This window comes from Luteolibacter flavescens (assembly GCF_025950085.1).
GTDB classification, from domain to species: domain Bacteria; phylum Verrucomicrobiota; class Verrucomicrobiia; order Verrucomicrobiales; family Akkermansiaceae; genus Haloferula; species Haloferula flavescens.
The window spans coordinates 1-57,056 of record NZ_JAPDDS010000007.1 but is presented as its reverse complement, the minus strand read 5'-3'; the positions used below and the strand labels follow the sequence as shown (position 1 = coordinate 57,056).

Annotated in this window: 50 protein-coding genes (1 of these 50 running past the window's edge); 19 read left to right on the top strand and 31 right to left on the bottom strand. The window is 65.3% G+C overall.

The annotated features are described in order from the left end of the window. On the bottom strand, positions 1-2,975 hold the 5' portion of the coding sequence (locus OKA04_RS13690; RefSeq protein ID WP_264501743.1) for an efflux RND transporter permease subunit. The gene continues 187 nt to the left of window position 1, outside the view; only the first 2,975 of its 3,162 coding nucleotides appear in the window; the start codon lies at positions 2,973-2,975; its stop codon lies beyond the left edge, outside the window. 77 nt (positions 2,976-3,052) lie between these two features. Next, positions 3,053-4,225 carry an efflux RND transporter periplasmic adaptor subunit gene (locus OKA04_RS13685; RefSeq protein ID WP_264501742.1) on the bottom strand — a complete coding sequence of 391 codons (1,173 nt, stop codon included), beginning with the start codon at positions 4,223-4,225 and terminating at the stop codon, positions 3,053-3,055. A 122-nt stretch (positions 4,226-4,347) separates the two neighbouring features. Here OKA04_RS13685 and OKA04_RS13680 point away from each other — a divergent pair, with 122 nt between their 5' ends. Continuing rightward, positions 4,348-5,265, top strand: a complete 918-nt coding sequence (locus tag OKA04_RS13680; protein WP_264501741.1) for a LysR family transcriptional regulator — start codon at positions 4,348-4,350, stop codon at positions 5,263-5,265. 7 nt (positions 5,266-5,272) lie between these two features. Here OKA04_RS13680 and OKA04_RS13675 read toward each other — a convergent pair whose 3' ends face one another. The 9 genes from OKA04_RS13675 to OKA04_RS13635 form a co-directional block, all read right to left on the bottom strand. Beyond that, positions 5,273-6,973 carry a dynamin family protein gene (locus OKA04_RS13675; RefSeq protein ID WP_264501740.1) on the bottom strand — a complete coding sequence of 567 codons (1,701 nt, stop codon included), beginning with the start codon at positions 6,971-6,973 and terminating at the stop codon, positions 5,273-5,275. A gap of 15 nt (positions 6,974-6,988) precedes the next feature. Next, positions 6,989-7,924, bottom strand: coding sequence for a polysaccharide deacetylase family protein (locus OKA04_RS13670; protein WP_264501739.1), 936 nt, complete (start codon positions 7,922-7,924; stop codon positions 6,989-6,991). 83 nt (positions 7,925-8,007) lie between these two features. Further along, positions 8,008-8,868, bottom strand: coding sequence for an S-methyl-5'-thioadenosine phosphorylase (mtnP, locus tag OKA04_RS13665; RefSeq protein WP_264501738.1), 861 nt, complete (start codon positions 8,866-8,868; stop codon positions 8,008-8,010). A 61-nt stretch (positions 8,869-8,929) separates the two neighbouring features. Beyond that, entirely contained in the window at positions 8,930-10,288 is a 1,359-nt protein-coding gene (locus tag OKA04_RS13660; RefSeq protein WP_264501737.1) for a hypothetical protein, read from the bottom strand. Between the two features lie 65 nt (positions 10,289-10,353). Then, positions 10,354-11,868 (bottom strand): uroporphyrinogen-III C-methyltransferase, encoded by a 1,515-nt coding sequence (cobA, locus tag OKA04_RS13655; protein ID WP_264501736.1) that lies wholly within the window; start codon positions 11,866-11,868, stop codon positions 10,354-10,356. Then, positions 11,865-12,800 (bottom strand): hydroxymethylbilane synthase, encoded by a 936-nt coding sequence (gene hemC / locus OKA04_RS13650; protein ID WP_264501735.1) that lies wholly within the window; start codon positions 12,798-12,800, stop codon positions 11,865-11,867. The genes cobA and hemC overlap by 4 nt, the downstream gene beginning before the upstream one ends. Next, on the bottom strand, positions 12,797-13,801 hold the full coding sequence (gene hemA / locus OKA04_RS13645) for a glutamyl-tRNA reductase (protein WP_264501734.1): 1,005 nt from the start codon (positions 13,799-13,801) through the stop codon (positions 12,797-12,799). Before hemA ends, hemC begins: the two co-directional genes overlap by 4 nt. Continuing rightward, a complete protein-coding gene (gene ccsA, locus OKA04_RS13640; RefSeq protein ID WP_264501733.1) occupies positions 13,801-14,550 on the bottom strand; it encodes a cytochrome c biogenesis protein CcsA in 750 nt (249 codons plus the stop codon). The genes hemA and ccsA overlap by 1 nt, the downstream gene beginning before the upstream one ends. 200 nt (positions 14,551-14,750) lie before the next feature. Next, positions 14,751-15,509, bottom strand: a complete 759-nt coding sequence (locus OKA04_RS13635; protein WP_264501732.1) for a TorF family putative porin — start codon at positions 15,507-15,509, stop codon at positions 14,751-14,753. Between the two features lie 491 nt (positions 15,510-16,000). On the opposite strand from OKA04_RS13635, the gene OKA04_RS13630 reads away from it, so the two are divergent. From OKA04_RS13630 to tmk, 5 genes are all read left to right on the top strand, one after another. After that, a complete protein-coding gene (locus OKA04_RS13630; RefSeq protein WP_264501731.1) occupies positions 16,001-17,383 on the top strand; it encodes an ammonium transporter in 1,383 nt (460 codons plus the stop codon). A 110-nt stretch (positions 17,384-17,493) separates the two neighbouring features. Further along, on the top strand, positions 17,494-17,934 hold the full coding sequence (locus tag OKA04_RS13625) for a hypothetical protein (protein WP_264501730.1): 441 nt from the start codon (positions 17,494-17,496) through the stop codon (positions 17,932-17,934). 6 nt (positions 17,935-17,940) lie between these two features. Next, a complete protein-coding gene (locus OKA04_RS13620; protein WP_264501729.1) occupies positions 17,941-18,678 on the top strand; it encodes a type III pantothenate kinase in 738 nt (245 codons plus the stop codon). Between the two features lie 49 nt (positions 18,679-18,727). Further along, on the top strand, positions 18,728-19,681 hold the full coding sequence (locus OKA04_RS13615) for an ROK family protein (protein WP_264501728.1): 954 nt from the start codon (positions 18,728-18,730) through the stop codon (positions 19,679-19,681). Between the two features lie 678 nt (positions 19,682-20,359). After that, complete coding sequence (gene tmk, locus OKA04_RS13610; protein ID WP_264501727.1) at positions 20,360-20,956, top strand: dTMP kinase; 597 nt, start codon at positions 20,360-20,362, stop codon at positions 20,954-20,956. A gap of 1,660 nt (positions 20,957-22,616) precedes the next feature. On the opposite strand, the gene lexA is transcribed toward tmk, so the two are convergent. Then, on the bottom strand, positions 22,617-23,231 hold the full coding sequence (lexA, locus tag OKA04_RS13605) for a transcriptional repressor LexA (protein WP_264501726.1): 615 nt from the start codon (positions 23,229-23,231) through the stop codon (positions 22,617-22,619). Between the two features lie 113 nt (positions 23,232-23,344). On the opposite strand from lexA, the gene OKA04_RS13600 reads away from it, so the two are divergent. Then, on the top strand, positions 23,345-24,244 hold the full coding sequence (locus tag OKA04_RS13600) for a D-alanyl-D-alanine carboxypeptidase family protein (RefSeq protein ID WP_264501725.1): 900 nt from the start codon (positions 23,345-23,347) through the stop codon (positions 24,242-24,244). After that, positions 24,241-25,377, top strand: coding sequence for an aminotransferase class I/II-fold pyridoxal phosphate-dependent enzyme (locus tag OKA04_RS13595; protein ID WP_425503683.1), 1,137 nt, complete (start codon positions 24,241-24,243; stop codon positions 25,375-25,377). The genes OKA04_RS13600 and OKA04_RS13595 overlap by 4 nt, the downstream gene beginning before the upstream one ends. Position 25,378: 1 nt before the next feature. Here the strand turns inward: OKA04_RS13595 and OKA04_RS13590 are convergent, their stop codons facing one another. Next, positions 25,379-26,104: a TrmH family RNA methyltransferase gene (locus OKA04_RS13590; RefSeq protein ID WP_264501723.1), complete on the bottom strand. Its 726-nt coding sequence runs from the start codon at positions 26,102-26,104 to the stop codon at positions 25,379-25,381. A gap of 103 nt (positions 26,105-26,207) precedes the next feature. On the opposite strand from OKA04_RS13590, the gene OKA04_RS13585 reads away from it, so the two are divergent. Next, on the top strand, positions 26,208-27,140 hold the full coding sequence (locus OKA04_RS13585; RefSeq protein WP_264501722.1) for a DUF1570 domain-containing protein: 933 nt from the start codon (positions 26,208-26,210) through the stop codon (positions 27,138-27,140). A 322-nt stretch (positions 27,141-27,462) separates the two neighbouring features. After that, entirely contained in the window at positions 27,463-29,103 is a 1,641-nt protein-coding gene (locus OKA04_RS13580) for an NAD+ synthase (protein WP_264501721.1), read from the top strand. 521 nt (positions 29,104-29,624) lie between these two features. Here OKA04_RS13580 and OKA04_RS13575 read toward each other — a convergent pair. Both OKA04_RS13575 and OKA04_RS13570 read right to left on the bottom strand, forming a co-directional pair. Next, complete coding sequence (locus tag OKA04_RS13575) at positions 29,625-30,914, bottom strand: aminopeptidase P N-terminal domain-containing protein (protein ID WP_264501720.1); 1,290 nt, start codon at positions 30,912-30,914, stop codon at positions 29,625-29,627. Between the two features lie 633 nt (positions 30,915-31,547). Beyond that, entirely contained in the window at positions 31,548-32,402 is an 855-nt protein-coding gene (locus OKA04_RS13570; RefSeq protein ID WP_264501719.1) for an NAD(+)/NADH kinase, read from the bottom strand. Between the two features lie 91 nt (positions 32,403-32,493). On the opposite strand from OKA04_RS13570, the gene OKA04_RS13565 reads away from it, so the two are divergent. The 4 genes from OKA04_RS13565 to OKA04_RS13550 are packed head-to-tail and all read left to right on the top strand — an operon-like array spanning position 32,494 to position 35,962. Further along, on the top strand, positions 32,494-33,141 hold the full coding sequence (locus OKA04_RS13565) for a CDP-alcohol phosphatidyltransferase family protein (RefSeq protein WP_264501718.1): 648 nt from the start codon (positions 32,494-32,496) through the stop codon (positions 33,139-33,141). Next, positions 33,138-33,773: a lysophospholipid acyltransferase family protein gene (locus tag OKA04_RS13560; protein ID WP_264501717.1), complete on the top strand. Its 636-nt coding sequence runs from the start codon at positions 33,138-33,140 to the stop codon at positions 33,771-33,773. Before OKA04_RS13565 ends, OKA04_RS13560 begins: the two co-directional genes overlap by 4 nt. Continuing rightward, positions 33,760-34,758 carry a phosphatidate cytidylyltransferase gene (locus OKA04_RS13555; RefSeq protein WP_264501716.1) on the top strand — a complete coding sequence of 333 codons (999 nt, stop codon included), beginning with the start codon at positions 33,760-33,762 and terminating at the stop codon, positions 34,756-34,758. The genes OKA04_RS13560 and OKA04_RS13555 overlap by 14 nt, the downstream gene beginning before the upstream one ends. Before the next feature lie 55 nt (positions 34,759-34,813). Further along, entirely contained in the window at positions 34,814-35,962 is a 1,149-nt protein-coding gene (locus OKA04_RS13550) for a XylR family transcriptional regulator (protein ID WP_264501715.1), read from the top strand. A gap of 287 nt (positions 35,963-36,249) precedes the next feature. Here the strand turns inward: OKA04_RS13550 and bioD are convergent, their stop codons facing one another. The 4 genes from bioD to folP form a co-directional block, all read right to left on the bottom strand. Next, a complete protein-coding gene (gene bioD / locus OKA04_RS13545) occupies positions 36,250-36,879 on the bottom strand; it encodes a dethiobiotin synthase (protein WP_264501714.1) in 630 nt (209 codons plus the stop codon). Between the two features lie 119 nt (positions 36,880-36,998). After that, entirely contained in the window at positions 36,999-37,841 is an 843-nt protein-coding gene (gene cdaA / locus OKA04_RS13540) for a diadenylate cyclase CdaA (protein ID WP_264501713.1), read from the bottom strand. Between the two features lie 75 nt (positions 37,842-37,916). Further along, positions 37,917-38,162, bottom strand: coding sequence for a hypothetical protein (locus tag OKA04_RS13535; protein WP_264501712.1), 246 nt, complete (start codon positions 38,160-38,162; stop codon positions 37,917-37,919). Positions 38,163-38,205: 43 nt separating this feature from the next. Then, positions 38,206-39,063 (bottom strand): dihydropteroate synthase, encoded by an 858-nt coding sequence (folP, locus tag OKA04_RS13530; protein ID WP_264501711.1) that lies wholly within the window; start codon positions 39,061-39,063, stop codon positions 38,206-38,208. A 57-nt stretch (positions 39,064-39,120) separates the two neighbouring features. Here folP and OKA04_RS13525 point away from each other — a divergent pair, with 57 nt between their 5' ends. Genes OKA04_RS13525 through OKA04_RS13510 form a run of 4 tightly spaced genes read left to right on the top strand, consistent with a single transcriptional unit; the run spans position 39,121 to position 42,000 of the window. Further along, complete coding sequence (locus tag OKA04_RS13525; RefSeq protein WP_264501710.1) at positions 39,121-39,696, top strand: hypothetical protein; 576 nt, start codon at positions 39,121-39,123, stop codon at positions 39,694-39,696. Between the two features lie 9 nt (positions 39,697-39,705). Next, positions 39,706-40,275, top strand: a complete 570-nt coding sequence (locus OKA04_RS13520; protein WP_264501709.1) for a hypothetical protein — start codon at positions 39,706-39,708, stop codon at positions 40,273-40,275. Positions 40,276-40,300: 25 nt separating this feature from the next. Further along, the gene (locus tag OKA04_RS13515) at positions 40,301-41,560 is read left to right on the top strand and encodes a hypothetical protein (protein ID WP_264501708.1); all 1,260 of its coding nucleotides are present in this window, start codon (positions 40,301-40,303) and stop codon (positions 41,558-41,560) included. Then, positions 41,557-42,000 carry a hypothetical protein gene (locus OKA04_RS13510; protein ID WP_264501707.1) on the top strand — a complete coding sequence of 148 codons (444 nt, stop codon included), beginning with the start codon at positions 41,557-41,559 and terminating at the stop codon, positions 41,998-42,000. Before OKA04_RS13515 ends, OKA04_RS13510 begins: the two co-directional genes overlap by 4 nt. Before the next feature lie 103 nt (positions 42,001-42,103). On the opposite strand, the gene OKA04_RS13505 is transcribed toward OKA04_RS13510, so the two are convergent. The 7 genes from OKA04_RS13505 to OKA04_RS13475 all read right to left on the bottom strand — a co-directional run bounded on the left by OKA04_RS13505 (position 42,104) and on the right by OKA04_RS13475 (position 48,769). Then, the gene (locus tag OKA04_RS13505; RefSeq protein WP_264501706.1) at positions 42,104-44,632 is read right to left on the bottom strand and encodes an ATP-dependent Clp protease ATP-binding subunit; all 2,529 of its coding nucleotides are present in this window, start codon (positions 44,630-44,632) and stop codon (positions 42,104-42,106) included. Further along, positions 44,629-45,747 (bottom strand): protein arginine kinase, encoded by a 1,119-nt coding sequence (locus OKA04_RS13500; protein ID WP_264501705.1) that lies wholly within the window; start codon positions 45,745-45,747, stop codon positions 44,629-44,631. The genes OKA04_RS13505 and OKA04_RS13500 overlap by 4 nt, the downstream gene beginning before the upstream one ends. A 5-nt stretch (positions 45,748-45,752) precedes the next feature. Beyond that, a complete protein-coding gene (locus OKA04_RS13495; protein ID WP_264501704.1) occupies positions 45,753-46,265 on the bottom strand; it encodes a UvrB/UvrC motif-containing protein in 513 nt (170 codons plus the stop codon). 178 nt (positions 46,266-46,443) lie between these two features. Then, positions 46,444-46,911 carry a PIN domain-containing protein gene (locus OKA04_RS13490; RefSeq protein WP_264501703.1) on the bottom strand — a complete coding sequence of 156 codons (468 nt, stop codon included), beginning with the start codon at positions 46,909-46,911 and terminating at the stop codon, positions 46,444-46,446. Then, positions 46,908-47,147, bottom strand: a complete 240-nt coding sequence (locus OKA04_RS13485; protein WP_264501702.1) for a UPF0175 family protein — start codon at positions 47,145-47,147, stop codon at positions 46,908-46,910. The genes OKA04_RS13490 and OKA04_RS13485 overlap by 4 nt, the downstream gene beginning before the upstream one ends. A gap of 71 nt (positions 47,148-47,218) precedes the next feature. After that, positions 47,219-48,088, bottom strand: coding sequence for a branched-chain-amino-acid transaminase (gene ilvE / locus OKA04_RS13480; RefSeq protein WP_264501701.1), 870 nt, complete (start codon positions 48,086-48,088; stop codon positions 47,219-47,221). 93 nt (positions 48,089-48,181) lie between these two features. After that, positions 48,182-48,769, bottom strand: a complete 588-nt coding sequence (locus OKA04_RS13475) for a hypothetical protein (protein WP_264501700.1) — start codon at positions 48,767-48,769, stop codon at positions 48,182-48,184. A gap of 30 nt (positions 48,770-48,799) precedes the next feature. Between OKA04_RS13475 and OKA04_RS13470 the strand changes: the two genes are divergently transcribed. Next, positions 48,800-49,378 (top strand): 5-formyltetrahydrofolate cyclo-ligase, encoded by a 579-nt coding sequence (locus OKA04_RS13470; protein WP_264501699.1) that lies wholly within the window; start codon positions 48,800-48,802, stop codon positions 49,376-49,378. Positions 49,379-49,384: 6 nt separating this feature from the next. On the opposite strand, the gene OKA04_RS13465 is transcribed toward OKA04_RS13470, so the two are convergent. From OKA04_RS13465 to OKA04_RS13445, 5 genes are all read right to left on the bottom strand, one after another. After that, entirely contained in the window at positions 49,385-50,401 is a 1,017-nt protein-coding gene (locus OKA04_RS13465) for a beta-ketoacyl-[acyl-carrier-protein] synthase family protein (protein WP_264501698.1), read from the bottom strand. Positions 50,402-50,510: 109 nt separating this feature from the next. Then, the gene (locus OKA04_RS13460) at positions 50,511-51,749 is read right to left on the bottom strand and encodes a beta-ketoacyl-[acyl-carrier-protein] synthase family protein (RefSeq protein ID WP_264501697.1); all 1,239 of its coding nucleotides are present in this window, start codon (positions 51,747-51,749) and stop codon (positions 50,511-50,513) included. A 68-nt stretch (positions 51,750-51,817) separates the two neighbouring features. Continuing rightward, positions 51,818-54,892 (bottom strand): efflux RND transporter permease subunit, encoded by a 3,075-nt coding sequence (locus tag OKA04_RS13455; protein ID WP_264501696.1) that lies wholly within the window; start codon positions 54,890-54,892, stop codon positions 51,818-51,820. Positions 54,893-54,912: 20 nt separating this feature from the next. Then, positions 54,913-56,016 carry an efflux RND transporter periplasmic adaptor subunit gene (locus OKA04_RS13450; protein WP_264501695.1) on the bottom strand — a complete coding sequence of 368 codons (1,104 nt, stop codon included), beginning with the start codon at positions 56,014-56,016 and terminating at the stop codon, positions 54,913-54,915. Then, positions 56,013-56,624, bottom strand: a complete 612-nt coding sequence (locus tag OKA04_RS13445) for a TetR/AcrR family transcriptional regulator (protein WP_264501694.1) — start codon at positions 56,622-56,624, stop codon at positions 56,013-56,015. Before OKA04_RS13445 ends, OKA04_RS13450 begins: the two co-directional genes overlap by 4 nt. Positions 56,625-57,056: the final 432 nt, after the last annotated feature.

Below are 57,056 nucleotides of genomic sequence, written 5' to 3'. Positions count from 1 at the left end.
GAGCCTGCACCGCTGCTGATGACCAGCGGCATCACCCCGAGGACGAAGGCCATGGAGGTCATGAGGATGGGGCGGAGGCGGAGCTTCACCGCTTCGAGCGTGGCTTCGATGAGTCCCTTGCCCTCCTTCTCCAGGTCGAGCGCGAACTCGATGATCAGGATGGCGTTCTTCGTCGAGAGACCCACGGTGGTGAGCAGGCCCACCTTGAAATACACGTCATTCGGCAAGTCGCGGGCGAACACCGCGGCGAGCGCGCCGACGATGCCGAGCGGCACCACCATGATGACCGCTGCCGGGATCGACCAGCTTTCATAAAGCGCGGCAAGGCAGAGGAAGACGATGGCGAGCGAGACGGCGTAGAGCATCGGTGCCTGGTTGCCGGAGATCTGCTCTTCCAGCGACTGGCCGCTCCATGAGAAGCCGATGCCTGCGGGAAGCTGGCCGGCGAGCTTTTCCATCTCGTCCATCGCCTGGCCGGAGCTGAGGCCCGGCTTGGCGGAGCCCACGATATTCACGGCGGGCAGGCCGTCATAGCGCTGGAGCTGCGGCGAGCCGAAGGACCAGTCCGTGCGGGTGAAGGCGGACAGCGGCACCATCTTTCCCTGGTTGTTCCGGACATACACGTTGCCGAGGTCGTCCGGCTTCATGCGGAACATCGCGTCGAGCTGCACGATCACGCGCTGCACGCGGGTGCCATTGACGAAGTTGTTCACGTAGGACGAGCCGAAGGACGTCTGCATGACCGTATTCACGTCACCCGGTGTGATGCCGAGCGCGCTGGCCTTGTCCTGATCGATCTCGATCTTCATCTGCGCGGTGTCGTTCAGGCCCTGCGGACGCACGCCTGCGAGCACATCATTCTGCGCGGCCATGCCGAGAAGCTGGTCACGTGCGGCCATGAGCGCCTCGTGGCCGACGCCACCCACGTCCTGCAGCCAGAAGTCGAAGCCGGAGGAGTTGCCCAGCTCGGGAATGGCCGCCGGATTGAGGGGGAAGACCACGGCATCCTTAATCCCGCCGAGCCCCATGAGGCTGCGCTGGATGATGGCCTGCACGTTGTGCTCCTTGCCCTTCCGCTGGTCCCATGGCTTGAGGCGCAGGAAGGCGAGGCCGGAGTTCTGTGCCTTACCCGTGAAGCTGAAGCCGGCGACGGTGAAGTAGTTCTCGATCTCCTCCTGCTGGGCGAAGAATTTCTCGGCCTCCAGCAGCACGTCGCGGGTGCGCTCGTCGGTGGCACCGTCAGGCAGGCTGACCAGCGCGAGGAAGTAGCCCTGGTCTTCCTCGGGCAGGAAGGACGACGGCATCTTGTTGTAGAGGTAGCCGACCAGCACGGTCACACCGGCGAGGGCGACGAGACCGGTCCAGGCGTGCTTCAGCCAGCCCTTCACGATGCCCTGATAGTAATTCGTGGTCGAATCGAAGGTGCGGTTGAACCAACCGAAGAAGCCGCCCTTAGCATGATGGTGACCGGCCTCCACCTGCTTCAGCATGGTGGCGCAGAGGGCGGGCGTCAGCGAGAGCGCGAGGAAGACGGAGAAGAGCATGCACGACACCATCGCCATGGTGAACTGGCGGTAGATGGTGCCCACCGATCCGCCGAAGAACGCCATCGGGATGAACACCGCGGTCAGCACCAGCGTGATGCCGATGAGCGCGCCGGTGATCTGGGTCATCGCCTTGCGGGTGGCCTCCTTCGCGGGCAGGCCTTCCTCGGTCATGATGCGCTCCACGTTTTCCACCACCACGATGGCGTCGTCCACGAGGATACCGATGGCGAGCACCATGCCGAACATGGTGAGCACGTTCAACGAGAAGCCGAAGGCCGCCATGAGCGCACAGGTGCCGAGCAGCGCGACCGGCACCACCAGCGTCGGGATGAGCGTGGCGCGGAAATTCTGCAGGAAGAGATACATCACGAGGAAGACGAGCACGATCGCTTCCACGAGGGTCTTGATCACGCCCTCCACGGAGATCTTCACGAAGGCGGAGGTGTCCATCGGGTAGGTCACCTTCACGCCGGGCGGGAAGAATTGCTCGAGGCGCTTGATCTCGGCGCGCACCTGGTCGGCGGCGTCCATCGCATTGCCGGTCGGCGCGAGCTTCACGGCGGCGGCGGATGCCGGGCTGCCATCGATGCGGGCGCTGGTCGAGTAGTCCTGGCCACCCATTTCCACACGGGCGACGTCGCGCAGGTAAACGCGGGAGCCGTCGGTATTCACGCGCAGCACGATGTTCTCGAACTGCTCCGCCTCGCGGAGGCTGGCGCGACCCTGGAGAATGATATTGAGTTGCTGGCCGGGCACCGCGGGCAGCGAGCCGAGCTGGCCGACAGGGACCTGCGCATTCTGCGTCTGGATGGCGGAGTTCACGTCGCCCGCCGTGAGATTGTAGCTCACCAGCTTGTCAGGATCGAGCCAGATGCGCATCGCGTACTGGGTGCCGAATTGCACCACCTCACCCACGCCTTCCACGCGGCGCAGCGGGTCGAGCACGTTTGCCGCGAGGTAGTTGCCCAGCGCGGTGGCGTCCATGCTGCCGTCCTCGGAGGACAGCGCGACGAACATCATGAAATTCCGAGTCGCCTTTGCCACGACCACGCCCTGCTGCTGCACGGTCTGCGGCAGGCTCGGCGTGGCGAGCTGGACCTTGTTCTGCACCTGCACCTGCGCCACGTCAGCATCGGTGCCCGGCTCGAAGTAAAGGGTGATGGTGGCGCTGCCGTTCGCATCACTCGCGGACGACATGTAGAGCAGGTTGTCGATGCCGTTGAGCTGCTGCTCGATGACCGAGGTCACCGTGTCGGTGAGCGTCTCGGCGGAGGCACCGGCGTAGTTCGCCGTGATCGAGATCGAAGGCGGGGCCACCTGTGGGTACTGCGCCACGGGTAGCTGCGTGATCGAGATGATGCCGATCATCACGATCAGGATGGAGACGACCCACGCGAAGACGGGGCGGTCGATGAAGAAGTGGGCCATACGGGGAAAGGATCGGGAGACGAGGGATCATGCGGCTTCACGGAAGCCGCGTCGGGAGGGCCGGGAGGATGGATCGGTCAGCCTTTGTCGGACTCCTTGGAGGCCGTCTGGCTGGTTTCTGCTTTCGGAGTGAAGGGCTCCGGGGCGACCGGGGCTCCGGGGCGGGCCTTGAGCAGCCCCTCGATGATGACCTTCTCTCCAGCCTTCAGGCCGGAGGTCACCACCCACTTGTCGCCGACCGCGTTCTCGGTCTTGATGATGCGGGCCTGGGCGACGTTGTTTTCGTCCACCACCATCACGCTGCCGGCACCGCCCTGCTGGCGAGTCACGGCGCGCTGCGGGACGGTGACCACATTCTCGCGGATCGCCTGCACCACGCGGGCACGGGCGAACATGCCGGGAAGCAGGAGCTTGTCGGGATTCGGGAACTCGGCGCGCAGGCTGACCATGCCGGTGGATGGATCGACGGAGGCTTCGGAGAAGAGGATCTTGCCGGTGGCGGGATACTCGCTGCCGTCTTCCAGGATGAGCGTGGCGGTGGCCTTGCTCATGTCCACCTTGGAAAGCTCGCCATTGCTGGTGGCGCGGCGCAGCGAGATCAGGTCGGCGCTCGACTGGGTGAAGTCGAAGTAGATCGGGTCGAGCTGCTGGATGATCGCCATCGGGGTCGCCTCCCCTTCCCCGACCAGCGCACCCTCGGTGACCTGGGCGCGACCGGCGCGGCCGGAAATCGGCGAGGTGACGGTGGCGTAGCCGAGATCGAGTTCAGCGGTCTTCAGGGCGGCTTGGGCGGCCTTCAGCTCGGCGGCGGCCACCTTCACGGCGGACTCGGCGTTGTCGAAGTCCTGCTTGCTGACGGCGTTCGAGCCCACGAGCGTCTTGTAGCGACCGAGCTGTGTCTCGGTCTGTGCGAGGTTTGCCTCCGCGCGGGCCAGCGTGGCTGCCGCATTCTCCTTCGCAGCCTCCAGCGGCGCGGGATCGATCTTGAAGAGCAGGTCACCGGCATTCACGTCGGCACCTTCCTCGTAGGACTTCTCCAGCAGGATGCCGGAAATGCGGGCGCGCACCTGGGCGACGCGAATGGCGTCGAGGCGGCCCGGCAGCTCGCGGGTGATGCTCACGGTCTCGGTGGCCGCAGGCAGGACAGTCACCGCAGCAGGCGGCATCTGCGGTGGCCCGGCGGCTTGCTTTTTCCCGCATGATGGAATAAGAAGCAGCGAGGTAAGCGGGAGGAAAAGGACAGGGCGCATGGCGGAAAGGGAAATTGGTGAAACGTCTGTTTCAGACGTGCGCTTACTAAACACGGTATTTTGCGAAGCGGAATGACTTTGAAGTTTCCAAGCTGGTAACCTCAGATTACCAGTGCCGCGGAATGGAGCTGCGGCACCTCAGGTATTTCGTGGCGGTGGCGGACGCATTGAATTTCCGCCGTGCTGCCGAGCGTCTGAATGTGACGCGTCCCGCTCTCAGCAAGCAGATCAAGGACTTGGAAGAAGAGACGGGCATCCGCCTACTCGAGCGCGACACCGTGAGCGTGGCGCTGACGGACGCGGGCTCCGTCTTCCTCGCGGAGGCCCGCGCCATCCTCGCCGATGTCGAGCGCGCCGTGGATCTCGCCCGCGAGGCGCAGGACGGGCGGCGCGGCGAGTTGCGCATCGGCAGCGTGGGGCAGATGGCCTCCGGATTCCTGCCCGGCGCGCTGAAGGCCTTCGGAGCGCAATTCCCCGCTGTGGATGTCTCCTTCGTGGAAATGACGCCCATCGAGCAGCTCGCGGCGCTGGGCACCGGGGAGATCCACCTGGGCTTCGCCTACGGGCGCGATGCCGAGCAGGTGGCCGGTATTTCCAGCCTGCCGCTGGTGCGGTCGAATTTCGGCGTGTCGGTTTCACAGCTCCACCCCTTCGCCGACCGCAAGCGCATCCCGCTGGAAGAACTCTCGAAGCAGACGCTCCTCAGCGTGGGGGCCGAGGCGGCATCGAACCACCGCCGGGACATGCTGCGCATCTTCCAGGAAGAAGGCGTCACGCCGGGCGTGCTGCGCCAGATCTCAGGATTCGACGCGCTGCTGAACATGATCGCCGCCGACCAAGGCGTCTCCATGCTGCCCGAGGTGCTCGATTTGCGGAACAGCCACGCCATCGTCACGATCCCGCTGGACGTGAAGCGATGCATCCTGGACTTCACGATGTGGGCCGTGTGGCGGTCGGAGAGCCCTTCCCTGCTGGTGCGGAATTTCGTGCGACTGCTGGAGCAAAACCGCCCGGTCATCGCCAAGCAGCGCGCGTCCTGACGCCGGGTCAGAGGTCCAGCTCCACGGACTTCAGCGCGATGTAGAGCGAATTCGCCCGCTCCATGCGCGGCTGCAGCGCCGCCTTCTCCTCGGCGAGCTGGCGGCGCACCTTGATCAGGCTGAGCGAGTGATCGCGGAAGAGAAAACGGATCGCCTCGCCATGGTCAGCCTTCAGCCCCTCGGCGAAAGTGGCGGCACCGGCGAGCAGACGCTCGCGATAGCCCGCCGCGACACTCAGCCGCGTGACAAAGGAAGTCACCACGGCCAGGGCGAAGACACCCATGGCCGCGAACAAAAGGAGCAGCGCGAGATGTTGCTGACCCAGCGTCCCGAGGACACCGGCAGCCAGCGTGAAGCACAGGCCGAGGCCGACGAGGGTCTTCAACTGCGAATTCCTCCGGCGCAGCAAGGGATCCAGCACGCCGCGCAAGCGCAGGGCCGCGAGCGCACGCGGCACCGCCTTCTCCAGCCGGGCCACGAACTTCGCCAGCACTCCCTCGCGTGCGTCGCCTGCAATCGCGCAGGGACCGGGCTCGAAGCCCATCCGCTCGATCACCCGCGGCCTCACCGTTTCCCAGTGGGCCGCACAGGCATCTACCAGACGCCCCGCATCATCCCTGCCGAAGCCAGTCGCGGTCTCCTGCATGCGGGCGGCGAAGGACGACTCGATCTCCGCCGCGGAGGCATCCCCGGTGAAGAGACGCGAAAGCGAGCGCCACCAGCCGAGACGCATTTTCAGCAGGCGCACCACCGCATCCACCTCGGCGCGGTAGCGGTCCATCACCTCGGCCAGCGCACTGGGCGCGGCCTCCAGCGCGGCATCCCGCTGCACCTCCATCTCGTGCTCGATATTGGAGAGGAACCACGTGTCGTCCTCCATCCCGCGGCGCTGGGTCTCGAACTTCTGGTCGAGCCGCCGGAGCGTCCTCGCGGCGTGGTGCCAGGCATCGTGCAGCACCTGGCGGCGGTCATAGGACTCGCAGATGCGCTCGGAAATGTAGTGCTCGAGATCGGAAAGGCGGCTCGCCACCCACTTCTTCGGGTCGGGCGATGCGGACTGCTTCATCTCCAGGCCGAGCCGTGCCGCCACCGGGAAGATGGGGAGCACCAGCCCCGCGCGCTTCAGCGAGAGATCCCGCATGTGCCCGAGGATGATGGGGATGTCCTGGTTCTCCTTCAGGTCGATGCGCTGCACGACGATGGCCGTGCGGGACAGCGCCTCGGGGGAGAGCTTTGACACCACGTCCCAAGTCGCCGCCGTCCACGGATTCTCCGCGGTGAAGACGACCAGCACGAGATCCGCATGCTCCAGGAAGGGCTCGGCGATTTCACGATGACCCTCGTACTTCGCATTCGTGCCCGGGGTATCGAGCAGGTCGAAGTTCCGCAGGTAATCGAGCGACCTGCGGCACTCGTGGAGCAGCGGCTGCACCGCATTGTCCACGTCTTCCCCGTGGCGGTAGAGGCGCACCTCGGACGTCAGCGGCAGCGCGCTCACCGGGCACAGCTCCTCGCCGACGAGGGCATTGAGCAGGGACGACTTGCCCGCATTGATCTCGCCGACGGCCGCGATCAGCACGGGCTGGTTCAGCACCGGCTGCGGATGGTCGGGCTCGGTCTCGAGCGCGACCTCGCTGGCCAGGTCGCCGATCCAGCCCAATAGCTCGGAGAGACGGTCCCGAACCGCAAAGTAGCGCTCGCCCGGCATCGTGGGTGCCCGCGTTTACTGGCCTGCCACCTGGCCGGGAGCCGACTGGGCGCCCATGGCGAGCAACTGCGACACGGTCACGAACTTGAATCCCTTGTTCAGCAGGCCATCCAGCGTCGCGGGCATGGCGTCCACCGTGCTCGCGTGGAGGTCGTGGGCCAGCACGATGGCACCCGGCGTGGTGCCGGAGAGGATGCGGGAAGTGATCACGGAGGCACCCGGGCGCTTCCAGTCGAGCGGATCGACCGACCACATGATGGTCGGGTAGTTCAGCTCGGAGCGCACCCACTCGCGCTGGCGCTGGAGCAGCGCGCCATACGGCGGGCGCATCGTGCGCGGCTGGACGCCGGCGGCGCGCGCCACGGCATCGCGGCACTTCGTCAGCTCCTGCCGGATGGCGGAGTCGCTGAGCTTGCTGAGGATGGGGTGCGTGTAGGTGTGATTGCCGATCTCGTGGCCTTCCGAGACGGTGCGGCGCAGCACGGTCGGGTAGAGGTCCACATTCCGGCCGATCACGTAGAAGGTCGCCTTGATGTTCCGCTCGCGCAGCATGTCCAGCAGGCGCGGGGTGTTCTTCGGGTGCGGGCCATCGTCAAAGGTGAGCGCGATGTACGGCTGCGAGACCGCGACGCGGGAAAAGGTCACGCCGGAGGAAGCACCGCCTGCGGGCAGGCTCATGTCCGGATTCCGCGGCACCGGGCCACGGGCGCGCGGGGTGCGGTATTCCTTGTTCTGCGCGGTGCGTGCGGGAGCAGCAGCCGGGTCCACCGGTGCGGCGGCGGCAGGCGCATCCGGCTTCGCCGAGGACACCATCGAGCAACTGCTGCCGAGGGCCGTGCCGAGCACCATGAATCCGCGGCGGGAAAGTTTCGGCAGTCCTTCCTCCGAGGAAGCTGCCTGCGAAGAAGCGGTCAGGATCTTGTAGCCGAGCGATTCAATGGGATTTCTCATGGATGGCGACGGGAAGCTTGGGAGGTTCGGGAAAAAATAGCGTGCCGCCCAGCGATGTCACGCCTGCATTTCCGACAAGTTGATCACAAGAAACGCTGAAGCATCGGGCGCAGCGACTCCACCTTCTCCGCAGGCCAGAGGTGCCGCGGCGTCATGATCGCACCATCGAGCGAGCGGTGCTCCGGCCACTCCGCCTCCGCGGGGATGAGGGCGATGGCGCGGGCGATGATCCGCTTCGCCATGGAAACATTCGCATGCAGGTGACCCATCACCGCCTCGGCGGTCACGGGCTCCTCCTCCACCTTCCAGCAATCGTAGTCGGTGATCATCGCCAGCGTCGCCAGCGCGATCTCCGACTCGCGGGCGAGCTTCGCCTCGGGAAGATTCGTCATGCCGATGATGTCGAAGCCGAGCTTGCGATTCGTCTCGCTCTCCGCACGCGTCGAGAAGGCCGGGCCGTCCATGTTCACATAGGTGCCGCGGTCGTGGACCTTCGCGCCCTCCGCCGTCGCCGCCTCCTTCAAGATGCCCCGCATCCCGGCGCTGACCGGATCGGCGAAGGAGACGTGCCCGACGATGCCGCCGCCGAAGAACGTGTGAAGCTCCCGCCTGCTGGTGCGGTCGAAATACTGGTCCGGCAGGACGATGTCGCGCGGGTGATACTCCTCCTTCAGGCTGCCCACCGCAGTCACGCAGATGAGGTGGCGCACGCCGACCGAACGCAGCGCCCACAGGTTCGCGCGATGATTGATCTCCGTCGGCAGCAGGCGATGCCCGCGACCGTGGCGGGGCAGGAACCACACCTCGCGTCCGCCGAGCGTGCCGCCGACCAACACGTCCGAGGGATCGCCGAAGGGCGTCGCGATCGCGCGCTCCTCCGCCTTCTCAAAGCCGTCGATTTCGTAAAGCCCGCTCCCCCCGATGATGCCAATCGCCGTAGCCATGCCGCGGGTCTATCCGCGTGCCGCTCCGGCGTCGAGGCGGATGCGTCGTCAATCCCTCCGCTCAGCGATCCGCCTGGATTTCCTCGAAGGCCGCGCCGGGCTTGTTCGTGTAATCGTTCGTCAGCACGTAGTTCCCCTGGCCGTCGCTGAAGACGTGCTTGTGATGGAAGGGCAGCTCCACCCGGCTCCCGTCGCGGTCGCGGTAGTCCTGCACCTCGTAGATGCCCTGGATGCGCTTCCGCTGGGCCTCGTTGTCCTGGTCATTCCAGCGCTTCCACGCCGCGAATTGCTCGTCGCTGATGCGGTCATACATTTCCCCGCGGCGGCGGATCTCGGCGAAGGCTTCCTCCGCCTTCTTCTGCATGATCTGGCCGCGCACCTGCATCATCTGGTTCCACCACTTCGGCACGGTCTCCACGGTCCCGGCGATGGCGATGAGCTGCGGCTTCATGCGATCGAAGTCCGCATCCGGCGCGGCGATAATGCCATTCGTGAAAAGCGTCCACATCTGGGAGCGGATGTTCACGTTGTCGATCGGTGCGAAGCGGACGTACATGAGACGCATCTCTTCCCGCATCAGCACGCCATTCTGCCGGTAGCCGATGGTGATCACGTGGACCTCGGTGGTGGTGCCTTGATCGTTCGTGCCGAGCTGCCGGGCCAGCGCCTTCCGCTCCGCCTCGGCGGCGGCATCGCGACGGCTGTCGATCAGGCGCACGTCGCTCACGGCCTGGTTCGTCTTCTTCACCAGCTCCACGATCCACGCGCCGAGGTCGCGCGGCGGAGGCGTCCCCTGCGCGGGCATCTTGAGGCCCTTCGACTCGGTGTAGCTCAGGGTGATCGCAGGGAGCGCCGCGATCTTCTCCTGATTCGGCCCGGTGATCTTGAAGTTGAATTGCCACGACGCGGTGCCGTCATTCGACCACTCGACATGGCCCGCCAAATTCCAATCCGCGGGGATGAGCATCGTGTGCGAAACCACGCCGCCCATGGTGACGTCCCTCAGCTCCATGCGCTTCAGCGTCATCGTCGGCATGGCCGCTGCGGGTGCGGTCTTCTTCCCCGGGGCAGGCGCAGGCGCAACCTCCGGCGCGGGCTTTCCTCCTGCGGTGAGCCGATAGGTCTTGCCGCCCGTCACCAGCGTGACCGCGTCGCCCTTCGTCGTCGCGGTGAATTCCTGCGACTTCCCGCCGACGATCAAGTTCCCCTCCACCGAGCCATCATCGTCCGCCACCCCGGTGTAGGGCAACACGGCCCCGCCGAGCGTCATCTCCCCGCCGATCTCGCCCGTCTCCTCATCCTCGAAAAACACCCGCACCTGAATCCCCTCCCCCGAGTAAATCCGCACCGGCTCCTCCGCCCGAAGCGGCCAGCCCGACAACAAACCCGAGACGAGAACGACGAGGGGGATTCGATTCATCTCCGCACCCCTGACACAAATCGGTCAGAGATGCGAGAAAAGGAAGTGGATGCCACAACTTCCGGTCACGCCCCGGCCCACTTGCGGATGGCGGCGACGAGGCCGGGGATGTCGCTGGGCTTGGCTTCGAAGGCGGGCTCGATGCCGTGCTTCTTCAGGGCCTCGGTGGTGACGGGGCCGATGCTGCCGGCGGCGCAGCCTTCCGGCCAGGGCAGGCCGAGCTTGAAGAAATTCTCCACCGTGGAGGCGGAGGTGAAGGTGACGAGGTCCGCGCCATCCTCCCGCAGGCGGGCGGCGGCCCCGGTGGGGTCCTCGGTCTCGGGCACGGTCCGGTAGGCCACGCACTCGTCCACGATCGCGCCGAGGGCGACGAGGCCCTCGAAGACGACGTCGCGGGCATCCGAGCCACGCACCCACAGCAGCGTGAGATTTTCCACCGAGTCACCATTGGCGAAGGCCTCCACGAGGCCCTCGGCGACGAAGTCCTTCTCGGGCATCAGGTCGATGCCGAGGCGGTATTCGCGGACCTTTTGCGCAGTGCCGGGCCCGATGACGGCGATGCGGGGATTTCCCAAACTACGAGCATCCTCGTAGGTGGCGAAGAAGGCATCGAAGAACCGCTCCACGCCATTCGGGCTGGTGAAGATGAGCCAGTCGTACTCGTGCGAATGCGTCACCATCTCGGCGAATTCGCGCCGGTCTTCCGGCGGCTCGATGCGGATGGTCGGCAGCTCGATCACGTCGGCACCCAGCGAGGACAGCTCGCGGCTCAATGCACCGGCCTGTTCGCGCGTGCGGGTGACGACGATGCGCTTGCCAAAGAGCGGGCGCTTCTCGAACCAGTTGATCTTCTCGCGTTCGGTCACCACGCCGCCGATGACGGCGACGGCGGGCGAGCCGAAATTCTCGCGCTCCACCGTGTCGGCGATGTCGGCGAGCGTGCCGGTGATCGTCTTCTGCGAGCCGGTGGTGGCCCAGCGGGTCAGCGCGATCGGCGTGGCGGCATCGGCACCGCCCGCCACCAGTGCGGACGTGATCTCGCGGAGGCGGGACACGCCCATGACAAAGACCTTCGTGCCCGGCGTCTTCGCCAGGTGGGCGTAGTCGATGGAGCTTTCGCCCTTCGTCGGGTCCTCGTGGCCGGTGAAAATGGTGAGCTGCGAGCAGTGGTCGCGGTGCGTCACCGGGATGCCCGCGTAGGTGGGGCCGCCGATGGTGGAGCTGATGCCCGGGACGATCTCGAAGGTCACGCCGGCAGCGGCCAGCTCGGCAGCCTCTTCACCGCCGCGACCGAAGATCATCGGGTCGCCGCCCTTCAGGCGGACCACCTTCTTGCCCTCCTTCGTCTTCTCGACGATGAGGGCATTGATGCCTTCCTGGGAGAGCGTGTGATCCTTCGCGCGCTTGCCCACGTTGATCTTCTCGCAGTCCTTCTTCGTCCAGCGGAGGATCTCCGGGCTACTAAGGGCATCGTAGACGAGCACGTCCGCCATTTCCACGCACTCCTTCGCACGCAGGGTGACGAGGCCGAGGTCGCCGGGACCGGCGCCGACGAGGTAACAAATGCCAGGGGTGCTCATGCGAGGGATTCGAAAAGTTCACGGGCCACCTTCAGCGGATCTCCGCCGGAAGCCTTCGCGACACGAGGCGTGCCGCCTTCATCAGGGAATACGCGCGCGTCCATCTGCAGGACGCTTTCATCGAGGGAAGTGAAGACACCCACCGGCGTGCTGCATCCGCCCTCCAGCAGGCGGAGGAATTCACGCTCGGCGCGGACGCGGGTGAAGGTCGCCGTGTCGAGGATCGACGCGACGAGTGCAGAAGCAGCCTGATCGCCCTTCCGGATTTCCAAGCCGATGGCTCCCTGCCCTGCGGCGGGGAAAAAGACGTCCTCCGCGAGGGGCGACATGTGAAGCTCCGCGCCGAAGACCACCGAGGGCTTCGTCATGCGGTGGCCCAGTCGCACCAGCCCGGCCTCTGCCAGCAGGATCGCATCATAGGAGCCCTCCGCGAGCTTCCGCAGGCGGGTGGGGACATTGCCGCGCAGGTCGATGACCTTGAGATCCGGCCGCAGCCACTGGAGCTGGCGCGCGCGGCGCACGGCGCTGGTGCCGACCACCGCGCCCGCAGGCAGGGCATCGAGGCCACCGGGCTTCCGCGTGACCAGCACGTCGCGGATCGGCGCGCGGACGAGCACGCCCGCGATCTCGAATTCCTCGCTGATCACCGTCGGCACGTCCTTCAGCGAATGCACGGCGATATCGATCTCCCCGGCGCGCAGGGCCTCCTCGAGCTCCTTCGTGAAGATGCCCTTGTCGGTGCCCTCGGCCTTTGCCACCTCGGCCAGCGCCACGTCCGTGCGGCGGTCCCCGGTGGTGCGGATGACGCGGCGGGAGATGCGGAGGTCCGGGTAGGCCTGCGAGAGCGCGCGCTCCACGGAGGCGGCCTGCACGAGTGCGAGATCGCTCCCGCGGGTGCCGATGGTGGTCTTCTGGAAATCTGTTTCGCTCACGTGCCTGGCAGGTTCAACTTTCTGAGTTCTTCATCGATGATCCGGTCGCACTCGGCGATCTGCTTCTGTCGCCGGATGCGCGCCTCGTCGGCCAATTGCTCGAGCGTGTCGATGTCGTAGAGATACACTTCCTCGATATTGCCGCAGGCCGGATCAATGTCGCGGGGCACGGCGATGTCGATCAGGAAGAGGGGGCGGAACTTCCGCACGCGGCGCACGGCCTCGATGTGGTGCGGCATCACGACCGGGTGCGGCGCGCTGGTCGAGGAAATGACCACGTCCACCCCGGCGAGCACCGCCTGCCACTCCTCGAAGCGCACGGCACGCCCGCCCATTTCCGTGGCGAGCTGCTCGGCCTTTTCAAAGGAACGGTTCGTCACGAAGACCGAGGTCGCCCCGCGGGAAACGAGCGCCTGCGCGGTCTGCCGGCTCATGTCACCGGCGCCGATGACCACGACGCGGCAGCCAGCCAGCTTGCCGAAAATCTTCTCCGCCAGCTCCACCGCGGCGCCTGCCACGGAGGTGGCACCCTCCTGGATGCGGGTATCGGTGCGGACCTTTTTCCCCACGGCGAAGGCCCGCTGGAAGAGCTTGTTCAGCGTGCCCGAGGTCGCGCCCGAGGCCAGCGCCTGGCGGTAGGCCTCCTTCGTCTGACCGAAGATCTCGGTCTCCCCCAGCACCATCGAGTCCAGCCCGCTGACCACCCGGCAGAGGTGCCGTGCCGCGGAGATACGATGGTGCTCGTACCAATGCGGGTCCGACTCCGCGCCGTGGGATTGGGAAAGCTTCCGCCGCAGCTCGGCGGCCGCCTCCTCCGCATGGTCGCCTGCGAGGTAGAATTCGGTGCGGTTGCACGTGGAGAGCACCACGCTTTCCGCCAGGCCGTCGATGGCCAGCAGGTCCTTCGCGGAGTCACCCAGCTTGCTCGTGGACACGGCGAATCTCTCGCGGACCTCCACGGGCGCGGTGCGGTGATTCAGACCCACGCAGACGAGTTCCATCAGACGAGCGCAAAGACCGAAAGGGACACGATGAAAAGGACCACGGCCACGGTGGCCGTCTTCCGGCCGGTGAGTCCCCTCACCTGCCGTATCACCAGCAGCGCCGCATACGCCAGCCACACCACGGTGGCCGCCACCAGGTGGGCCGTGCCGCCCGTGTGCGGCATCATGAAGCCCGCCACCACGCCGACGCTGAGGAGCACCAGGCCGATCCACAGCAGGCGGACCATCGACTTCAGGAGCTCCCGCACCGGCGGCAGATTGCGGAAGAGCCCGGACTGCAGGTGGTGGTCCTTCAGTTGCTTGTCCAGCACCAGGAACATCACCCCCGCCACGCCCGCAAGCGCCAGCGCCCCGTAGGAAAGCACGGACATCGCCGCATGCGTCTCGCGCCATCCATCGGTCACGCCCACCCAGTGCGGATCCGACACCCACACCCCGGGCAGCAGCGCCAGGATCTGGATGATGGCCACCAGCGGGGCGGTGAATACCCCGAGCAGCGACAGGCGATAGGTGGGACCCACGGCGAGATAAAACAACATCAGCGACCACGCGAGGAATACGAGGATCTCCCCCAGTCCCACCAGCGGGCACGCCCCGCGCGCCTCGCCCCGCACGGAGAGGAAGCCGAGCTGCGCGAAGAACGCCAGGCTCATCCACACCACCGTCCAGCGGCTGCGCGTCCCCTTGTGGACCGTCCACATGCCGGTGACGCCGCCCACGGCTGCGAGGGCGGTAGCGGCGATCAAAAACCAGCGGTCCACCCCCCTCCCTTGCCCCCCCGGAGCCCCGTGCGCAAGGCCGGATTCAGCCGAACCCGCAGGCGCTTCAAAACAGGCCTGTGACCACCGGCAATACCACCCGCCGGAGCCCCCTCACGGTGACAAAAAAAGGGCGGCTGCGTTTCCGCAGCCGCCCGAAGCTATCAATGGGCCGGGGCCCGGTTGACTTAGAAGCCAACAGCAAGCTTCACGCCACCGATCAGGTGCTCCTGGCCACCCTGAAGGGAGTTCACGTCGCCAGCGAGACCGCTGTCGGCGTCAGCATACTTGATGTAAGGCGAGAGGGTCACGCCTTCGCGGAACTCCCATGGGAGCTCGGCCTTGACGAACCAGCCCTGGAAACCATCGGCGGAACCGGTGGAGAACAGGTCGGTGTCAACCTGGGTGTCCAGGCCATCGGCGAAACCAGCGCCAACGGACAGGTTCAGCGAGAGACACTCGTTGAACTCGAAGGACTTGCGCAGCTCAGGCTGAAGGTACCAGCCGTTGTTTGCGTCGAAGTCATAGAAGAAGGTGGCACCGGCAGAGATACCGAAACCTGCATCCACGAAAGCGGAGGCGTACACTTCCTGGGTGTCCGAGGTGCCTGGGGCATCCGGGAACCAGTAGTAGATGTAGCCGAGCTCGATATCGACGGGGCCCACCGAGGTACCGACCGCTGCATAGAGGTCGAGCTCGTTGAAGCTGCCGTAGTTATCGTTCGTGGAGCCGTACCAGGCACCGGCCTTCAGGCCCCAGTTTTCGTTGAGGGCGTAGGAAAGATCCACGCCGGCTTCGATCAGGTCGCTGCCGAGGTCAACGAAACGGAATTCGTATTCGGTGGCGTAGCCGACCTGGACCTGGCCTTCGATTTCCGCCGAGGCATTGCCAGCCACGAGGGCGGAGGCAGCGGCCAGGGCGCCGACGATTTTGGTGTATTTGCGCATCTTGGTATTCGGTTGTTCGGTTGCTGCAAGCCACCGCCGGGGAAAAAGACCGGAGTCTTCTACCCTGCGGGACCCGTTGGCAATGTGCAGCCCTTACGCTTTCGCGACCGGACGCTGCCTATCGGGCGTTCCTTAAGAAACCCGAAAGATCATGTCCAGTGAAAAGAATGCGGGCGGCAGTAGTGCCGGCGGCTACCTAGAGTCACCTCACGACTCTGGCAAGGGGGAAAAGTGACGACCCCGCCGCGCCCCCTCCCTCCACCCCCGGACAATCCCCCGGCACTGCGGGGATAGCGCCGCGGAGAAAAAATCCGCAGCGCCCCGGTGTGTCACCCTAACGGCTCTTTCACCCGCTGGCACGGCATGTGCTTCCGCCGCTTTTGCCACCGGAATCGGTCAAGATCCCGGTGGCCCAATCCATCCGAAACCGAGTCGAAATGAGCCTGAAAACACGAATGGCAAGCGGCGTCTGTGCGCTAGCTGCCCTTGCAATGATGGTCCTGCCACTGGCTACTCCAGCCAATGCGCAGGATGCCACCCCCCCGCCTGCAGCGGAAGCACCGGCTACCCCAGCCGCCGAGGCACCTGCTGAGGAAGCCGCAACCCCGCCGCTGAGCGTCGAAGAGCGCATCGCCCAACTCGAGGCCGCCAACGAAGGTGTCGACTCCGGTGACAATGCTTGGATGCTGACCAGCACCGCTCTGGTTCTCTTCATGTCGCTCCCGGGTCTGGCCCTCTTCTACGGTGGTATCGTCCGCCGCAAGAACGTGCTCTCCATCTTCGGCCAGATCTACGCCATCGCCGGCGTGGCCGCGCTCCTCTGGTGGGCCATCGGTTTCAGCCTCGCCTTCTCGGAAGGCAACGCCTTCTTCGGCGGCACGGAAAACGCCTTCTTCAAGGGCGTGGACGGCGAGCCCGGAACCCTCTCGACCGTGTCCCAGAACGTCTTCGCGATGTTCCAGCTCACCTTCGCCATCATCACTCCCGCGCTGATCATCGGTGCGGTTGCCGAGCGCATCAAGTTCTCCGCCATCATCGTCTTCACCGCCCTGTGGCTGCTCGCAGTCTACTTCCCCTTCGCCCACATGGTCTGGGGTGGCGGTCTCCTGCATGACAAGATCAAGGCGATCGACTTCGCCGGCGGCACCGTGGTGCACATGACTTCCGGCTTCTCGGCCCTCACGCTCGCCATCATCCTCGGCAAGCGCAAAGGCTACGGAAAGATCCCGCTTCCTCCGCACAGCGTCGTCCTCACCGCCATCGGCACCGGTATCCTCTGGGTCGGCTGGTACGGTTTCAATGCCGGCTCCGCTGGTGCTGCTGACGGTGCCGCAGGCAATGCCTTCGCCACCACCACCTTCGCCGCTGCTGTCGCTGGCCTCGCCTGGGGTGCTTGCGAGTGGATCTTCAAGGGCAAGCCGAGCGTCCTCGGCATCTGCTCCGGCGTCATCGGCGGCCTGGTCGCCATCACTCCTGCCGCTGGTTTCGTGACCGTCGGTTCCTCCATCATCTTCGGCATCCTCGGCGGTGTGGTCCCGTTCTTCGCGGTGGCCTACCTCAAGAAGATGCTCGGCTATGACGATGCCCTCGACACCTTCGGCGTCCACGGCGTGGGCGGTGCCCTCGGTGCCATCCTCACCGGTGTCTTCGGCAGCGAGGAAGTCAGCAGCCTGGTCGCAGACGTGAAGGGCGAAGGCTACAACCTCGTGCTGGAGCAGGTGAAGGCAGTCGGCATCACCGCCGTCTGGAGCGTGGTCGCCACCGTGATCATCGCCTACCTCATCAAGTTCACCATCGGCCTCCGCCCGACCGAGGAAGAGGAAGAACTCGGCCTCGACCTCGCCGACCACGGCGAACACGGCTACGAGGACTGATCCCCGGCGATCACTGCCCACACATAACCCTGTCACTCCACGGGCGGACCTTTTCAGGTCCGCCCGTTTTCCGTTTGCCGGATTCGCTCCAGCCACTATCACCGCCCGCGTTGAACCGTCGCACGCAGCTCCTCGCCCTATGCCTGCTCATCTCGCTGGCCTTCGCCGGCTGGACCTGGCTGCGCCCCTATGAATGGGGCCGCGATGCAGGAGCGCGCTACCGCATCGTCCACTCCTCGCTGCGGAAAGACACCTCCTACTACTGGCTCGAGCTGAAGCTGGACCAGGCAGGCGAGGAATCCCACGACCTCAGGAAGCCCGTCGCCCTCATCCTGGCCGACGGCCGCGAGATGGAGCCCGCGGAAACCCAGCTCGAAGGCGACGCGACCAACCCGACCTCCGGCATCGGCCTGAAATTCTGGCTTGAAGAAAAGGACCTCGCCGGCCCGCTGCGCCTGAAGATGAATGACGGCACCCTCACCGTCCGCAAGGAGTCCGGAGCCCCGCCGCTCAAGAACTCCATCCGCTACTTCAACACCGCGAACTGGTAAGCCGCGATGCCCTGGCTCCTCATCGATAATTCGAACACGCGCACCAAGTTCGCCCTCGCCGATGCCACCGGCATCCTGGAGACGCGCGCCTGGCTGCCCACCCCGGACATCACCCCGGAGGCCCTCGCCGCCACCTTGGGCGGGCTCGATTTCCACGGCACCCTCCTCTGCTCCGTCGTCCCGGAGAAAGCCCGCATCCTTCGCGACCACCTCGCCGCCCGCGGGCCCGTCCACCCTCTGAACTACCAGAGCGACACCGGCCTCGCCATCGACTACCCCCACCCCGCCCAGATCGGCGCGGACCGCCTGGCAAATGCCATCGGCGTCGCCGCCCGCTACGGGGCCCCCGCCATCGTCATCGACTTCGGCACCGCCGTCACCTTCGACGTCGTCTCCGCCGGGCCCGCCTACTGCGGCGGCGTCATCGCCCCCGGCCTCGGCGCCATGCAGGACTACCTCGGCAAGCGCACCGCCCTGCTCCCCCGCATCGAGATCGACGAGCCCCGCGCCGCCATCGGCAAGTCCACCGTCGAGGCCATGCAGGCCGGAGCCGTCTATGGCTACCGCGGCCTCGTCCGCGAAATTATTTCCCGGCTCCGTGCTGAAATGGACGGCGACCCCGTCATCGTCGCCACCGGTGGCGACGCCGCCTTGATCGCCAGAGGCTTGCCCGCCATCCAGCACGTCGATCCCGATCTCACCCTCGAGGGCATCCGTCTGGCCGCCCTCAGGAATCTCCACTAAAAGTACGTGCCAAGACCGCTCGCAGTGGATACAACGTAGTCACCGAACCATGGCTGAAACCCCTCTCTCGATTGGTGTCGATTTCGGCGGAACCTCCGTCAAATTTGGCGTGCTCTATCGCTCCAATATCATCGACCAAGCTCCGGCGATCTCCACGCCGGACTTCGATGGCCCGGACGCCCTCATCGAGGCGATGCTCCGCGTCATCGGCGACCTGCGCGACCGACACCCCCGCATCGAAGCCATCGGCGTCGGCGTCCCCGGCTTCGTCCACTTTGAAAAGGGCATCGTCCACAACCTCACGAACGTCCCCGGCTGGACCGCCATCCCGCTGAAGAAGAAGCTCGCCGACGCCACCAACCTGCCCGTCATCGTCGAAAACGACGCCAACTGCATGGCCTACGCCGAGTGGAAGCGCGGAGCCGGGCGCGGGCTGAATCACCTCATCGCCCTCACCCTCGGCACCGGCGTCGGCGGCGGCGTCGTCGCGAATGGCAAGATGGTCCGCGGAGCCCAATTCGGCGCCGGGGAGATCGGCCAGATGTCCATCGACTGGCAAGGCCGCCGCGGAGCCTACGGGAATCTCGGCGCGCTGGAAGACTACGTCGGCAACAACGAGATCTCCGCCGACGCCCGCCAGACCTACCTCGAGGCCGGAGCCGAGCGCCACCTGCCCGACTGCAGCCCCGCCGCCCTCGCCAAGGCCGCGCTGAATGGCGACGAGACCGCGCTGGCCATCTGGGACGGCATCGCCGCCAAGCTCGCCACCGCCATCATGAACTGCTGCTGGCTGCTCAATCCGCAGGCCGTCATCATCGGCGGCGGCGTCGCCAAGGCCGGGGACCTGCTCTTCAATCCCCTCACCGCCCACCTCTACGCCCAGCTCTCCGCCCCCTTCAAGGAGCACCTCATGATCCTCCCCGCCCGCTTTGGCAACGAAGCCGGCATGGTAGGCGCCGCCGCCCTCGCCCTCGAGGAATCCGGCGTCGTCCTCCAACCGTGAGGGAGAGCGGCTGAGCCTGGGCTCGCCTACCCTTGACCCTGGGTTCGCCTGCCCTCCAAGCGAGCCAGTGGCACGCGCTCCCAGGTGTCCACAAGATCGGCGGAGCCGGGAGCGCTGGCTTCAGCCGGCTTGGACGGTCGTGCGAAGCCACCTTCACCGCCTGCGGACACCCTGTGCCATCGTGGTCCGCATCGCTCCGCGTGCGGCGAAGCAGTTCTTGCAAGCAGGCCTCGATCTCGGGCACTTGGAGGATATGGGTGAATGCGGGCTTTGATAGGTGCCTTCCCCGGACCGGCGAACCGCACGCGGAGCGATGCGGACCACGATGGCTTGAGGGTGGGGCGGGCTTCCGATGGTCACTTCGCCTACCCTCCAAGCGAGCCGGTGGCACGCGCTCCCAGCGGGCACCCGGTGGAGACTTGCTTTCACTCCTTCTTGGGAAGCGGCTTTCACCCTGGGTTCGCCCACCGTCCAAGCCGGCTGAAGCCAGCGTCCCGGCTCCATCGCTCGCCCGCTCCATCGGACGACGTTCGACCCACGTGTCAGAAGAATCAAACGCGGAGGGAAAAGAGAAGCACTTCGACTGGCCCCACGCACATTGACGATGGCGGAGGACGCGGGAATGGCGATCCACCTTGCGCTTCCCCGCCCGGTCTGGAAGGGTCCGCCATCCCACCGATGACCCCTCCCCCTGGCCTCTTCATCGTGCTCGAAGGCATCGACGGCACCGGCAAGTCCACCCAGACAAAGCAGCTCGCCGAGTGGCTGCGCGCGCAAGGCCGCGAGGTCATCGCCAGCCGCGAGCCCACCGACGGCCCATGGGGCGCGAAGATCCGCGCCACCGCCGCCACGGGCCGCCTCTCCGCGGAGGAGGAGCTGGAGTATTTCCTGAAGGACCGCCGCGAGCACGTCGAGACGCTCATCGCCCCCGCGCTCGCGGAGGGAAAGGTGGTCATCCTGGACCGCTACTACTTCTCCACCATGGCCTACCAGGGGTCGCGCGGTGTCGATCCCGCGGAGATCCGCCGGCAGAATGAAGCCTTCGCCCCGGTGCCGGACCTGCTTTTCATCCTCGACCTCGACGTGGAAACCGCGCTCACCCGCATCGGCAGCCGCGGCGACACGGCGAATGAATTCGAGAAGCACGACTCGCTCGCCAAGTGCCGCGAGATCTTCCTCGGCCTATCCGGCGAGCCCTTCGTCCACATCATCCCGTCCGGGGAGTCGCCGGAAGCGGTGCAGGAGAGGATACGGGGGGTGGTGGATAGTAGATAGTAGATGGTAGATGATGGCCCGCTGGGGGGCGCACAGGATCGGCGGAGCCGGGAGCGCTGGCTTTAGCCGGCTTGGATAGATCGGCGAAGCCAAGGGAAAAGCCGCACCTCATCGGGCGAGCCCGCTGGGAGCGCGTGCCACCGGCTCGCTTGGATAGATCGGCGAAGTGACCAGTGAAGCTGCCACCACCTGAAGCCATCGTGGTCCGCATCGCTCCGCGTGCGGTTCGCTGGTCCGGGGAAGGCACCTAACAAAGCCCGCATTCACCCACGTCTTCCAAGAGCCCGAGATCGAGGCCTGCTTGCAAGAACTGCTTCGCCGCACGCGGAGCGATGCGGACCACGATGGCACAGGGTGTCCACAGGCGGTGAGGGTGGCTTCGCACGACCGTCCAAGCGCGCCAGTGGCACGCGTTCCCAGGGGGGCACAGGGATCGGCGAAGCCGGGAGCGCTGGCTTTAGCCGGCTTGGATGGTAGGCGAAGCCAAGGGAAAAGCTGCTCTTCATCGGGCGGCTCCGCTGGGAGCGCGTGCCACCGGCTCGCTTGGATAGACCAGCGAAGTGACCAGTGAAGCTGCTGCCACCCCTGGCCATCGTGGTCCGCATCGCTCCGCGTGCGGTTCGCCGGTCCGGGGAAGCTACCTATCAAAGCCCGCATTCACCCACGTCTTCCAAGAGCCCGAGATCGAGGCCTGCCTGTAGAACTGCTTCGCCGCACGCGGAGCGATGCGGACCACGATGGCACAGGGTGTTCACAGGCGGTGAAGGTGGCTTCGTAGGGCCGTCCAAGCCGGCTGAAGCCAGCGCTCCCGGCTCCGCCGATCTTGTGGTCTTTCTGGGAGCGCCGGTCATTAGACCGGCCCGAGTGGTCCTTCGCTGCGGATGGAGATCTTGTGCGCCCGGGATGGGCAGCGATTCTGGGGAAGGAGAGTTGGGAACAACGAAACGAGCGAAATGGACGAAATTTTAGATATGGATCAGGCAGGAAAAATCCATATCAATATCCACCCCAGAAGCACTCGCTCATCTTAAATAAACATATACACACCAACATACATCAATCCCCTAATCTCAAACCTTTTAGCTCTTCAATTCCCCCTGCCTTTCTTTCGTCGGTTTCGTTCGTTTCGTTGTCCTGATGACTGTCTTTTGGACACCATGTGCCTTTCGGAAAGGTCGGGGCCGTACCCGGGGGTGCAGGGGGTTCCATCGGCAGCCGGGGACCATTCGGGCCGGTCTAATGACCGGCGCTCCCAGGTGGGAGGCCTTGTGAGAACCGGCTTTCACACGGGGTTCGCCTACCTGCCAAGCGCGCCAGTGGCACGCGCTCCCAGGGGAGCACAGGATCAGCGGGACACGTGGTGGGGACCGGCGCGGGCGGGGAGAATTGTGGCTCCGGCGAGGGGAGGGTGTCTCGCCGGAGCCAGCTCAGTCTGGGGGAGATTGTCTTTTCTCCGGTTTCACCCGGAGAGTTCCGGCTTTTCCCGGAGAGTTCCGATATTGCTGGGAGAACCCTGATTTTACCCAAGGAACTCCTGTGCCAGTGTCACCCGGAGCAGTCCGGCTTCACTCAGAGGGAAATCCCGACGCCGCATTCCGGATTCATGCGGCGGGATTCTTGGAAAGCTGCCTGATCGTTCAAAAAGGCGAGCCTGCCGGACTCACGCGGCCTTGCGGAGGAGGGCGACGAGGACGCCTTGGATGATCAGTTCCCGGGCGGGGATGAGGTCGGGGAAGGATTCATTCTCGGCGTGCAGGTAGGGCTTGCCCTTGTTCATGATGTAGCGCTTCAGCGTGGTCTCGCCGTCGATGAGGGCGGCGACGATGTCGCGGTCCCGCGGCTCGCGGAATTCCAGGATGACGGTGTCGCCGTGGCAAATGTGCGCATCGACCATGGAGTCCCCGCGCACCTTCAGGGCGAAGGTCCGAGCGCTGCGGGGGATGCCGAGCGTGGCGATGTCGATGGAGATGCAGCCTTCCTTCTCCTGGTCCACCTCGCCGGCCATGCCCGCGGCGATCTGGCCGTAGACGGGGATGTCCACGATTTCCTCGCGGTCCAGCTCCTCGGGGAAGACCACGGCGCGGGCCTTGCCGGGGAGGCGCTGGATCACGCCCTTCCTCTCGAGCGCACGCAGGTGGCTCATCGCCGCGGTCTGGCTGGCGAACTTGAAGAAATGCTGGATCTCCCGGGTGGACGGCATCACGCCCGTCTTCCGCTGGGCGGACTTGAGATACTCGAGGATCTCCCTTTGGCGCTGGGTCATCGGTTCACTCATCGCTTTTTTGAACAGTGTTCTTTGGAACAAAACAGGATGAACACCATCCGGCAAGCGGAAATTCGGAGAATCCCGCCTTGAGGGAGAGAGCCTTCCGGGGAATCATCCGCCCGATGCTTCGCCGAGCCCGCCTTTTCGGTCTTCTCGCCTTTTCCTTTCTCCTGCCAGCCTGTGGTGTTGATTCGCCACCGGCCCGTCAGCCGTCGCAGCAGCAGGGTGCCCCGCCGATGCGCGCGGAGGCCGTGCAGCCGACCGCCATCCCGACGACGCCGCCACCGCCGGTGGCCGCCGAGAGCGTCATCGTCATCGACCCCGTGTCCGGCCGCGTGCTCTACGCGAAGAATGCCGACCAGCGCCGCCCGGTGGCTTCCACCCAGAAGCTCGTCACCGCGCTCGTCGCCCTGGACGGGAATATCGACCGCCAGGTGACCATCACCGCGGACGATACCCGCTGCGAGCCCACGAAGCTCTACCTGAAGCCCGGCGAGGTCCACTCGCGCCGCGAGCTCGTGAAGGTGCTGATGGTGAAGAGCGCCAATGACGTGGGCCGCGCCCTCGCCCGCGACATCGGCGGCAGCCAGGAAGGCTTCTCCGCGATGATGAACCGCAAGGCCGCCCAGCTCGGCATGCGGAACTCGAATTTCCTCAACCCCCACGGCCTGCCGCAGGAGGGTCAATACTCCACCGCCCGCGACATCGCGATCGCCGCCCGCTCCGCCTGGCGGAATCCGACGATCCACTCCTTCACGGCGATGAAGAGCACCACCTTCCGCCACAGCGACGGCCGGGTGAAGACGCTCCAGAATACCAACAAGCTCCTCAAGACGGTGCCCTACTGCGACGGCCTGAAGACCGGCACCACGAATGCCGCGGGCCGCTGCCTCGCCTCCTCCGGCACGCTGAATGGCCGCTCCGCCATCGTCGTGGTGCTGAAGAGCAACTCGGCCAACGTGTGGAACGACTCCGAAAAACTCCTGCGCTGGGCACTGGAACGCCCGACGACGGAGGGATGAGCGGGCATGACCCCAGTCAAGAGCTGGCCGACCTGACCGGGGCCGGGCTGCTCCGCACGCTGAAGCCGCTCGATTCCCCCGCTGGGCCGCGCGTCGTCCGGCAGGATCGCGAGCTTTGGAATTTCGCCTCGAATGACTACCTCGGCCTCGCGGCGGATGCGGAGCTGGCGGAGGCATTCATCGAGGGCGTCAGGAAATACGGGGCGGGCTCCGCGGCATCGCGCCTGGTGTGCGGCACGCTGCCGCCGCATCACTTGCTCGAGGAAGCGCTGGCCGCGGCGAAGGGCGCGGAGGCGGCGCTGGTCTTCACGTCGGGCTTTGCCACGGCGGTCGGCAGCATGCCGGCGCTGGCGGGAAAGGACGACGTGCTGGTGCTCGACAAGCTCTGCCACGCCTCGCTCATCGATGGCGCACGGCTTTCCGGGGCGACCATCCGCGTCTTCCCGCACAATGACACGGCGAAGCTCGCGCGCCTGCTGGAGGGCATCCGTGCGAAGCAACCTGCCGCCCGGGTGATCGTGGTGACGGAGTCGGTCTTCTCGATGGATGGCGATGTCTGCCCGCTGCGGGAGATCTTGGAGCTGAAGGACAGGCACGGCGCGCTGCTCTTCCTGGATGAGGCGCACTCCTTCGGCGTGCTCGGACCGCGTGGCATGGGGCTGGCGGCGGAGCTGGGATTGCAAGACCGCGTGGATTTCCAGATGGGCACCTTCAGCAAGGCGGCAGGTCTCTCCGGCGGCTACCTCGTCACGTCCGCGGCTTGGCGGGACCTCTTGGTGAATCGCGCCCGCTCCTTCATCTACTCCACCGCGCCGCCCCCGGCACTGGCGCACGCCGCGATGGCATCGCTGGAGCGCATCCGGTCCGCGGATGGCGAGGCGCGTCGCTCGCGGCTGCGGGAATACATCGCGCGGCTCTCCCCGGGTCATCCGTCCCCGGTCATCCCCGTGGTGCTGGGGGGGAATGAGGCGGCGCTGGAAGCGGCGGCGCGTCTGGAGGCGCGCGGCTTCCTCGTCCCGGCGATCCGCTATCCCACGGTGCCACGCGGCACGGCGCGGCTGCGCATTTCGCTCTCGGCGGCGCATCCGCACGAGGCGGTGGCGGCGCTCTGTGTCGGGATGGCTTCGGAGTAAGTCAGTCTTCGGACTCGGCGATCTCTTTCATCACCGCGGCCATTTCCCCGCCGAGTTGGCGTCCGCAGGCAGCCCGCCAGAAGGGCCCGAGGCCTTTCTCGGGATCGGCCATGACGAGTGCGCGGCGGACCTTTTCTTCGCTTTCCTTTCCTTCCTTCCTTTCCGGCACGCCCGCCTGATCCCAGCTCCGCAGCTCGATCCGTGCGGCGGTTAGCGAGCGCAGCAGCAGCCCGCCATCGGCCACGCGGATCGGGAGCTGGAAGAGCGCCCGGCCCGCGGCACGCACCGACTCGATGTGGAAGGGCGACACGCCCTCCGAGCCGAAGATCACCCCGGCAGCGCCATGTTCCACGGCCAGCCGGATCACCTCGCCCGTCGCCACCGGATCATCCAGCCGCGGGCAGACGACGATCAAAGCCTCCGCATCCAGGGCTTGCAGGAAAGTGGCCACCTCCCCCGTTTCGGACGGTTGCATGGCGAGGGCCAGCACGCCGCCATGCACCGCGGGGTCCGACATTTCCCCCACCTCGGCGGGGGACCTGCGGGCGACGTCCATGCCGCTCCACACGGGCACTTCCCACGAGTGGTCCTCGGAGATCATCACCCCGGCGACCTCCCACCATCCGGCGAGCGCCGCCTCCACCATCCCCTGCCCCTCCAGCACCACCCACGGGTCTGCACGGGTCACGAGCTGCTCGCGGAGGGTGGATTGCCAGTCATCGGTCACGCGCACCGGTTACGGCAGACGCGGCGGAATGTCGAATTTCCACCTGCGAAGATCTCCGGAAGAGGGCAAACTTCACCGGACCGCCGCGGTTTCCCCCTTTGCCATGCGCCTGATCTTCCTCGCACTCGCACTCCCCTCGCTCGCCATCGCGGACCCGCTGCCTCGCGAGACGGTGCCCGGCCCGGCGGTCGTGGAGGCGCAGGCCGACGAGGGCGGGCGAAAGGTGTGGCACACGCGCTTCTTCCGCATCGATAGCGACCTGCCGCTCAGCGCCACCGAGCTGGCCCGCCTTTCCCAGGTCGCAGACACCACCGCGCTGGTCGTGAAGGCGCACCCGCTGCCCGTCTTCGCCCCGCCGGAGGGCAAGCGGCCACGCATCGCCATCTACTCCAGCGATCAGGACTACGTGAAGGCGGGCGGCGCTCCCGGTTCCTCCGGGAACTACGTCGGTCGGGCCGAGCTGGTGCTCATCCACGGCGGCTACCTCACGCGGCCTCCCGATGCCACACGGTCAAAGCTCGCCGCGCGTCAGGACGAGGACCTGGTGGTCCACGAGATCGTCCACCTCTGCATGCACCGGGTGAACCACGGCGTGCCGCAGTGGCTTGCGGAAGGGATTGCCGAGTATTTCGCCAGCGCCCACACCGGGGCGGGCCGCTTTTCCTTCGCGGACATGGATGCGGCCATCCGCCAGCACCTGCGCGTCCGCCTCAGCCCGGATGACCCCGGCATCCCGCTCGTCCGCGTGGAGGATCTGGTGGGGCTCGATTGGCGGGGGTGGAACCAATACGTGACGGATCTCCCCGTGGACGAGCGCTATCACGCCTACGCCACCGCCCTGTTGCTCGCCCACTATCAGCTCCACGGCGGGGAGAAGCGGCTCGCGGATCTTAAAAATACCCTCGCCGCCGCCCCGAAAAACCGCCGTCCGGTCGAGCTGCTGACCCGTGAAACTGCGGTTTCCACGCAGGAAATGCTGGTCCGATACTGGAAGCCGAAGGGCCTGACGCTGGAATTTCCCGCAAAAAGTCGCTGATTCTCAACAAGAGCGACCTTTAAAAACAGACCTTGCAAAATTTTCAGGTAAATTAAAGCTTTTCAAACCCGGAATATTTGTCATTCTCACTCACAGGTAAGCGACACCACGGTGTTGCCACCTACCTATGGACGCCTTCAGCAAGGCTCATGCATCGGTTCTGAATCCGGGGGGATTTCGGCTGATGTTGCCCGCTCGAAAGTTCATCGGTCTAGAAAGGGTGCGAATTGTAATTCCGGGGGGACTTGCGATTCGCGCCCTTCTTTTTTGTACTGATTTGGGATTTCCACCCTGCCCCGGCCTGCGTTGAGTCGCCGTGCACATGAAGGTAGGGATCGCGCAGATCAACGGGGTGATCGGGGACTTCCCCGGGAATGCGAAGCGGCTGCTCCAGGCATACCGCGAATGCCTGGAACAAGGCGCCGGGCTGGTGATCACGCCGGAGCTGTCTTTGGCCGGCTATCCGCCGCGCGATCTGGTCTTCAAGTCGCAGTTCGTTCCGAAGTGCCTGCAGGCGCTGGACTATCTCGCGGGCGAGGTGAAGGAGGTGCCGCTGCTGGTGGGCTATGTGGATCACAATGACTCCGGCCGCCCGGGGAAGCCCTTCCGCAATGCCGCCGCCTTCCTCCACCGCGGGCAGATCGTCGCCAAGGTGTGGAAGACCCTGCTGCCGACCTACGATGTCTTCGACGAGCGCCGCTACTTCGAGCCCGGCGAGAAGTGCGAGCCCATCGTCTGGAATGGCCTGCGCCTCGGAGTGACCATCTGCGAGGACATCTGGACAGAGGACTACCTGCACCGCCCGCTTTATGAGCGCGATCCCGTGCAGGAGCTTTGCGCGCAGGGCATCGACGTGCTGCTGAATCTCTCCGCGTCCCCCTTCCACCTCGGCAAGCCGGAGATCCGCCGCGAGATGATGGCCGCCGTCGCCAAGGAGGCCGCCGTGCCGGTGGTCTATGCGAATGCCATCGGCGGGCAGGATCAATTGCTCTTCGACGGGCACTCGCTCGTCGCCACCGCGGACGGCCGCATCGCCGCGCAGATGCCGGGCTTCACCGAGCAATGCCTGACGGTGGACCTCGATGCCACCTTCACGGGCGAGGCTCCCCTGCCCCAGCCGGTCGCCGCCGGGCAGCTCCACGATGCACTGGTGCTGGGCCTGCGCGACTACGTGCGGAAGTGCGGCTTCCGCAGCGTGTGCCTCGGCCTCAGCGGCGGCATCGACTCCGCGCTCACCGCCGTGCTCGCGGCGGAGGCGCTGGGCCCGGAGAATGTCCACGGCCTCACCATGCCCAGCCCGTTTTCCTCCGGCGGCAGCGTCGATGATTCCGTGGCGCTGGCAAAGGTGCTCGGCATCCGCTGCGACACCGTGCCGATCGCCGATACCTTCACCTCGGTGAAGGGCGCGATGGCCCCGCTCTTCGACGGGACGAAGGAGGACGTGACCGAGGAAAACATGCAGGCCCGCATCCGCGGCCTCTACCTGATGTCGCTCTCTAACAAATTCGGCCACCTGCTTCTCACCACCGGCAACAAGAGCGAGCTGGCCGTGGGCTACTGCACCATCTACGGCGACATGTGCGGCGGCCTCTCCGCCATCTCCGACCTGCCGAAGACCCGCGTCTATGAACTCTCCCGGTGGATCAACCGCCACCGCGAGATCATCCCCTGGAACACCATCGACAAGCCGCCGAGCGCCGAGCTGCGGCCCGACCAGAAGGACCAGGACACGCTTCCTCCCTACGACGTGCTCGACGGCATCCTGGAGCTCTACGTGGAGCGCCATCTATCCGCCGAGGAGATCGTCGCGCACGGGTATGAGGAAAACCTCGTCCGCTGGGTGCAGCGCCGTGTGGACCTCAACGAGTGGAAGCGCCAGCAAGCCGCCCCCGGCATCCGCGTGACCTCGAAGGCTTTCGGCATGGGCCGCCGCATGCCCATCGTGCAAGGCTTCGCAGGGTGAGGCGGGAGACTTGAGGCGCACACCCTGAGGAGTGTCGACGTTCCGTCGACACAACTTCATGCGCGAGCGCGAGACACGGGTTTTCGTATTGGGAAAGAGTCGCGGGGCCTGGGCCGTCGACACAACCTAACGCGGGAGCACGAGACACGGGTGGACGGAACGTCCACCCTCCTCACCCCCGGCCTCCGCCGCCACAGACTGGGAACGCGGGATTCATCCCGCTTGGACGGATCGGCGAAGCCACCGGACGAGCCTGCCATACCGTGTGCCCAAGCAGGCCACTCTCGTTCTCGCGGCTCTAACAAACCCACTTCCACCAGACACAAGCCACCCGGTCTCGCGCGGAATAAATTCCGCGTTCCCAGTGGCATCGGCAACACGCTCCCAGAGATGCGCGCGTCATGAGCCCACCGGGCCATGAGGCGTGTCGACGTTCCGTCGACACAACCTCACGCGAGAGCGTGAGACACGGGTGGACGGAACGTCCACCCTCCTCATCCCCGGCTCGATCGCCAGTTCGGCTACCGGTTCATCAATTCCTCAATCTCGTCCGCTTCGATCGGAATATCAGCCATCAGGTCGAAGTTCGACTTCTTGCCAATCACCACGTCGTTCTCGATGCGGATGCCCAGGCCTTCCTCGCGGATATAAATACCCGGCTCGATGGTAAAGACCATGCCTTCCGCAAAAGGCTCGTGCGGCGGGGCCACGTCGTGAACATCGAGACCCATGTGGTGCGAAGTACCATGCATGAAGTACTTCTTCACCAGCGCCTTGTCCGGCCCCTGCTCCTTCGCTTCCTTCGCACCGATCAGGCCGAGGTGGATGAGCTCCGCCTCCATCAGCTCGATGACCTGCTTCTGATACTCCATCGGCGTGTTGCCGGGGCGCAGGATCTCGTTCGCACCGCGGAAGACGCGCAGCACCGAGTTGTAAACGTCGCGCTGGCGTGCGGTGAAGCGGCCATTGACCGGGATCGTGCGCGTCAGGTCGGAAGCCCAGCCGGCATACTCCGCGGCCACGTCCAGCAGCAGCATGTCGCCGTCCTGGCAGACCTTGTCATTGTCGATGTAGTGCAGCACGCAGGCATTCGCCCCGCTGCCGATGATCGGCGTGTAGGCAAAGCCACGCGAACCGCGGCGGACGAATTCGTGAAGCAGCTCGGCCTCCACTTCCCACTCGCCCACGCCCGGCTTCACGAAGCCGAGCAGGCGGCGGAAGCCCGCCTCGGTGATCTTGCACGCCTTCTGGATGATATCGACCTCCACCTGGTCCTTCGTGATGCGCAGGCGATGCATCAGCGGTGCGAGGCGCTCGTAGCGGTGCAGCGGGTAGCGGGCCTGGCACTTCTTGATGAAGCGGTCATTCGCCGTCTCCACCACCACCGTCGCGCGCAGGTGCTCGTTCGTCGCCAGGTAGATGTGATCCGCCTGCGGGATCAGCCGGTGCAGCCAGGCCTCGAAGCCGTGGCTCCACTCGATGCGGTCGATGCCCGTCGCCGCGCGCGCCTGCTCCTTCGAAAGCTTGTCGCCGTCCCAGATCGCGATCAGCTCGCTGGTCTCCTTCACGAAGAGCATCTCGCGCTCCTTCGGGTCCTTCGCATCGGGCATCAGCACCAGCATCGTCTCCTCCTGGTCCACGCCGGTGAGGTAGAAGAGATCCGCGTTCTGCTTGAAGGCCATCGTCCCGTCGGCATTCGTCGGGTAGATGTCGTTCGCCAGCACGATGACGATGCTGTTCGGCTTCAGTTGGGCACGGAGCTTGTCGCGATTGCGGACGAAGAGCTGGGGATCGATGGGTTCGTAGCGCACGACTCCACTCCAGCGGAAGCCCCGGCCCGCCGCAACGCGTTTCCCTCACGCCGCCGAAATCTTGGCGAAAGCTTCGGAATCAGCGGCAGGGCCGGTCAGGGCTCCGGAGCCCTTCACCCGATTCTCGTTGAGCCACCCGCGATGATCGCGGAAACACATCCATTCCGATGACCCGCTACCGCCCGCTCCGTTCACTCGTTGCCTGGCTGGGGCTGTTGACTCTTCTCTTCTTTCTCTGGGCGTGGAGAGACTCGATGCGCATGCAAAGCGCCGCTTTCATCCCCACATCCAAGTTTGAACTCTATGCGGGTTCCGAGGCGGGCGGCGTGAGTTGCGCCATCGCCCGGCGGACCTCGCTCATTAGTGTGAGATACGATGGAGGCAAAATGACTCCACTAATCGGGCCCTGCGTCTACCGCGAACCGCTTATCTTATGGGCACACGATCCCTCGACGAACCCATGGCCCCCAGCGGTCAAGACCAAGGAGTCCGGTCCCGACTACGCGGGCGTGACCTTCGCGTGGTGGTTTTTGATCATTCTCCATCTGACGCTCTGGGGGACGCTCGTTGCCTGGAGATGGAGACGCTTCACCAAGCTTCTTGCCCAGAACGAGAGAGCGTGACCGCCGCTGCTCAACCACCCCGCCAGTTCAGCTTTTGCCGCAGGGCCTCGTAGAAGGAGTGGCCGGGCAGCCGCAGGAGATTGAGAGCGTGCTCCGCCTTCCTTACCTCGATGCGGTCCCCGTGCTGGATATTCACGCAGTCCCGGCCATCGACCGTGCAGAGCATCGGTGCCTCGTCCGCATTCTCCGGCGCCAGCTCCACGGTGACGTGGTCGCCGATGATCAGCGAGCGCTGGCTGAGCGTGTGCGGGCAGATCGGCGTGATGACGAAGACGGCGGCGGCAGGACTGATAAGCGGCCCCCCGGCGGAGAGCGAGTAGGCGGTGGAGCCCGTGGGCGTGGCGACGATGAGGCCGTCCGCGCGATAGCTATTCAGCAGATCGCCATCGACATACGCCGACAGCGAGACCAGCCGGCCGGTCTGGCCGCGGGCGAGCACCACTTCATTCAGCGCGCGGAATTCCTTCACCGTGCCATCCACACTGCGCACCGTGGCGGTCAGCAGCGTGCGGCGGCTGGTGGTGTATTTTTCGGAAAGCAGGGCATCGGCGAAGACCTCCACCTCATCGTCCGTGCAGCTCGTGAGGAAGCCCAGCGTGCCGATATTGATACCGGCCACCGGTTTGTCGGTGGGACCCAGCTTCGCCACCGCATTCAGCATGGTCCCGTCCCCGCCCAGCACCGCGATCACGTCGGAGGCGGCTGCCAGGTCCGGGCCCTCCATGCCGCCGGGCACGCCGCAGAGCGAGGCGGCCTCCCTTTCCAAAAGCGAGGCGATCCGCCGGACGGATAGCACGCCCATGAGGCGGTCCAGGGCGATCCGCGCTCCTTCCTTCTGCGTGTTGGCGATGATGCCGACGGTCATGTCCCCTCTTTCTAACGGCTGTTGGCCAGATCCGCAAGGAGAGTCCATTCCTTAACTTGCCCGGACCCCATACCCTTGCCAGATTCCGACCGTGGATGACGACAGCTCGCGGCGACCGCTGAAAACCCGCTCGACCGGATGGGCCCGGGGCATGGCAAGAGGACTCACCTCCGCCGGGATCTCGCCGAATGCCATCTCCGGCTTCAGCGTGGTGGCATCGCTGCTGGGCGGAGCCGCCTTTCTCGCCGCCTCCCGCGGCTGGCTGCCTTGGTCCGCGGGCTGGGTCGCAGGCGCGGCGATGATCCAGCTCCGCCTGCTGTGCAACCTGATGGACGGAATGGTGGCCATCGAGGGCGGGAAGAAGAGCGCCACCGGCGACCTGTGGAATGAGATCCCGGACCGGCTGGCCGATACCATCTTCCTCGTCAGTGCCGGATGGGCCATCGGCCTGCCATGGGTCGGCGCTATCGCCGCCTGGGCCTCGGTGATGACGGCCTATGCCCGCGCGATGGGAGCGGCTCTCACCGGCGGCGCGCACGATTTCTGCGGCCCCTGCGCGAAGCCCCACCGCATGGCCATCCTCACCGTGGCCGCCCTGATCACCGCCGCCGAGCCGCTGTGGAAAGGTCACGCCGAGGTGATGAAGTTCGCCATCATCCTCCTCGCCGCCGGGACCTGCCTCACCATCGTCCGCCGCATCCTGCGCCTGTCCGCAAAACTGAAGGAGGCCCGCCCATGACCGGCACCGTGCTCGCCTTCCTCGTCCGCCTCGCCACGGGCGTGCGCTTGCTCGACGACGTGCCGGAGGACGGCAAGCGCCGCATCTACTTCGCGAATCACGCGTCGCACCTCGACTTCGTGGTTATCTGGGCCGCCCTGCCCGGTCGCCAGCGCGCCTGGACCCGACCGGTCGCAGCGGCGGAGTATTGGGAGAAGAGCCCGCTGCGCCGCTGGATCGCCAGCCGCATCTTCAAGGCCGTCCTCATCCCTCGCGACCTCGCGCGGATGCGTGCCGAGGACCCGCTCGGCAAGATGCTGGAGGCCATCGGGGACGGGGCCGACCTCATCGTCTTCCCCGAGGGCACGCGCAGCGACACCGGTGCCGTGGCCCCCTTCAAGCCCGGTCTCCATCACCTCGCGACGAAGCGCCCGGACGCCCTGCTCGTGCCTGTCTTCCTCGAAAACCTGAGCCGCATCCTGCCCAAGGGCGAACTGCTGCCGCTGCCCCTGATGGGCCAGGCGGTCTTTGGCGAGCCCGTCCCCTGCCCTGCCGAGGGCGAAAGCAAGGCCGCCTTTCTCGAGCGCGCCCGCGAATCCGTCATGTGCCTCTCCCACGGTCATCTCATCCCTGCCAACGATGAAGGATCCTGAACTGCTCTACCTCGTCGGCGGCGTGGTGGCCGTGCTGCTCATCGCCACCCTCATCACCCGGATACTCATCGGGAGATCCGGCGAGACCGCGGTGCTGGTGAATCTCCGCCAGCGAGTGAACGCGTGGTGGTGGATGATGATCGTCTTCTGCTCGTCGCTCGCGCTCGGGAAGTCCGGCGTCTTCTGGTTCTACGGGCTGCTGTCCTTCCTCGCGCTGCGGGAGTTCATCACGCTCTCGCCCACCCCGCGCGGCGACCACCGCACGCTCACGTGGGTCTTCTTCCTCATCCTGCCGCTGCACTACATCTTCGCCGGGGCACCGTGGTACGGGATGTTCCTGATCTGGATCCCCGTTTACGCCTTCGTCTTCATCCCCATCCGCAGTGCGCTGGCGGGCGATACCGAGCGCTTCCTGGAGCGTACCGCACGCATCCAGTGGGGCGTGCTGACCTGCATCTACTTCCTCAGCTACCTGCCGATGCTGCTGTATCTCCCCATCGAGGGCTACCACGGACAGAATGCGAAGCTGCTCTTCTTCGTGGTGCTGGTGACGCAGATCAGCGACGTGATGCAGTACGTCTTTGGCAAGCTCTTCGGGAAGACGAAGATCGCGCCAAAGGTGAGCCCGTCGAAGACCCGCGAGGGCCTGCTCTACGGCGGCGCGGCGGCCACGCTCATCGGCACGTCCCTCTGGTGGGCCACGCCCTTCACCCCCGTGGAAGCGGCGATCATGTCCATCGTGCTCGTGGCGTCCGGATTCTTCGGCGGGCTGGTGATGTCCGCGGTGAAGCGCTCGCTCGGGGCGAAGGACTGGGGCCGCGGCATCCCGGGCCACGGCGGCGTGCTGGACCGCCTGGACTCGCTGCTCTTCGCCGGGCCGATCTTCTTCCACATCGTCGGCTACTACTTCGACACCAGCATGCACGACTCCTACCAGCAGCCGCAGTGGATGTACGATGCCCTGCGCCTGTGGATCGGGAGCTGAGGGATGGTCGCCAAAATCCTAGTCAGGCCAGGATTGACTCCCTAGGGTCGAGCTTGTGCGTCACGTCGCGGTCATCGTCGAAACATCCACCCAATACGGCAGGAATCTCATCCGGGGCATCGCCCGCTACGGCCGCCTGCATGACTGGCAGATCCACTTCGAGTATCGCGGGAAGTCCACCGCGGAGCCCGATTGGCTGGCGGACTTCAAGGGCGACGGCGTGATCACCACGAGCCCCGACCAATGCCACTCGCGCGCCCTGAAGGAGCAAGGCGTGGCCGTCTTCGACCTGCAGAGCACCATGCTCGACCCCGCCGGCGAGCACCTCATCGTGGACAGCGATCACCGCGCGGTGGGCCGGATGGCTGCCGACCACTTCATCGAAAAGGGCCACCGCCACTTCGCCTTCCTCGGCTACAGCGACCACAATGTCTCCCGCGAGCGCGAGATCGGCTTCACCGAGGCACTCGCCGCACGCGGTCACAAGCCGCACTGTCATCACACGCCCGAGAGGAAGGCGCGCAGCTTCGAGTCCCTGCAAAAGGGCGACCTCTCCTTCATCGAGTCGCTGCCAAAGCCCTGCGCGCTTTTCTGCTGCTGGGACGAGGTCGCCTTCCGCGCCGTGCAGTCGGCCATCGAGCTCCAGATCGCCGTGCCGGAAGACCTCGCCGTGCTGGGCGTGGACAATGATCCCGTCTTCTCCAGCACCTCGCGCATCCCGCTCTCCAGTATCGATCCGGATATCATCCGCATGGGCTTCCTCGCGGCATCCTGGCTCGCGGAGCTGATGTCTGGAAAGGAGCTGCAGCAGATCAAGCTGGAGCGTCTGGTGCCGCCGAAGGGACTGGTGATCCGCCAGTCCACCGCGCTCGACGCGATCGAGGATCCCGTGGTGCGGCGCTTCCTGGAGCTGCTCCGCCAGCAGCGCCCCGGCCTGCTCAGCATCGAGGAGCTGTCGCGCGACTGCCACGTCTCGCGCCGTCTGTTAGAGCAGCGGGTGAAGGCCGCCACGGGCAAGACACCACGGCAATTGCTCAGCCAGACATTGGTCGAGGGCATCCAGCGCTTCCTCTCGCAAACGGACTATACGCTCGCCCATATCGCGGACTTGCTCGGCTTCGAGCATGCGGAGCGGTTGAGTCATCTTTTTCGCAGACAGACCGGAAAGACCCCGGGCGAATACCGCAAATCCACGGGAGCTTAGGCATTTTCCCACCTTCGCAAAATCGCAAGGTGGGTTCCCGTCTTCATAATGCAGACAGTTGGTTCGGGGGATACGTTGTCTTCACCCGCTGGGAGTGCCCCTCCCAAAAAACTCGACCTCGTAACTCCTCGAACCAAACAAAACCATGTCCGTTCCTTCCGCCATCTCGTTCCCCGTGAACTCCGGCACCACGCAGCAAACCGGCACGCGCCGCTGATTGCCTGCACCCTCCCGTTTTCCGACGCCGTCCCTTTTGCCGAGGGGACGGCGTTTTTCTTGCCCTCGGATCAGGATCCGATGAAGGGCTCCGCATCGAAGAAGTCCTGGCCATGGATGATCTCCGCCAGGATGGGCACGCCGGTGAGTTGTTCGATCATGCCCTTGTTCGTGATCGCCGCGGTATCCAGCTCATCTTCGAGATGATTCATCACGAGGCCCGCGATCTCCACACCGCGCGCACGGATGGCATCCACGGTGAGGATGGTGTGGTTCAGGGCACCGAGACGATTTCCCACCACGATGATGACCGGCAGCCCGAGATCCACGGCGAAGTCCGCCATGTCATAGCCTTCCGCGAGCGGCACTCGCCAGCCGCCGACACCCTCGACGATGACTTGCGCATGGCTCGCGATGAAATCGCGCGTGGCCATCAGCAGGGCCGCCGTGTCGATCGGGCGGTTTTCCAGCATCCCGGCGACCAGCGGGGCCACCGGGGCCTTCAGCCATACCGGATTCACCTGCGCGGGCTCCAGTCCGCCAGAAGCGGCCGCCAGCTCCACGGCATCGTCGCGGTCGCCACAGCAGACCGGCTTGAAGCCGGCGGCGTCGATCCCCTCGGCGCGCAGGGCTTCCACGAGGAGGCGGGTGAAGCGGGTCTTGCCCGCGCCGGTATCCGTGCCGGTGACGAAGTAGTTCACGCCGCAGCGGTGGCCGCACGCGCGCGCACGGTCAAGGCGGATCCTCCTCGATCACCGGAATCGCCCGGGGCGGCTTGCTGCCGGGCCCGAACAATTCTCCCTGCTCCCGGAGGTGGTCCCTAATCAGAAACCAGATCGCGGTCGCCAGAAGAAGCGACACGAGCTTCGGGATCAGATTCTTTCGAAACGCCTTTTTCATTGTTGTCGTCGTTGGCCAGGAAGATGTCGGCCATCCGCTTGCGGAATTTCTCTTCGCCCAGGTTTCGCTCCAGATGGCCGTCGATGCAGATGGAAATCGCGCCGGTTTCCTCGCTGACGATCACCGCCACGCAGTCGCTTTCCTCCGTCACGCCGATGGCGGCGCGGTGGCGCAGGCCGATGGAGCGGTCCGCCAATTCACGCTGGCTGACCGGAAAGACACACGCCGCGGCAGTCACCTTCTTGTTGGAAATCACCATGCCACCATCGTGCAGCGGGGTCTTCGGGAAGAAGACGGTCATCGAGAGCTCCGGCGAAAAGTCCGCATTCAGCATCACGCCCGTCTCCTCGAAGGGCTTCAGCGTGATGTCGCGCTCGATGGCGAAGAGCGCCCCGATGCGCTTCTTCGAAAGGGCCACCACCGAGTCCTCGAAGATCTCCAGGAAGTCGAGCTGGCTCTTGTTGGAGAAGGAAAACAGGCGGCTGCTGCCCAGCTTTGCCAGCGCATTCCGCAGCTCCGGCTGGAAGATGATCGGCACCGCGAAGACCAGCAGAATGGCCGCACGGGTGACGAGCCACGAGATGACCGCGAACTCGAAGAGGCGCAGCAACAGCGTGATCGCCACCAGGATGACCACCAGGCCGACGAGGATGCGCGCCCCGCGGGTGGCCCGGAAGGCACGGAAGATCTGATAAATGGCGATCGCGAGGATCAGGATCTCGATCCCGTCGCGCCAATGTTTACTTACATTCTCCCACACCATCCCGGGCGGGATACTATGCCGGGGTCTGCCCCACTGTCATTTGCTTTTCCGCGCAGACGGAAATCAGCACGCGGATCACCAGCAGACCGGGCCTCCGACGTAGGGGCGGCTGTAGTAATAATGGCCGCCGTGGTAGTGATGGTGGTGGCCATTGTTCTCCCCGATGGCGTAGCCGACCGCCGCAGCACCGATCGCGATGGCCGCGGCGGCACCGGGATCGACGCTCTGGACCGGGCGGCCATAGGCGTCGTAGGTGGTCATGCAGGAGGTGCCGGCCAGGGCGATGACGAGGGCGGAGACTTTGAGCGGGATCGCTTTCATGAAATGGAATGCACGGGCTCAGACGGATCCTCTCAGAAAAGATTCACCCGGAGAATGCGGAATTTCCACCCTGCAGGATCGCCTCGGTCATCCGCAGCGCCTGGGTATTCGGCCGCACCTCGTGGACCCGGTGGATCATTGCCCCGGCCTCCCGCGCCCACGCGGTGATCGCCACGGTCGGCCAAGAGCGGTCCGCCAGATCGGTGCTGCCGAGCACCCGCCCAATGAAAGATTTTCGCGAAACGCCCAGCAACAGCGGACGACCGCCCACATTCAGGTTGGCCAAGGCGCGCAGCAGGGCGAGATTGTGCTCCACCGTCTTCCCGAAGCCGATCCCGGGATCGAAGCAGATCGCCTCCGCATCGATACCCGCGGCGACCAGGCTGAGGAGTCTTTCCTCAAAGAACCGCCGCACCTCCGCCACCACGTCCTCGTAATCCGGCGCCACCTGCATGGTGCGCGGGTCGCCCTGCATGTGCATCACCGCCACGCCGCAGCCGCTTTCCACGCAGACCCGCTCCATGTCCGGGTCCGCGGTCAGGCCGCTCACGTCATTCACGATGTCCGCCCCGGCTTCCAGCGCGGCGGCGGCCACGGATGCCTTCATGGTATCGATGGAGATCGCCCCGGCCCACTCCGCCCTCAGTGCCGCGATCACCGGCGCGGTCCGGGCGATTTCCTCGGCCACGGCCACCTCACCGGCACCGGGCCGGGTGGACTCTCCGCCGATGTCGATGATCGCCGCGCCGTCCGCAATCATCTGCCGGGCGTGCGCCACCGCGGCCTCGACCCCGGCGTGGCTCCCCCCGTCGGAAAAGGAGTCCGGAGTGGTATTCAGGATGCCCATGATCATTCCCCGCTGGCCCAGATCCAGCCGCGTGCGTGCCGTTTTCCACCACATGACGGGCTGGAAATGGCCACTTGCAGTGGCTCCGGCCAAGTCCTAATCTCCGCGCCCATGAACCTGAAAACCCTCGTCGCCATCGCCGCCCTCTCCTGCGGCATCGCCAGCGCCGCCGTGCCCGGCCTGGAAGTGCAAGGCCCCTACGCCAGCGTGAAGACCAACAAGGATGGCTCCCGCGAATTCTTCGAGCGGACGCGCGACATGACGGTGATCACGAAAAAGACGGTGAGCCCGGAAGGCCGCCCGGTGCTGAAGACGGTCTATCGCCTCAGCCCCGAGGGGAATCCCCTCACCTGCGATATCTTCGACGGCAAGGGAGTGCGCCTTTTCAAGTCCCGCTATGGCTACGACCCGAAGCCGGGCCTGACCTACGGCAAGCTGATCGAGGAGCAGATGTTCGATGCCCGCGTGAAGCGCACCGGCCCGGCCGGCAAGGAGATCCCGGTCCGCCGCTTCATCTACACCTACGACGCTCTCGGCAACCGCAACGCCCCGATCGCCATCACCCTCAGGCCTGGCAAGTATGCGGATGAAGTCTTCGGTCCGTCCGCCCTCGAGTTCGACCCCTTCGACGGCCAAAAGCCGGCGCCAAAGGCGAACCCGAATGCGAAGCCCGTGGGCGGTCGCTGATCTGACACCTTGTCTCACGATCGCATGGGAGCACCGGGAAAACTGCTGCTGATCGCGGCGATGGCCCTCCCCGCCGGGTATCTCGCCCTGGCGTGGTTCTCCTCGGCTCCACCCGCAGCGGTGCAGGCCACGGCCAAGCAACCGCTGCGCTCTCCTGATGTCTCCGCGGCGAATTCGTCGAAGGTTTACGAGAAGTCATTCGGCTCTGAGGGGGCCGACTTGCGGAGGGTCGTCTATCGGATCAGCGAGGCGGGCAGCCCGCTGACCTGTGAGATCTTCGATGGCAAGGGCGAGCGCTTGTTGAAGTGCCGCTTCGGCTACCATGCGAAATCCGGGCCCACCTATGGCAAGGTCGCCGAGGTGCAGATATTCAGCGCGCAACCCGGTCATCCGCTGAAGGACGTCTCGCCACTCCGGCGCATCGTTTACCCCTACGACGCGGATGGCGTCGTCTCCACGCCGGAGACCATCGACGTCCAGCAGCCCGGGGTGATCGAGGCATTGCTGGGCAGCGCTCTCACGGGCTTCAATCCCTTGACCGAATGGGAATCCGCGTCCAAGCAGGGACTCATCCGCTGACCCTGCCCCCACGACCGATTTCCACATGCGCCCCCAAACACTTCTCCCATGGCTGCTCGGTGCGGCCGTCGGCACCGCAGGCTGGATGCAGGGCCTCCAATGGCGCAGCGCGGCGAGGGTGACGGAAGGCAGGGACACGGAAGGCCAGGTCATCGCCCTCGAAAACGAGATCGCCCTGCTGAAACGCGAGAATGAAAGCCTGCGCTCGCTCGCCCAGGGTGGCGGCGAGGTGAAGGTCTCGCCGGAGTTGATCGAATTCGTCGAGAACGCCCTCGGCTTCGATTTCAAAAGCAACCCGCAGGTCCATCGCATCGCGGGCGAGGAACTGCGCGACCGCATCGTCGCCTCCATCGAGGCGCGCTACGGCCCGCACGGTCTCGACTCCCGGCAGCAGGCCTGGGCACTGATGGGCCTGCTCACGCAGGATGATCGCTTCGCCGCCCAACTCGCGGCAACGAAGTCGGTCGGCGCGCGCTCGTGGTTCGATGAGCAGAGCGGCGAAGGCTGGGTGACGGACCGCTTCGACCCGCAGGCCGTGCCGGATCAGGCTGCATTGATCCGCGCGCTGTGCCGCATCCTCATCCACCAGCACTACCCGCCCGCCCCCGGCTGGCCCGGTGATGAAGCCGCGCTCTGCCGCGAGGCGATCCATCACGGCGCGGCGATGGCGGTGGAGAATCGCTTTCTTGCCCGCCAGGCGCTCGGCACCGGTTTCACGGGGCTGACGGACAACGCCGAGGCGCGCGAGTTGATGGCAAACCTGCCCGCATTCGTCAGGGGCATCGCCACCTTTCCCTCCGTCCTCGGCGTGCCGCGGGCGGGTCGCCTGATGGATCAGGAAGAGATCTTGTCCGCCTTTCACAAGCCACCCGTGCTGACCGCCGACTTCTTCCCCGAGCACGAGGGCATCGAGGCGCTGCCCGTGGAGCTGCCGGAGACGACCGGCAACATGCTCGTGGAAGAAAGCGCGGGCATGCTGGGCCTGAAGCTTTGGCTCGAACCGCTCGGCGAAGAATTCTCCAAGCTGGGCGATGCGTGGCGCGGCGACCGCTTCCGCCTCAGCGCGACGAATGACGTGGACATGCACCTGACGTGGGACATCCGCTTTGACTCGGAGAAGTCCGCAGACGACTTCGCCACGGCCGCGGCAGATCTCGTCTCGTCGCTCGCCGGCACGGATGAACCACCGGCCATAGGCACGGCGGTCACCACCCCCGAGGGGCGCAAGATCACTCTGCTCCGCCCGGCGCCGGACACGGTGCGGCTGCTCAACCAGGTGCCATGAACATCGAGCCGCCGCCGTTGCCGCCGCGCCTGGAGCCCCCTCCCCTGCCCGAGCGGAAAAAACGGCGTCGCCCCTACGGTCTCCTGCTCCTCCCGCTCGCGGCGCTCGTCGCCCTGTATGTCGGGCCGCTGCGCGTGGAGGTGGATTTCACCGACGATGCGGGACGCGTGCCAGCACCCTTCGAGGTCACCCTGAGGACCGTGGGGTTCGAGAAGAAGGTGCTCACGGAAAACGGCCGCGTGAACGTGCTGCGCGGCCTCTGGCGAGAGATCGAGGTCACCGACGACTACTATATCCGTAGTAACCACCCCGTCCGCGGCGGCAGCATGCGGCTCGTCGCCGAGAGGAACACCATCCTCAAGCTCCGCCACGCCGCCACCGGCCAACCCTCCGTTCCCCAGCGTGGCGACCCCGATCCCCGGCAAGACCGGGAGAGGTGAGCACGACTGAGCAACCAAACTTCCGCCCACCTCGATCCGAGCGGAAAACAAAAACGCCCGCCTGCGTTTCCACAGGCGGGCGTTGGTTTGACTGGTATCTCGGTCAGACGCCGGCGTTGTCCGGTTCGGCCTGGGTGCCGATGGTCTCGAAGACCATCTCTTCCTTGCCTTCCGGGCACATGACCTTGGCGGTGTCGCCGGGCTTCACGTCGCCGCGGAGCAGGGCCTCGGCGAGCGGGTCTTCCAGGTAGCGCTCCACCGCGCGGCGCATCGGACGTGCACCGTAGGATGGGTCGTAGCCCTTCTTGACCAGCAGGTCGCGGGCGCTGGCATCGAGTTCGATGGTGATCTCCTTCTCGCGCAGGCGCTTGACCAGCTTGTTGATCTCGAGGTCCACGATCTTGTCGAGGTCCTTCTTCTCCAGCATGTGGAAGACGACGAGGTCATCGAGGCGGTTCAGGAACTCCGGTTTGAAGTAGCGCTTCGATTCCTCGAGGATCTTCTCCTTCATGCCCTCGAAGTCGGAGTCGTCCGCCGACATTGCACCGAAGCCGAGCGAGGTCTGACGCTTGATGGTCGAGGCACCCACGTTCGACGTGAGGATGATGATCGTGTTGCGGAAGTCGATCTTGCGACCCAGCGAGTCCGTCACCATGCCCTCTTCCAAGATCTGGAGGAGCAGGTTCATGACGTCCGGGTGTGCCTTCTCGATCTCGTCGAAGAGCACCACGGAGTAAGGCCGGCGGCGGACGGCTTCGGAAAGCTGGCCACCTTCCTCATAGCCGACATAGCCCGGAGGCGATCCGATCAGGCGGCTTGAGGTGAACTTCTCCATGTACTCCGACATGTCGATCTGGATGAGCGCGTCCGCATCGCCGAACATGAACTCGGCGAGGTTGCGGGCGAGATACGTCTTGCCGACACCGGTGGGGCCGAGGAAGAGGAACGAGCCGATCGGGCGGCGCGGGTCCTTCAGGTCGGCACGCGAGCGGCGCAGGGCCTTCGAGATGGCTTTCACCGCCTCGTCCTGACCGATCACGCGGCCTTCCAGCTCGCCTTCCATCTTGAGCAGCTTCTCGGCTTCCTTCTCCTCCATGCGGCGGAGCGGGACGCCGGTCCACTTCGAGACCACGGCCATGATGTCCTCGTCACCCACTTCGACGACGGTTTCCTCGGACTTCGAGCGCCAGTTCTTCAGCGTCTCCTCGAGCGACTTCTTGATGTGCTTCTCCTTGTCGCGCAAGGAAGCGGCCTTCTCGAAATCCTGCTCGCCGATCGCGCCGATCTTCTCGCGGTTCACCTGTTCGATGTCCGCTTCGAGCTGCTTGATTTCCGGCGGGCGCGTCATGGTGCCGATGCGGGCGCGGGCGCCTGCCTCGTCGAGCACGTCGATCGCCTTGTCCGGCAGATAGCGTCCGGTGAGATAGCGCGAGGTGAGCTTCACCGAGGCCTCGACGGCTTCCGGCGTGAACTTCGCCTTGTGGTGAGCCTCGTACTTCTCCTGCAGGCCCTGCATGATCTTGATGGCATCCTCCACGGAAGGCTCTTCCACCTTCACCTGCTGGAAGCGGCGCTCGAGGGCGGCGTCCTTCTCGATGTACTTGCGATACTCGTTCAGGGTAGTCGCACCCACCACCTGCAGCTCCGAGCGGGAAAGCGCGGGCTTGATGATATTGGAAGCATCCATCGCTCCCTCGGCCGAGCCGGCACCCACGATGGTGTGCAGCTCGTCGATGAAGAGGATGACGTTCTTCACCTTGCGGATCTCGTCCATCACCGCCTTGATGCGCTCCTCGAACTGGCCGCGATACTTCGTGCCAGCCACCATGAGGGCGAGGTCTAGGGTGATGACCTTCTTGTCGCGCAGGATCTCCGGCACGTTGCCCGAGGCGATCTCCTGGGCGAGGCCTTCGACGATGGCAGTCTTGCCAACGCCAGCCTCACCGATGAGCACCGGGTTGTTCTTCGTGCGGCGGCACAGGATCTGGATGACGCGCTCGATCTCCGACTCACGACCGATCACGGGATCGAGCTCATGGTCGCGGGCGAGCTTGGTCAGGTCGCGGCCGAATGCGCGGAGTGCCGGGGTCTTGGTCTTGCCCTCGGACTCCTGCTCTTCGCCACCTTCCTGTCCTTCGTCCTCGAAGTTTTCGTCCTCGTCGTCGTCCGAATCATCATCGTCGTCGTCCGGGGTGAAATTCGGGTCGATCTCGGCAAGGATCTCGTTGCGGGTGCGCTGGATATCCACGTCCATGCGGCGCAGGACGCGGGCGGCCACGCCTTCACCCTCGCGCAGCAGGCCGAGCAAGATGTGCTCGGTGCCCACGTAGCTGTGGTTCAGGGCCTTGGCTTCCTTGTTGGCCAGCGCGAGCACCTTCTTCACGCGGGGCGTGTAGGGGATGCTGCCGGAAATCTTCTGGCCGGTGCCGGTGCCGACTTCCTTTTCGACCTCCATGCGGACGCTTTCGAGATCGAGTCCCATGCGTTCCAGCACATTGACCGCCACTCCCTGACCGAGCTTGATGAGGCCGAGCAGGAGATGCTCGGTGCCCACGTAGCTGTGGTTGAAGCGGTCGGCCTCCTTTCGCGCGAGGGCCAGGACCTGTTGGGCTCTGGGAGTGAAGTTATTCATAAAATTTCAGGGTCTGGGTCGGACTCGTCCTTCTTTCTCGTAGAACGAATATCAGGGGCTTCGAGGCTTTGCAACCGGCCGCGCACGATTTCCGCTCGGATGGAGTCGCGCTCTTCCGGTGATAGCTTCCTGCCACTGTGTAGCTGGAGGTGTGCCGGTTGAATGTCCATCAGCAGGGCATCGCAGGTTTTGACCGTATCCTGGGGCAGGAAACCGAGGTCGCCACCCAGGCGAAGCAGGGAAAGATGTGTCAGAGCTTCCTTGGAATCAATGATCCACGCATGTCGCAGGACCCCGTAGGCGCGACCGATCTTGTCGCTGACCATGGCCGGATCATCCTCGAGCAACTTGTCGCGGGCATTGCGCTCATGTGTCGCAACCTGGGCGATTACGCGCTCCAGCCTGCGTAAAATTGTCTCTTCGCTCTCGCCCAGCGTGGACTGGTTCGAGATCTGGAAAAGGTTTCCAAGCGACTCGGTGCCCTCACCGTAGAGCCCGCGCACGGCGAGGCCGATCTTGTTCACCGCCTGCAAGACCTGGCCGATCTGGTCGCTCAGGACGAGCGCCGGCAGATGCAGCATCGCCGAGGCCCGCAGGCCCGTGCCGAGATTCGTCGGGCAAGTGGTCAGATAGCCCAGCTCGTGGTCGAAGGCGAGTTCGAGCGAGTTTTCAAGATCATCGTCGATCGCCGACAGCGCCTCGAAGGCACCACGGAGCGACATGCCGGGGCGGATCGCCTGCATCCGCAGGTGATCCTCCTCATTCAGCATCAGGGCGATCGACTGGCGGCGCTCGATGACGGCAGCGCTCCCCTCCCCGCGTGCGGCGTGCTCGCGGCTGATGAGGTGACGCTCGACCAGCACCTGCTTCTGGACGGAATTCAGATCGTCCAGCTCCTGGGAAAAGGCGTCCTTCATGCAAGGCAGCGCCTCGACGGCGGGCCGCATGATTTCCAGCGCATGGCGGCGCTGCTCCTTCTTCGCCCAGCCGGGGAAAGCCTCCCCGCGGAGATTGCGCGCGAGCCGGATGCGGGACGTCAGCACGATGGCATTGTCAGCGCCCTCGCCGGTCATCCAGTCGGCGGGGTTCTTGATGAGAGTGGTGAAGCGCATCATGGCGGTCAGTCGTTGGACTCCGGGGTGGCACGGACCTCGATCTGGCGGATCTCGTCGCGCAGGCCAGCGGCTTCCTCGTAATTTTCAGAGGTGATGGCCTGGTCGAGCTTCCCGCGAAGTTCCTCCAGCCGCTGGGTGCGCTCGTGGAGCTCCATCATGCCCGCGGGCACCTTGCCGCAGTGTTTGAAGCCCTTGTGCATGCCGCGGAGCATCTGGTTCACGTCCTCGCGGAAGGTGTCGTAGCAATCCGCGCAACCGAAGCGGCGGATGCGGCGCAGGTCTTCCAACGTGAACCCGCAATTCGGGCATCGGCGGCCGCTGCCCGCCACCGTGGGGGCGGACGGCACCACCTTGCCGGGAGTCTTGCCCAGCAGCATCTCCGCCAAGGCGAAGCCCGTCGGATCGGTCACTCCCTTCTCCTTGGCGCAATCGTCGCAAAGGGCAATTTTCTTGATTTGCCCGCCCACCAGTTGGGTGAGGTGCACCTTTGCATGCTTGCCGCAGATGTCGCAGTCCATGAACGGGGAAAGGCTACGAGTGCGAATGCAGAATGCGAAAGGAAATCTCCCGCCACTGCTCGATTTTCCGGCATCGGGAAAGATCACCGGAGGCCCGCCATTTAGGGAGAGAACCGGCCCAAACAGTCACAGATGAGCTGAACGCCGGAAACAGAAGTCCGGCATCCTGTGAATCAGGTCATTCCAACTCTCCGGCCAACTTCAAAAACTCGGACCTGACCGCCGGAGAAACACGAAACCCCGCCCGCTCGGTAAGTTCGCCCAAGATTGGCTTCAGTGAGCCCAGCAATCCGGCAGCTTTCGCCTGCAGCAGCACACCGAGGAGTCCTGTCGATCGCAGACCAAGCCTGTCCGCCGCGATTCTGCCCTTGCGTTCATCAATGAGCAGAAGATCGGCACTCAATTCGCTGGCCAGAACGATTGCCTCGGCCTCGCCTGGATCCAATTCCGACTCCAGGCTCAAGACTGCATCCAGATCGACCGGTTTCATCACCGTCACGAAGTCCGGAATGTCCCGGTGCCAGTTCAGAAGCTCATTCTCCACGGCTGGAGGAATCGTGACCCCACCAAACAGAGACTCAAGAACGCTCTCTCGCCCAATCGAGATCAGGTTGCTGATCGCCGATGTGTCAGCCACGACAATCATGGAAAACCCAGCCCGCGAAGCGCCTCCACGTCCGCGCGAAGGTCTGCGACCTCATAGTCAACCGTCACGCCGCGCTTGCCCAGTTCACGCTGGAATTCGGGGCGGGATAATCCGGCCAACCGGGCGGCTTTCCCCATGCTCGCCTTGCGATCCCGATACAGCGCCACTGCCACCTCGAGCTTCGCCAGCTCGGGTGTCAGCCCTGTTCCTTCCAAGACAGAATCCGGCAATTCCACTTGCACAAAAAAACGGTATCATGTGCCCGGCACGGACACAAGATACCGTTCGATTGAAGAAATCCCCGCGATCAGTCGATCGGGGTGCCGGTGGAACCTGCCAGTTCCTTGAAGGCGGCGATGAAGCGCTTCGTGATCTCGCCGGGCTTGCCGGTGCCGATCACGCGGCGGTCGTAGGCGACCACCGGGATGACCTCGGCGGCGGTGCCGGTGAGGAAGAATTCGTCGCAGATGTAGAGGTCGTAGCGGGTCAGCGACTTCTCCACCGTCGGCACGCCGAGCTGGTCGGCCAGTTCCAGGATCACGCGGCGGGTCACGCCGTCGAGGGCACCGTCGCTCACCAGCGGCGTATAGAGGACGCCGTCGCGCAGGATGAAGATATTGTCGCCGGTGCACTCGGCGACGTAGCCCTGCTCGTTGAGCATCACGGCTTCCAGCGCGTCGGCCTGGATGGCCTCCACCTTGGCCATGATGTTATTCAAGTAGTTCAGCGACTTCACCTGCGGCATCAGCGCGGCGGGTGCCGGGCGGCGGGTGGCACAGGTGATCACGGACAGGCCGTTTTCATAGTGTTCCTGCGGATAGAGGCTGATGGTGCCGGCGATGATGAACATGCTGGCGCGCTTGCAGAGGTAGGGATTCAGGCCCAGACCGCCGGAGCCGCGGGTGACCACGAGGCGGATGTAGCCGTCGTCGAGGCCGTTGGCTGCCACGGTCTCCACGACGAACTTGCAGACTTCCTCCGGCGTCCATGGCAGCTCCAGCACGATGGCGCGGGCGGACTCGAAGAGGCGCTTGATGTGTTCCTCAAGGCGGAAGACCCGCCGGTTGTAGAAGCGGATGCCTTCAAAGACACCGTCACCGTAAAGCAAGCCGTGATCGAACACGGAAATTTTCGCCGCGGATTCGTCCACCAATTCGCCGTCGAGCCAGATTTTCATGGGAAAAGAGGGTGCAGCGTAGGCCCGCACGGCAGGCTGGCAAGTATCTCGTGAGAGAGGTGCGGCATCCGTCACCCGATCGCAACATCGGCACTAAGGCCTCTCCGCCTCTTTCCCACCGGGGGCCGCCCTCTTCACGTCGGTGAGCACGGACCAATCCACCGACCCTTGGTCGAGCCGCTGCAACTCGCTGGCATAGACCGCGTCGTCGTTCTTCGGGTCCATCTCGGCGGCGAGTTCGGTGAAGACCTTGGAGAGCAGCAGGTTCTCTGCCCCGCCCTGCTCCTTCAGCACCTGGCCGCGGGTGAATAGCAGGCCGGCCAAAACCTGCGGGCGGTAGTTCTCGGGATCCGCCTCGGGGACGATTCCCCGGTTGAGCTGGAAGCTCAGCACCAGCGCCTTGCGGTTCCGCGGCGCGAGGTGCAGGGACAGGGCGATGAGCCGCCGTCCTTCACTGAGCGAGGCGGCACTCGCCTTCGCCGCGGCGATCCGGTTGGCGGCGTAGCCCGCGAGATTGTCGGCATACTGTTCGCGCTCGCGGTCGAGCATGCCGAGCTGATCGGTGAAGGCTCCGGCACCGATCACCGGGGGCTTCCAGTCAAACTTCGCCTTCTCCTCCGCGGCACCGGTAATAGCGGCGAGACCGAGAAAACAGGCGACGACTTGCCAGCGGACATTCACGACGGCTAGACTTCTGTTGCTGCCAGCCCAATGCAAGAGACAACTCCCGCCAAGTCCGCCCTGCGCCGCGTTCTGCGCGCAAATCGTCCCGAGCTGGACGCCCAGCTCGGGCAATCGGCGGCGATCCGTGGCCATCTTGCCCATTGGCTGGCCCTGCATCCGGCCAAGACCATCGCCGCCTTCGTCGCCATCCCAGGCGAGGTTTTCCTGCTGCCCCTCATCGCGGAATTGCAGGATCGCCGCTGGGTGCTGCCGCGGATCGAGGGCGAGACAATGAAATTCCATCTCGTGGATGCGGCGATGCCGAGGCTGCACCCCGGCCCCTTCGGCCTCGCGGAACCGATGCATGACTCACCGGTCGTGCCAATCGATGAAATCGAGCTCTTCCTCTGCCCCGGCATGGCCTTCACCCGCAGCGGCAAGCGCATCGGCCGCGGCAAGGGCTACTACGACCGGGCGCTCGCCGGGTCCCGTTCGGAATCCCTGAGAGCCGGCGTTTGTTTCCGCGAGCAGGTCCTCCCGGAACTCCCCACCGACCCGCACGACCTGCCGATGCATTTCCTCGCGACGCCCGATGGCGTCCACGATTGCTCGGAACGCCCGGCTTGAATCACCTCAGCGGCCGATCCGACACGCCCCGACCTGCTCATTGCCGCCGAGGGTGATCACCAGCGCCTCCTCGGCATCGCCGCGACGCAGGCGCTCCACCGCTGCAACGAGCTGGTGCCCGGCGGACGCGCCGAAACAATCTCCCAGCACCGGCTTCACCGACACCCGCGGACCTGACCACGAGGCAAAGGCGACCTCTTCCGGAGCATCAAAGCGACCGACACCGCTGCGGCTATCGGCCAGCAAGGTCCTACCGTCATCGCTTGCTCCGGAGGCTTCGGCAGCTTCCTTCAGCGCATGCTCCCGCCCGACACCGGGACCCAGCGGGACGGGATCGGGGATGGAAAGCAAGCGCGGGCCTTCCTCGGCGATTTCCAGGTAAAGCGCGGCCGCGCCCTCCGCAGGGATCGCCGCATCCGAGTAGAGCCGCAGGCCCTCGGCACTCAGCCAATCAATTTCCTCCGGTGCCACCACGAGCACGCCATCGCAATCGCCACGCAGCAGCCATTCGGTCGCGATCTCCAGCGCGGTGTAGATTTCCGCACCATCGCCAATGATCGTGTCGTTCGGCGCGGTCGAATTGAAGAGCGCGGAAAGATGGCTGGAGGGTGCATTGAAAACGGTCTCCGGGAAAAGGATCGGGCTCGCCACGGCAGGGTCCGTGAGGACTTCGCCGAAAAAGCGGTTCGAGTAGTTCACGCAGCCATTGAAGAGCGAGCAGACGACCCCCAGCCGGATCTCCCCGGACGATGCCTTCGCCACGCGGTCCGGCCCCAGCGCCTCCATCGCGGCGGCGGCGGCGAACTTCGAAATCGGGCTCACCCGGCGCAGACGAGGGCTCTTCGGCAAGGTGGACGGCGCGGCAGGCACCCGCAGCACGGGCGTGGTCGCCGCCGATCCATCGGCCCTCTCGCGGGACAGCTCGGAAAGCTCCGGGCGGACTCCGGAATCCAGCGCCTCCATCAGCGCCGCCGTCCCCCACCCCGCAGCGCTGACAGCTCCCGTGCCGGTGATACGGATCATGGGCAAACCTCCATTTCGTCGCGGGAAGTTGAACCGCCAAGACGCCAAGTTCGCAAAGACTCGGAAACTTGGCGCTCTTGGCGTCTTGGCGGTTCCATTTCTCGAATCATCACAAACCGTCTCGTTGGAAAATCAGCGTGGCATTCGCTCCGCCGAAGCCGAAGGAATTCGTCAGCACGGTCGTCACCGGCACCTCGCGCGGTTGCTGGACAAGATCGAATTCTACCACAGGATCGATCTCGCGGACATTGAGGCTCGCGGGCAGGAATTGATCCCGCAGCGTGAGCAGGCAGATCACCGACTCCACCGAACCGGCTCCGCCTAACAGGTGACCGATCGCCGACTTAGTGGACGAGACCTTGATCTTTCCGACCGACTCCCCCGCCCAGCGAGAGATGGCGCGCGCCTCGGCCACGTCATTGAGCGGCGTGCCGGTGCCGTGGGAATTGATGTAGTCGATCTGCTCAGGTTCCAGCCCGGCGGCACGCGTCGCCTTGTCCATCGTCGTCAGGGCGGCATCGCCCTCGGGATGCGGTTGCGTGAGGTGATGGATGTCGGTGGCGGCAGCGTAGGAAAGCACGCAGGCAAGCACGTCCGCACCGCGGGCCCTCGCCGACTCCAGCGACTCCACGATGACGAAGCCCGCCCCCTCGCCCAGCGCGAGGCCGTCGCGCGCGGCATCGAAAGGCCGCGGAATGCCGCTCGCCGATAGCGCCTGGAGCGAATCGAAGCCCGCGAAAACAAGCTGGCAGAGAGCATCGTAGCCACCCGCCAGAACGCGCTCGGCCTTCCCCTCGGAAACCATCTGGAAGGCGTGGCCGATGGCATTCGCGCCGGACGCGCAGGCATTCGAGACGATGCGCAGCGGACCGCGGACACCGAGCGAGCGCATCATTTCCATCATCTGGAACTGCGGCTGATAGGTCTCCACGCGGGTGAGCTGTCCGCGGCGGGAGGCATTCGCGATCGACTGGAGGTAATACTTCTCACCCACCGGCATCGCTGCCGCCGAGGTGCCGATCACCACCGGCATGTCGCCGCCGGTGAGGCCCGCGGTGTCCAGCGCCTCGCGGGCCGCGAGCCACGCCATGCGGCTGCCGCGGTCCATGCGCTGCCAGGATTTCGCGGAAACTCCCGGAACTCTGCCGGGAAGCTCCGCCACACCGGCGGTGCCGACGCGCTGGCGCGACACATCGAAAAGGTCCACCGGGCGGAATGCGGTCCGTCCCGCGCGGAAGCCTGCGGAATTCTCCGCCAGGTCCGCGCCCATCGGCGTGAAGATCCCGGCACCGGTGATGGCGACGGGGCGCAGGGCGGAGACTGGGGGTTGATCGGCTCGGAATGCCACCGGCGGCAGCTAGGCAATAGCGCCGCCGGTTGTCAAACAGTGTAGGCCCCCGATGACATCGGGCCGGTCTAACCGTGCACCAGTTGACCGGTCACTTCCGGCTCCTCGATATCCTCGTGCGCGGAGTGCTTCGCCGCGATGATAGAGTAGAAGGCGGGCACCACGAAGAGCGTGAAGAGCGTCCCGACGATCATGCCCGCCACGAGGACGATGCCGATGCTGTTCCGCGACTCCGCACCCGCACCGGTCACGAAGATCAGCGGCGCGTGGCCGAAGACCGTGGCCGCGGTGGTCATCAGCACGGGACGCAGACGGGTCAGCGCGGCCTCGCGCAGGGCGGCCACTTTCTCCAGTCCCTTCGCCTGCAGCTCGTTGGCGAATTCCACGATCAGGATGCCGTTCTTCGCAATGAGGCCGACCAGCGTGATCAGACCGACCTGCGAGTAGATATTGATCGTGGTGAAGCCCATGAAGGTGAAGATCAGCGCGCCGGAAATCGCCAGCGGCACGGAGCCGAGCAGGATGATCAGCGGATCGCGGAAGCTGTGGAACTGCGCCGCGAGCACCAGGTAGATCAGCACCACCGCGAAGCCGAGCGTGACGACCAGCGCCGAGCCTTCCTTCCGGATCTGGCGGGACTCGCCCGCATGGTCGAGGGTCACGCCCGGCGGGCTTACCTTCTTCGCCGCATCTTCCAGGACGCTCAGGCCGGCCTCCTTCGTGATGCCAGGCTGCACGCCGCCGAAGATCTTCACGGAGTTCCGCTGCTGGAAGCGGTTCAGCGTGCGCGGGGACGTGGTCGATTCCAAGCTGGTGAAAGTGGACACCGGCACCAGGTCGCCATCGGGCGTCTTGATCTTCAGGTCGAGCAGCGGCCCCACCGTCGCGCGGTCGCTGTCGCCGAGCTGCGGGATGACCTTGTAGCTGCGGTCGAAGTAGTTGAAGCGGTTCACATACGCACCACCGAGCAGCGTGCCGAGTTCCTGGCCGACACCGGCGAGATCGAGACCCAGGTCGGCGAGGCGCTCGCGGTCGATGACCACACGGGCCTCGGGACGGTCGATCTTCAGGTCGGTGTCCACGTAGAGGAACTTGCCGCTCTGGAAGCCCGCGCCGATCACCTGCTGGGCGGTCTGGATCAGCTCCTCGACCGGTCCGTCCGTCTGGAGGACCAGCTCGACATCGTACTGTCCGGGCGTCGGCAGCGAGGGATCGAGGCGCGGGAAGATGCGCAGGCCGGGGACCTGGGAAACGGCACCGAAGACCTCGCCATACATCTCCTCCGTGGTGCGCTCGCGTTCTCCCCATGGCTTCGTCGCCATGCCGCCAAAGCCACCCCACCCCGCGGTGAGCGACCACATGTAGTCGGTCTCGGGGAAGGAGGTCACCTTCTTCACCAGCTCCAGCGACTCGCGGTTCGCGGCCTCGATGGTCGCGTCCGGCGGAGTGTCTAGGAAGAGGCTGATGTGGCTCTGGTCCTCCACGGGCGCGAGCTCGCTCTCCGACATGAGGTAGAAGGGATAGGCCGCGAACATGATGACGACCGCGACACCGACGATGACCCAGCGGATCGCCAGCGCGCCATCCAGCGCCACCGCGTAAGCGGCCTTCACGCGATCGAAGGCGGCATTGACCAGACGGGTGAGCCGGCCTTCCTGACCCTGCGGGTGGATGAAGCGCGAGCTCATGACCGGCGAGAGCGTCAGGGCCACGAAGCCCGATACTATGACCGCCGCCGCGAGCGTGATCGCGAACTCGAGGAACAGCGAACCGGTGAGACCACCCTGGAAACCGATCGGTGCATAGACCGCGGCAAGCGTGATGGTCATCGCGATGACCGGCCCCTTCAGCTCCCGCGCACCGATGAGCGCGGCCTGGATGCGTGACTTCCCTTCGCGCACGTGGCGCTCGACGTTTTCCACCACCACGATGGCGTCATCGACCACCAGGCCGACCGAAAGCACGATGGCCAGGATAGTGAGCAGGTTCAGGCTGAAGCCGCACGCCAGCATGATCGCCGCCGTGCCGATCAGCGAGATGGGCATCGCGATCAGCGGCACCAGCGCCGTGCGGATGGAGCCCATGAAGATGAAGACCGCGAGACCCACGATGAGGATGGTCTCCGCGAGCGTCTTGCTGATTTCCTTCAGCGCCTCGCGCATGAACATCGTGCCGTCGTAGGCGAGGTTCATCTCGATGTCGTCCGGCAGCGTCGGGCGGATGCGGTCCATCTCGGCATTGAGCGCCTTGGCCACATCGATTTCGTTCGAGCCGACCAGCGGCCAGATGCCGAGATACACGCCTTCCTTCTCGCTGTGCTTCGCGATGTAGTCCGGCTCCTCGGCTCCCAGCTCCACCTTCGCCACGTCGGTCAGGCGGACGATGGCTCCGTCGCGCTCGACCACGATCAGCTTCTCGAAGTCATCGGTGGAGCGCAGGTCGGTATTCGCCAGCAGGTTCACCTCGACGAGGTTGCCCTTCGTCCGGCCGACCGCTGCAAGGTAGTTGTTCCGCTGGAGCGCCAGATGGACGTCGCCGGGCGTGAGGTTCAGCGCGGCCAAGCGCTCGGGATCGATCCAGATGCGCATCGCGATCTGGCGACCGCCTTCCACCGTCACACGCTGCACGCCGGGCAGCGTGGCGAACTGCGGCTGGAGCGAACGCGTCAGCCAGTCCGTGACCGCGGAAACGCTGCGCTCCTGCGAGGTGAAGCTGAGATAGAAGGTCGCATAAGGCCTGTCCGCCCGCTGGATCTCCACCATCGGCGGCTCGGCATCCTGCGGCAGCTCGGCACGGACCTGCTGGAGACGCGCGCTGATCTCCGCGAGGGCCGCGGTCGTGTCGTGATTCAGCTTCAGCCGCACGGTCACAGTGCTGACCCCGGCACGGCTGGTGGATTCCACATGGTCCACCCCGCCAATCTGCGAGACGACCCGCTCGATGGGCGTGGTGAGGAAGCCGCGGACCGTCTCCGCGCTGGCCCCGTAGTAGAGCGTGGTGACGAGCACCGAGGAGCTTTCCAGCTTCGGGAACTGCTGCACCGGCAGCGAGCCGATCGCGCGCCATCCCACGAGGACGATCACGAGATTGACCACGATGGCGAGCACCGGGTGCTTGATGAAGATATCGGTGAAGGAGCGCATGGCGCGATGGGGAGAATTGCTTATTGGCCCTGCTTGGGCGCATTGCCTGCGTCGGCGACGAGCACGCCTTCGCGCAGCTTGAAGGAGCCAGAGGATGCGACGGGATCACCCGCGGCAAGTCCGCTCTCGACGATGACCTCGTCGCCGAGCACGGCCCCGCTTTTCACGAGGCGCATCGAGGCGCGGGGCTTGCCCTCCTTGTCGGGGGCGACGGTGAAGACGTGATCTCCCTCCGGACCGCGGCGCAGCGCACTGACGGGAATGGCGACGACCTTCCGCGTCTCTCCCACGGGGACACGCACCTGGACGGACGCGCCCGGCGATGGGATCTTGGAAGCATCCGCCACCTTCGCGCGGATGTGGGCGTTGCGCGTCGCGCGGTCGATGCGGGCGTCGAGCGCCACGATGGTGGCTTGCACGGGTGCGTCCTTGTTGAGGCCAACGACCTCGACGATATCCCCCTCGCGAAGTCCTGCGGCGACGTTTTGCGTGACCGTGAAGTCCACGTGCGCGGCCTCGTCCACGCCCTGCAGCGTGGTCAATTCCGTGCCCTCCACCAGATACTGGCCGGGATGCACGTCCGAAAGACCGATGCGGGCGCGGAAAGGCGCGCGGATAATCTTGCGGGCGATCATCGCCTTCGTCCGCTCCATCTGGGCGAGTGCCACATCGTGCTCCGCCTTCGCCTGATCGAGATCCTTCTTGGAAGTCGCGCTGCTGGACACGAGCGACTCGACACGGCGCAGCGTAGCCTCGGCGAGCGCGGCCTGGGCCTGCTGCGCTTTCAGCTCGGCCTCTTCCACCGAGACGTCCAGCGCAACGAGTTCGGTGCCTGCGTCGATCACCTTGCCGGGCGTCAGCTCGACGCGCTCGACGGTGCCAGCGAGTTCATTCTTCAGGGTAACGGAGCGCAGCGCCAGCACGGTGCCGACGGCAGTGGTGGTCCGCCGGTGCTCGACCTCGCGGGCGGGTCGCACGATCACCGCCTCCATCTGCTCCGGCATCATCGCTGCCTCGGCCATGGATTCTTCGATGTCCGCCTTCTTCCAAGCAGCGAGGCCGAAGCCGGTGCCTGCCACCGCGCCGATCAGCACGAGTGACCCGATCCAATGGGATGCCTTCATGGTTTCTGATGAGTAGTCGTTTCAGGTTCGCCGTTCTTGGAACGTTCGATGGCGCGGCCAAGTGCGCCCTCCAGCACGGCGCGCATGCGGTCGAGGTCCGCCTGGCATACCGGGCGCAGTCGCAGCACCCAGTACAGCCACAGGCCGTCGATCGCGGTCGCAAGGGTCTCGGCCACGCCGTCGGGCAGGCCGTCCGCCTGCAGGTAGGCGTAGAGTTCCTGGTAGGCCTCCTGCATCGGCTTCACCAGTTCCGGGTTCATCGCAAGCGCGGCGAAGACGGATGAAAAGGAGCGGCGGAGTTCCTCGGTCCAGGACTGGGCATCGGTGAAGCACCCCTGCAAGAGCCCGCGGACCATGCGGCCCGGACCCGGTTCGGCATTCTCGTAGGATGTGGTGAAGTGGTGCCGCCAGCCGTCCGCGGCGCGGCGGACCATGGCCTCGATGAGTTGCTCCTTGTTCGTGAAATAATGGAGCAGCCCGCCCTTGCTGACGCCCGCCTCGGCGGCCACCGCATCGAAGGTGAGCTTCGACACACCTTCACGCGCCGCCACGGTTTCTGCCGCGTCGAGAAGGAGGTCCCGGGGCGATGATGAGGTGAGCTTTCCCATGCCGGGCGGCATCCAAACCGTCCAGACGGTCGGAGTCAAACCGTCCGGACGGTCGGGTGCATAAATCTCTGTCATGCAGCGCATTCACCCTCTCCGACGAATGAGCCGGGCGAAATGTGACAGGCGGATCAAAAATTTCCCCCCGCTGGGAGCGCGGAGCCACTGGCCCGCAGAAGCACCTCAGGGCATTCGCTTCATAAATCGGTCCGTACAGCTCACCCGACGCGCTCTCCGACCGTCAAAAGAGAGCATCCCGTGGACCCGACTTCCTCGAATTGAGAAACGGAGAAGGCGGGCCCATTTCCTCCAGCTAGAAACGTCAGCCGCCTCCGTCGCTTCTGCGGGCCAGTGGCTCTGTATAGACCGGGGACATAGGTAGCAGGTGTTCGGGGACATGGGTTACACCTTCAAGGAGGAGGAAACCATGCCTTG

Excerpts from the sequence above, each read along its gene's own strand:
- OKA04_RS13490 (WP_264501703.1), bottom strand. The coding sequence starts at position 46,911 with ATGATTGTCGTGGCTGACACATCGGCGATCAGCAACCTGATCTCGATT.
- OKA04_RS13620 (WP_264501729.1), top strand. The coding sequence starts at position 17,941 with ATGCCCTGGCTCCTCATCGATAATTCGAACACGCGCACCAAGTTCGCC.
- OKA04_RS13615 (WP_264501728.1), top strand. The coding sequence starts at position 18,728 with ATGGCTGAAACCCCTCTCTCGATTGGTGTCGATTTCGGCGGAACCTCC.
- OKA04_RS13635 (WP_264501732.1), bottom strand. The coding sequence starts at position 15,509 with ATGCGCAAATACACCAAAATCGTCGGCGCCCTGGCCGCTGCCTCCGCC.
- OKA04_RS13505 (WP_264501706.1), bottom strand. The coding sequence starts at position 44,632 with ATGAATAACTTCACTCCCAGAGCCCAACAGGTCCTGGCCCTCGCGCGA.
- OKA04_RS13560 (WP_264501717.1), top strand. The coding sequence starts at position 33,138 with ATGACCGGCACCGTGCTCGCCTTCCTCGTCCGCCTCGCCACGGGCGTG.
- OKA04_RS13595 (WP_425503683.1), top strand. The coding sequence starts at position 24,241 with ATGAGCGGGCATGACCCCAGTCAAGAGCTGGCCGACCTGACCGGGGCC.
- OKA04_RS13535 (WP_264501712.1), bottom strand. The coding sequence starts at position 38,162 with ATGAAAGCGATCCCGCTCAAAGTCTCCGCCCTCGTCATCGCCCTGGCC.
- OKA04_RS13515 (WP_264501708.1), top strand. The coding sequence starts at position 40,301 with ATGCGCCCCCAAACACTTCTCCCATGGCTGCTCGGTGCGGCCGTCGGC.
- tmk (WP_264501727.1), top strand. The coding sequence starts at position 20,360 with ATGACCCCTCCCCCTGGCCTCTTCATCGTGCTCGAAGGCATCGACGGC.
- OKA04_RS13600 (WP_264501725.1), top strand. The coding sequence starts at position 23,345 with ATGCTTCGCCGAGCCCGCCTTTTCGGTCTTCTCGCCTTTTCCTTTCTC.
- OKA04_RS13510 (WP_264501707.1), top strand. The coding sequence starts at position 41,557 with ATGAACATCGAGCCGCCGCCGTTGCCGCCGCGCCTGGAGCCCCCTCCC.
- OKA04_RS13675 (WP_264501740.1), bottom strand. The coding sequence starts at position 6,973 with ATGCCGGGCGAGCGCTACTTTGCGGTTCGGGACCGTCTCTCCGAGCTA.
- OKA04_RS13630 (WP_264501731.1), top strand. The coding sequence starts at position 16,001 with ATGATGGTCCTGCCACTGGCTACTCCAGCCAATGCGCAGGATGCCACC.
- OKA04_RS13450 (WP_264501695.1), bottom strand. The coding sequence starts at position 56,016 with ATGAAGGCATCCCATTGGATCGGGTCACTCGTGCTGATCGGCGCGGTG.
- cobA (WP_264501736.1), bottom strand. The coding sequence starts at position 11,868 with ATGAGCACCCCTGGCATTTGTTACCTCGTCGGCGCCGGTCCCGGCGAC.
- OKA04_RS13660 (WP_264501737.1), bottom strand. The coding sequence starts at position 10,288 with ATGAATCGAATCCCCCTCGTCGTTCTCGTCTCGGGTTTGTTGTCGGGC.
- ilvE (WP_264501701.1), bottom strand. The coding sequence starts at position 48,088 with ATGAAAATCTGGCTCGACGGCGAATTGGTGGACGAATCCGCGGCGAAA.
- mtnP (WP_264501738.1), bottom strand. The coding sequence starts at position 8,868 with ATGGCTACGGCGATTGGCATCATCGGGGGGAGCGGGCTTTACGAAATC.
- OKA04_RS13555 (WP_264501716.1), top strand. The coding sequence starts at position 33,760 with ATGAAGGATCCTGAACTGCTCTACCTCGTCGGCGGCGTGGTGGCCGTG.
- OKA04_RS13525 (WP_264501710.1), top strand. The coding sequence starts at position 39,121 with ATGAACCTGAAAACCCTCGTCGCCATCGCCGCCCTCTCCTGCGGCATC.
- OKA04_RS13500 (WP_264501705.1), bottom strand. The coding sequence starts at position 45,747 with ATGATGCGCTTCACCACTCTCATCAAGAACCCCGCCGACTGGATGACC.
- OKA04_RS13580 (WP_264501721.1), top strand. The coding sequence starts at position 27,463 with ATGAAGGTAGGGATCGCGCAGATCAACGGGGTGATCGGGGACTTCCCC.
- OKA04_RS13570 (WP_264501719.1), bottom strand. The coding sequence starts at position 32,402 with ATGACCGTCGGCATCATCGCCAACACGCAGAAGGAAGGAGCGCGGATC.
- hemA (WP_264501734.1), bottom strand. The coding sequence starts at position 13,801 with ATGGAACTCGTCTGCGTGGGTCTGAATCACCGCACCGCGCCCGTGGAG.
- OKA04_RS13680 (WP_264501741.1), top strand. The coding sequence starts at position 4,348 with ATGGAGCTGCGGCACCTCAGGTATTTCGTGGCGGTGGCGGACGCATTG.
- lexA (WP_264501726.1), bottom strand. The coding sequence starts at position 23,231 with ATGAGTGAACCGATGACCCAGCGCCAAAGGGAGATCCTCGAGTATCTC.
- OKA04_RS13495 (WP_264501704.1), bottom strand. The coding sequence starts at position 46,265 with ATGGACTGCGACATCTGCGGCAAGCATGCAAAGGTGCACCTCACCCAA.
- OKA04_RS13685 (WP_264501742.1), bottom strand. The coding sequence starts at position 4,225 with ATGCGCCCTGTCCTTTTCCTCCCGCTTACCTCGCTGCTTCTTATTCCA.
- OKA04_RS13465 (WP_264501698.1), bottom strand. The coding sequence starts at position 50,401 with ATGATCCGTATCACCGGCACGGGAGCTGTCAGCGCTGCGGGGTGGGGG.
- OKA04_RS13445 (WP_264501694.1), bottom strand. The coding sequence starts at position 56,624 with ATGGGAAAGCTCACCTCATCATCGCCCCGGGACCTCCTTCTCGACGCG.
- folP (WP_264501711.1), bottom strand. The coding sequence starts at position 39,063 with ATGTGGTGGAAAACGGCACGCACGCGGCTGGATCTGGGCCAGCGGGGA.
- OKA04_RS13470 (WP_264501699.1), top strand. The coding sequence starts at position 48,800 with ATGCAAGAGACAACTCCCGCCAAGTCCGCCCTGCGCCGCGTTCTGCGC.
- OKA04_RS13670 (WP_264501739.1), bottom strand. The coding sequence starts at position 7,924 with ATGAGAAATCCCATTGAATCGCTCGGCTACAAGATCCTGACCGCTTCT.
- cdaA (WP_264501713.1), bottom strand. The coding sequence starts at position 37,841 with ATGGTGTGGGAGAATGTAAGTAAACATTGGCGCGACGGGATCGAGATC.
- OKA04_RS13585 (WP_264501722.1), top strand. The coding sequence starts at position 26,208 with ATGCGCCTGATCTTCCTCGCACTCGCACTCCCCTCGCTCGCCATCGCG.
- OKA04_RS13455 (WP_264501696.1), bottom strand. The coding sequence starts at position 54,892 with ATGCGCTCCTTCACCGATATCTTCATCAAGCACCCGGTGCTCGCCATC.